The organism is Methylobacterium sp. J-090 (genome assembly GCF_022829345.1).
Lineage (GTDB): Bacteria > Pseudomonadota > Alphaproteobacteria > Rhizobiales > Beijerinckiaceae > Methylobacterium.
Window position 1 is genome coordinate 1 of the sequence record NZ_JAKSXV010000015.1, and the last position, 54,109, is coordinate 54,109.

The following is a 54,109-nucleotide window of genomic DNA, read 5'->3' on the forward strand; positions in this document are numbered from 1 at the left end:
CGAGATGGTCATGCCCGGCGACAGCGTCACCATGGACGTCACCCTCATCGTCCCCGTCGCCATGGAAGAGAAGCTCCGCTTCGCCATCCGTGAAGGCGGACGCACCGTCGGCGCCGGCGTCGTCGCCGCCATCAACGAGTAGTCTTCCGTCCAACGGTCAGTCTGCAGGGAACGACAGAGGGGCGGGTCCTCGCGCCCGCCCCCTCCTCGTCCCGCCAAGGTTTCAGGTCATGAACGGTCAGAATATTCGCATCCGCCTCAAGGCGTTCGATCATCGGATTCTCGATGCCTCGACCCGCGAGATCGTCTCGACGGCCAAGCGCACCGGCGCCACCATCCGTGGTCCGATCCCGCTGCCGACGCATATCGAGAAGTTCACCGTCAACCGCTCGCCGCACATCGACAAGAAGTCGCGCGAGCAGTTCGAGATGCGCACCCACAAGCGCGTCCTCGATATCGTCGATCCGACGCCGCAGACCGTGGACGCGCTGATGAAGCTCGACCTCGCCGCCGGCGTGGACGTGGAGATCAAGCTCTAAGTCCCGCGGGGATTTAGAGCTTACCGTAAATCGCGCGAGGGGAGACACCTATGCGCTCAGGCGTCATCGCACAGAAGGTCGGCATGACCCGCATCTTTACGGATGCAGGCGAACATGTCCCGGTCACAGTGCTTAAAATCGATCAATGCCAGGTGGTTGCCCACCGTACCGTCGAGAAGAACGGCTACGTCGCCCTTCAGGTCGGCGTCGGCAAGGCCAAGGTGAAGAACGTGTCGGCTGCCGAGCGCGGCCGGTTCGCGGTCGCCAAGGTCGAGCCCAAGCAGAAGCTCGCCGAGTTCCGCGTGTCGCAAGACAAGCTGATCCCGGTCGGCGCCGAGATCACCGCCGACCACTTCATCCCGGGCCAGTTCGTCGACGTGACGGGCACCACCACGGGTAAGGGGTTCGCCGGCGGCATGAAGCGCTGGAACTTCGGCGGTCTTCGCGCCACCCACGGCGTGTCCGTGTCGCACCGCTCCATCGGTTCGACCGGTGGCCGTCAGGATCCGGGCAAGACCTTCAAGAACAAGAAGATGCCCGGTCACATGGGTGTCGATCGGGTCACGACTCAGAACCTGCGCGTCGTCCGCACGGACGTCGAGCGCGGCCTGATCCTGGTCGAAGGTGCGGTTCCCGGCGTCGCCGGCGGCTGGATCCAGATCCGCGACGCGGTGAAGCGCAAGCTCCCCGCGGACGTTCCGCAGCCTGGCAAGTTCCGTGAGCTGGGCGCCGCGCCCGTCTCCGACGCCCCGGCTCCCGAGGCTCCCGCTTCCGAGGAGAACGCGTGATGAAGCTCGATATCACCACCCTCGACGGCGCCGGAGCCGGTTCCGTCGAGCTCGACGAGACCATCTTCGGCCTCGAGCCCCGCGTGGACCTGCTCCAGCGCATGGTGCGCTGGCAGCTCGCCAAGCGTCAGGCCGGCACCCATGCGGTCAAGAACCGCTCGGACGTGAACCGGACCCGCAAGAAGCTGTACAAGCAGAAGGGCACCGGTAACGCCCGTCACGGCGCCGCCTCCGCTCCGCAGTTCCGCGGCGGTGGACGGGCCTTCGGTCCGGTCGTGCGCTCCCATGCCCACGATCTGCCGAAGAAGGTCCGGGCGCTCGCCCTCAAGCACGCCCTGTCGGCGAAGGTGAAGGATTCGACCCTCATCGTCATCGACGACGTGAAGCTCGAGGACGGCAAGACCAAGTACCTCGCCGCCCGCTTCGAGAAGATGGGTCTGTCGAGCGCGCTGTTCATCAGCGGGCCCGAGGTCGACGTGAACTTCGGTCGCGCCGCCCGGAACATCCCGATGATCGACGTGCTTCCGATCCAGGGCATCAACGTCTACGACATCCTGCGCCGCGACAAGCTCGTGCTGACGCGCGCAGCGATCGATGCGCTGGAGGCGCGTTTCAAATGACTGCCGATCCGCGCCACTACGACATCATCGTCTCCCCGGTCATCACCGAGAAGGCGACGAACCTCACCGAACAGAACAAGGTCGTTTTCCGGGTTGCCCCGAAGGCGACGAAGCCGCAGATCAAGGAAGCGGTCGAGAAGCTGTTCGACGTCAAGGTGACGGGCGTGAACACGCTCGTGACCAAGGGCAAGAAGAAGATCTTCCGCGGGCTTCGCGGACAGCGTTCGGACGTGAAAAAAGCGATCGTGACCCTCGCCGAGGGTGAAACGATCGATGTCACGACCGGCCTCTGAGACAAGTCGGGTTAAGGATTACCACCGATGGCCTTGAAGACATTCAAACCGGTCACGCCGAGCCTTCGCCAGCTCGTGCTCGTCGACCGCCGTGAGCTCTACAAGGGCAAGCCGGTCAAGAAGCTCACCGAGGGCAAGTCGTCGTCCGGCGGCCGCAACAACCTCGGCCGCATCACCGTCCGCTTCCGCGGCGGCGGTCACAAGCGCACCCTGCGCAACGTCGACTTCAAGCGTCGCATGCAGCTGGGCGTGAGCGCCACCGTCGAGCGGATCGAGTACGATCCGAACCGCACGGCGTTCATCGCGCTGATCGCGTTCCCGGACGGCACGCAGAGCTACATCATCGCGCCCCAGCGCCTGTCGCCGGGTGACAAGGTGATCGCGGCCGAGCAGGTCGACATCAAGCCGGGCAATGCCGGTCCCGTCGGCAACATGCCGGTCGGCACGATCGTGCACAACGTCGAGCTGAAGATCGGCAAGGGCGGCGCCATCGCCCGCTCCGCCGGCAACTATGCCCAGATCGTCGGGCGCGACCAGGGTTACGTCACCCTGCGCCTGAACTCGGGTGAGCAGCGCCTGGTCCACGGTCAGTGCTTCGCCAGCGTCGGCGCGGTGTCGAACCCGGACCACATGAACATCTCGCTCGGCAAGGCGGGCCGCAATCGCTGGCTCGGCAAGCGCCCGCACGTCCGCGGCGTCGCCATGAACCCGGTCGATCACCCGCACGGCGGCGGTGAGGGACGCACGTCCGGCGGCCGTAACCCGGTCACGCCCTGGGGCGTTCCCACGAAGGGGAAGAAGACCCGCTCGAACAAGCGGACCGACGTCTTCATCCTGTCCAGCCGTCACAACCGCAAGAAGTAACCATCATGGCACGCTCGCTCTGGAAGGGGCCGTTCATCGACGGCTACCTCCTCAAGAAGGCTGAGACCGCGCGCGGATCCAGCCGCAACGAAGTCATCAAGATCTGGAGCCGCCGCTCCACGATCCTGCCGCAGTTCGTCGGGCTCACCTTCGGTGTGCACAACGGGCAGAAGCACATCCCGGTCTACGTGTCCGAGGAAATGGTCGGCCACAAGTTCGGCGAGTTCTCGCCGACGCGGACCTTCCACGGTCACGCGGCCGACAAGAAGTCGAAGAGGCGCTGAACATGGGCAAGCCCGCCACTCCCCGCGCGCTCCCCGAGAACGAGGCTCAGGCCGTCGCGCGCATGCTGCGCGTCAGCCCGCAGAAGCTCAATCTCGTCGCGCAGCTCATTCGCGGCAAGAAGGTCGAGTCGGCCCTCGCCGACCTCGAATTCTCCCGCAAGCGGATCGCCCGCGAGGTCAAGAAGTGCCTCGAGAGCGCCATCGCCAACGCCGAGAACAACCACAATCTGGACGTCGATGACCTCATCGTCGCCCAGGCGTTCGTCGGCAAGGCCCTCGTGCTCAAGCGCTTCCACGCTCGGGCCCGCGGCCGCGGCGCCCGCATCCTGAAGCCCTTCGCGAACCTCACCATCGTGGTGCGCGAAGTCCCGACCGCCGAAGCGGCGTGAGGAGGACCTGATGGGCCAGAAAGTCAATCCGATCGGTCTGCGGCTCGGTATCAACCGGACCTGGGACTCCCGCTGGTTCGCCCAGAAGGGTGAATACGCCAAGCTCATGCACGAGGACGTCGCCATCCGCGCCGCCCTCATGAAGCAGCTCAAGCAGGCTGCCGTCTCGAAGATCGTCATCGAGCGTCCGCACCGGAAGTGCCGCGTCACCATCCACTCGGGTCGTCCGGGCGTGGTGATCGGCAAGAAGGGCGCCGACATCGAGAAGCTGCGCAAGCTCGTCGGCACCCTGACCAAGGCCGACGTGACGATCAACATCGTCGAGGTGCGCAAGCCCGAGATCGACGCCACCCTGGTGGCCGACTCGATCGCCCAGCAGCTCGAGCGCCGTGTCGCCTTCCGTCGCGCCATGAAGCGCGCCGTGCAGTCGGCCATGCGTCTCGGCGCCGAGGGCATCCGGATCAACTGCTCCGGCCGTCTCGGCGGGGCCGAGATCGCCCGCCAGGAATGGTACCGCGAGGGCCGCGTGCCCCTGCATACCCTCCGGGCCGATGTTGATTACGGTGTCGCCACCGCCTTCACGACCTACGGGACGTGCGGGATCAAGGTTTGGGTGTTCAAGGGCGAGATCCTCGAGCACGACCCGATGGCACAGGATAAGAAGGCGCAGGAAGAGGGTGGCCGTTCGGGCGGCCGTCGCGAGCGCGATGGCGAGGGTGGCCGCGAGCGCGGCCGGCGCGAGCACGCCTGACGGCGTGTTCGTGACCCCGTCGCCCTAGAAAGGTGTTGAGAGGCTGCCATGTTGCAACCCAAGAAGACCAGGTTCCGTAAGCAGTTCAAGGGTCGCATCCACGGTGCGGCCAAGGGCGGCTTCGACCTCAACTTCGGGACCTTCGGCCTGAAGGCCGTCGAGCCCGAGCGCATCACCGCGCGGCAGATCGAGGCGGCCCGCCGCGCGATCACCCGCGAGATGAAGCGCCAGGGCCGCGTCTGGATCCGGATCTTCCCGGACGTTCCGGTCACGGCCAAGCCCACCGAAGTCCGCATGGGCTCCGGCAAGGGTGCTCCCGAATTCTGGGCTGCCCGCGTGCATCCCGGTCGTATCATGTTCGAAGTCGACGGCGTGGCCGAGGATGTCGCGAAGGAGGCCCTGCGCCTCGGCGCGGCCAAACTCCCGATCCGCACGCGCGTCGTTCAGCGCATCGCTGACTGAGGGGAGGGGATCATGAAGTCGTCACAGAGACAGTCGGATCTCGCCGCCCTGTCGCCCGATCAGCTGAGCGATGAGCTGCTGAGCCTGAAGAAGGAGCAGTTCAACCTGCGCTTCCAGGGCGCCACCGGCCAGCTCGAGAACGTCGCGCGCGTGCGTGAAGTCCGCCGCGATATCGCCCGCGTCCGTACGCTCCAGCGTCAGAAGACGCTGAAGTCCGCGCAGGCCTGAGGAGTACACCATGCCGAAGCGCGTATTGCAGGGCGTCGTCGTCAGCGACAAGGGCGAGAAGACCATCGTCGTGAAGGTGGAGCGCCGCTTCACCCACCCGGTGATGAAGAAGACCGTCCGTCGCTCGAAGAACTACCACGCCCACGACGAGACCAACGTCGCCAAGGTCGGCCAGACCGTGTCGATCGAGGAGTGCCGTCCGTTCTCGAAGACCAAGACCTGGCAGCTGGTCTCCGGCGCCACGTCGGAGGCTCCCGCCGCCGAGGCGTGAGTTTTCCAAAGGGACGAACCCAAAAAACGGGCGCAGGTATCTGCGCCCGTTTTTTTGTGCCCGCCCGAAGCGGTGCCGTGGCAGCACGCCGAACGTTCGGGTCGTCCACCCCGACGCGAAAAGTCTCTCCGCCGGTCGAGACGGGTTCCGGATCAGGGCGTCTCGGGCGCCGGCGTAACAGCTGCCGCCGGCTTCTTCCGCCATGGTGCATCCGCCGACCAATCGCCGGCCATGATGCTGCCATAGGGCTCGACCGAATCGACGATGTCCGCAAGGTCATACTTCGTGATCTGCGCGCGGACCGACGCCGTGTCCTTGTAGGCGCCCGGAAGCTCGGACAGGTCGGGCTTGCCGAAGAAGAACCGGGCGTCGATGCCCTCGGGCCATTCCGGCGTGTGTCCGCGCAGGTAGGCGGCCCGGCTCATGTTGCGACCGGCCCCGTGGGGGGCGAACCCGAGGGCCTCCGGTCGATTGCGGTGCCGAGCAATGAGGATTGGCGCCCCCATGTTCAGCGGAATCAGGGTCCGTCCGTCGTCGTCCGGCGAGAACCCCGGCCAGGACGGCGTCGCGCCCTTGCCGTGGTAGTAGAATCCGTCCTCCCGCCGGAAGACGAAGTTGTGCTCGTTCCAGAACCGGTCCACGACGCCGGCCCCCAGGCGCGCCAAGGCAAGATCGTGGATCGCGTAGTGGCTCTCCCGGGTCCATTCGCGCACGATCTGCAAGGCGTCCCAGTAGGAGCGACCGTTCTCGCTGTCGGCCTTGATCCAGGCATTGTGGGGTGGAACCGTGGGAGCGACCTTCGCCGTATGGCGCTTCGCCAGCGCCATGCCCCTGGTGTAGAGCTGGGCACCGAGGCCCCGCGAGCCGTGATGGGTCACGAGGGCGGTTTGGCCGGAAGAGGCCAGTCGGCCGACATAGGCGAAATGGTTGCCGTCGCCCTGCGTGGCGAAGTCCTTCGCCGCCCGGCTTGCAAGGCTTGCGAGAAGCACGTTCGTGTCGATGCGCGCGCGGATCCCGGCTGGCATCGCAACGGCGTCCTCGCGGCCGCCCGGTCCGAAATGGCAGACCGCGTGCACGGCATCGAGGACGGCACGGGGGTCCTGCTCGCCTGAGAGCACCGTGATGGCGACGGAACAGCAGATGTCGGCGGAATGGAAGCCGGGATGAATCGCATCCTCGCAGGCCACCGCACCGCCAACGGGAATCGTGCCGGGCTCCCGTCCCGACGGGCAGGCATCCGGCATGACCACGCCGGCGCGAATCGTCGGGACGCGCATCAGTTCGTCCATATGCGCAAACACCTTCTGGGCGTTGTCGCGCTCGACGGCGGTGTTCGTGTCGAGGAAGACGCCGTAGGCGAGCGGACGCTCACGCATCGGGGTCGTGGAAGGCACCATCCCGGCGACGGCGGCGATGATCTCCTGGTCGGTCGCACCGCCGTCGCGCAGCCTGTTGGCCTCGCGGATCGCGTCGGGAAAGTAGTCCCCCGGCGTGAAGCCCCAGCCGATCAACGCAGCGCCACCGATCGTCACCGTGCTTCTCCCAATCCGTCAGACGGGCGCGTCCGAGCCGCGACCGCAACCCAAGGTAGACGTGATTCGCACGGGTTGCACCGAGTTTCTCGAGATCGGGGCCCCGAACGCGGGGTCGCGGATCGCCGGCGAAGCGGTTTCTCGGGCGGTTCCCGCGACGGGCCTTGCACCGAGCCCCCCGCTGGTGTAGTGGGCATGCCTTCGCGACAGTTGAGAAGGGTGCTCGCATCCTTCGAACGCGGTGACCGCGCCGGTGTGAGAGCACCGATTGCGCGGTTCGTCATATGAGCCGGGGACATCAGATCCCCCTCAGGCGTCGTCCGCCGGACAATACCGTCCGCGTGCGGAAACCCGCCTGAAACAAAGAAAGGTCACTGCCCGTGATCCAGATGCAGACGAATCTGGACGTCGCCGACAACTCGGGTGCACGCCGTGTGATGTGCATCAAGGTTCTGGGCGGGTCGAAGCGTAAATACGCCGGTGTCGGCGACATCATCGTGGTCTCGGTCAAGGAAGCGATTCCCCGGGGTCGCGTGAAGAAGGGCGACGTCATGAAGGCGGTCGTCGTGCGCACCGCCAAGGAAGTGAAGCGTCCCGACGGTTCGGTGATCCGCTTCGACAAGAACGCCGCCGTTCTGATCAACAATCAGAAGGAGCCGATCGGCACCCGCATCTTCGGACCGGTGCCGCGCGAGCTTCGCGCCCGCAACCACATGAAGATCATCTCGCTCGCGCCGGAGGTGCTGTAATGGCCGCTAAGGTCAAGAAGGGCGACACGGTCGTCGTTCTCACCGGTCGCGACAAGGGTCGCTCCGGCGAGGTCACCCAGGTGCTCCCCAAGGAAGACCGCGCCTTCGTGCGTGGGATCAACCTGGTCAAGAAGCACCAGAAGCAGACGCAGAACCAGGAAGGCGGCATCGTCTCCAAGGAAGCTGCGATCCAGCTCTCGAATCTCGCGTTGCAGGACGCGAACGGCAAGCCGACTCGCGTGGGTTTCCGCATCCTCGAAGACGGCCGCAAGGTTCGCTTCGCCAAGACCACGGGGGACCAGATCGATGGCTGAGAAGAACATTGACGGGTACGTCCCGCGCCTGCGCAAGCACTACGACGACGTGGTGCGCCAGAAGCTGATCGAAGAGTTCGGCTACGCCAACCTGATGCAGGTTCCGACGATCTCCAAGATCGTCATCAACATGGGCGTCGGCGAGTCCACCGCCGATTCGAAGAAGGCCTCCGTCGCCGCCGGCGACCTGGCCCTCATCGCCGGCCAGAAGCCGGTCATCACCAAGGCCCGCAAGGCCATCGCGACCTTCAAGGTCCGCGAGGGCATGCCCATCGGCTGCAAGGTCACCCTGCGCCGCCAGCGCATGTACGAGTTCATGGACCGCCTCATCACCATCGCGCTTCCCCGCGTGCGTGACTTCCGCGGCCTGAACCCGCGCTCGTTCGACGGCAACGGCAACTACGCACTGGGCCTCAAGGAGCATCTCGTGTTCCCGGAGATCTCGTACGACAAGGCCGAGGCCACCTGGGGCATGGACATCGTCATCCAGACGACGGCCCGCACCGATGCTGAGGCGCGCGCGCTCCTCACGCAGTTCCGATTCCCGTTCCGGCAGTGAGACCCGTCTAGGTCTCATACGCGGACACCGGAGAGAGAAATGGCAAAGAAAAGCTCCATCGAGAAGAACAAGCACCGCGAAGCGCTGGTGAAGCTCTACGCTCCCAAGCGCAAGGCCCTGCTTGCCACGGCGAACGACCAGTCCCTCGAGATGGAGGAGCGCTTCGAGGCGCGCCTCAAGCTCGCGGAACTGCCCCGCAACTCGTCGCCCACCCGCGTCCGCAACCGTTGCGGCATCACCGGCCGCCCGCGCGCCTTCTATCGCAAGATGGGCATCTCGCGCATCGCGCTGCGCGAACTCGGCAACCAGGGTCTGATCCCCGGTCTCGTCAAGTCGAGCTGGTAAGGAGCAACCACCATGGTCAACGATCCCGTGGGTGACATGCTCACCCGCATCCGCAACGGTCAGCAGCGCCGCCGCAACGTCGTCCAGACGCCCGGTTCGCGCCTGCGCGCCAGCGTCCTCGACGTCCTGAAGTCCGAGGGCTACATCCGCGACTACGCGACAACGGATTACGGCAACGGCCGCACCGAGTTCGCCATCGAGCTGAAATACTACGACGGCCAGCCCGTCATCCGCTCGATCCAGCGCGTGTCGAAGCCCGGCCGCCGCGTCTACTCGTCCGTCGGCGAGCTGCCGCGCGTCGCCGACGGTCTCGGCGTCACCATCGTGTCCACCCCGCAGGGCGTCATGGCCGACCACGAGGCGCGCGAGCGCAACGTCGGCGGTGAAGTGCTCTGCAAGGTGTTCTGATCTCGGACTTGGAGGAATAAGGCGATGTCTCGCGTAGGCAAGAAGCCCGTTCCCGTCCCGTCCGGTGTGACGGCCACGGTGACCGGTCAAACGGTAACAATGAAGGGCTCCAAGGGTGAGCTCCAGTACGTCGTCCCGAGCGTGGTCGACGTGAAGTTCGAGGACGGCGCCGTCTCGGTGCAGCCCCGGAACCAGACCAAGCAGGCTCGCTCGCTGTGGGGCACCTCCCGTGCCCAGGTGGCGAACCTCGTCGAGGGCGTCTCCAAGGGCTTCGAGAAGAAGCTCGAGATCACCGGCGTCGGCTATCGTGCCGCCATGGCCGGCAAGGCGCTGAAGCTCTCCCTCGGCTACAGCCACGACGTGGAATACGAGATCCCCGCGGGGATCACCATCGCCGTGCCGAAGCCCACCGAGATCGTCGTCTCCGGCATCGACCGGCAGGTGGTCGGTCAGGTGGCGGCCGAGATCCGCGAATACCGCTCCCCCGAGCCCTACAAGGGCAAGGGCGTGAAGTACGCGGGTGAGTTCATCTTCCGCAAGGAAGGCAAGAAGAAGTAAGGGCCGGCCAACATGTCACGCAAAATCGATGCACTCGACCGCCGCAAGGCGCGTGTGCGCCGCGCGCTGCGGGCGGCGGCCAACGGACGTCCGAGACTCTCGGTGTTCCGTTCCTCGAAGCAGATCTACGTTCAGGTCATCGACGACGCGGCGGGCACCACGCTCGCCTCGGCGTCCAGCATCGAGAAGGATCTCCGCGGCGGTCTCAAGACCGGCGCGGACGTCGCGGCGGCCCAGGCCGTCGGCAAGCTCGTCGCCGAGCGCGCCAAGGCGGCCGGCGTCACGAAGGTGATCTTCGATCGCTCGGGCTACCTCTATCACGGGCGCGTCAAGGCGCTCGCCGATGCCGCCCGCGAGGGTGGCCTCGAGTTCTAGGACCGGCGGGGAGGGGACGGTTCGCCGTCCCCTCGATCCATGACGAATCAAGCGAGCGGGCCCGCCGCCCGCGCCAGTGAGATGGAAGTGTGAAACATGGCACGTGAACGTGAAGGCGGGGGCCGCGGCCGCCGCGACGACCGTGAGGAGCGCGACAGCGAGTTCGTGGACAAGCTCGTCCACATCAACCGCGTCGCCAAGGTCGTGAAGGGTGGACGCCGCTTCGGCTTCGCCGCCCTCGTGGTCGTCGGTGACCAGAAGGGCCGCGTCGGCTTTGGCCACGGCAAGGCCCGCGAAGTGCCGGAAGCCATCCGCAAGGCCACCGAAGCCGCCAAGCGCGGCCTCGTCCGCGTGGCGCTCCGCGAAGGTCGGACCCTGCACCACGACGTCCAGGGACGTCACGGCGCCGGCAAGGTCATCCTGCGCGCCGCCCCCCAGGGTACCGGCATCATCGCCGGCGGCCCCATGCGCGCCGTCTTCGAGACGCTCGGCATGCAGGACGTGGTGGCCAAGAGCCTCGGCTCCTCGAACCCCTACAACCTTGTGCGCGCCACCTTCGACGCCCTGAAGAACGAGGACAGCCCGCGCTCCGTCGCGGCCCGTCGCGGTCTCAAGGTGTCGGCGCTCCAGGCCCGCCGTCGTGACGCCGATCCGTCCGACCTGTCCGAAGCCGCAGTGGCTTGAGGGAGGGTCAGATGGCACAGAAGACCGTCCGTATCGAGCAGATCGGCTCGCCGATCCGCCGCGAGGGCGACCAGCGCGCGACGCTGATCGGCCTTAAGCTCAACAAGCTGCACCGGGTCTCCGAGCTGGAGGATACCCCCTCCGTGCGCGGCATGATCCGCAAGGTGCAGCACCTCGTGCGCGTCCTTGGCGACGCGGCCTGAGGGAGGGCATCATGAAACTGAATGAACTCCACGACAATCCCGGCGCAACCAAGAACCGGATGCGCGTCGGCCGGGGCATCGGCTCCGGCAAGGGCAAGACCGCCGGACGCGGCGTCAAGGGCCAGAAGGCCCGGACCGGCGTGTCCATCAAGGGCTTCGAGGGCGGTCAGATGCCGCTGCATCGCCGCCTGCCCAAGCGCGGCTTCAACAACCTGTACTCGACGGACCTGAATGAGGTGAACCTCGGCCGCGTCCAGCAGGCGTTGGATGCCGGTCGCCTCGAAGCCGGTGCCGTCGTCACTGTCGAGACCCTGATCGCGGCGGGCGTCTGCGCCCGGGCCCGCGACGGCGTCAAGCTCCTCGGCGTCGGCGAGCTGACCGCGAAGGTCTCCTTCGAGGTCACCCGCGCGTCGAAGTCGGCCATCGAGGCCGTCGAGAAGATCGGCGGCACCGTCACCGTGACCTACGGCGACGGCGTGTCCACCCGTGGCAAGCCCGCCCGCGTGGTTGCGTAGACGGCGATCCGACTTTAAGTCGAAGCCCTGAGCGGCGGCCCGTGCGACCTGCGCGTGGCCGCCGTTTCAGTTTTTTGGGAAGCCCGTCGCTCCCGCACGACAAAGATACTCAGGAACCGGTGCCATGGCCTCAGCCGCCGAGCAGCTTGCCGCGAACCTCAACTTCGGGGCCATCGCCAAGGCCGACGAGCTCAAGAAGCGCATCTGGTTCACCCTGGGTGCGCTGATCGTGTTCCGGCTCGGCACCTACATCCCGATCCCCGGCATCGATCCGGAACAGTTCGCCCGGAACTTCCAGCAGCAGGCCGGCGGCGTGCTGGGCCTGTTCAACATGTTCTCGGGCGGCGCCGTCGAGCGCATGGCGATCTTCGCCCTCAACATCATGCCGTACATCTCGGCCTCGATCATCATTCAGCTCCTGACCTCGGTGATCCCGAGCCTCGAGGCCCTGAAGAAGGAGGGCGAGTCCGGCCGCAAGGTCATCAACCAGTACACCCGCTACCTCACGGTGGTGCTCGCCCTGGTCCAGAGCTGGGGCATCGCCTTCGGCCTCCAGAGTTCGAGCGCGGCCATCGAGCCCGGCCCGTTCTTCATCCTGTCAACGGTCATCACCCTGACCGGCGGCACGCTGTTCCTCATGTGGATCGGCGAGCAGATCACCTCGCGCGGCATCGGCAACGGCTCGTCGCTCATCATCTTCGCGGGCATCGTCGCCCACCTGCCCGTCGCCATCGTCGGCGCCCTGGAGCTGAGCCGCACGGGCGCGCTCTCGTCCGCCGTGATCCTCGGCATGGGCATCGCCGCCATCGCGCTGGTGTACTTCATCGTGTTCATGGAGCGCGCCCAGCGCCGGCTCCTGATCAACTACCCGAAGCGCCAGGTCGGCAATAAGATGTACGAGGGCCAGACCTCGTTTCTGCCGCTGAAGCTCAACACCGCCGGCGTGATCCCGCCGATCTTCGCGTCCTCGCTCCTGCTGCTCCCCGCCACCGTGGCGAGCTTCTCCGCCAACAACGGCGGCACCGGGATTCTCGCGACGATCACGACCTATATCGGCCATGGCCGGCCGCTCTACATGGTGCTCTACGCGGCCCTGATCATCTTCTTCGCGTTCTTCTACACGGCGGTGGTGTTCAACCCCGAGGAGACGGCGGACAACCTGAAGAAGCATGGCGGCTTCATCCCCGGCATCCGCCCGGGCGAGCGCACCGCCGCCTTCATCGACAAGGTGCTGACCCGCATCACCCTCATCGGCGCCCTGTATTTGACCTTCGTCTGTCTGGTGCCGGAAATCCTGGCGTCGTACTCTTCGGCCAGCATCGGGTTCGGCGGCACCTCGCTCCTCATCGTCGTCTCGGTGACGATGGATACGGTGGCGCAGATCCACGGGCACCTGATGGCCCACCAGTACGAAGGCCTCGTCAAGAAGGCCAAGCTGCGCGGCGCCACCCGGCGCCGCTGAGTATCGCTCGCGACACTCCCGCTGCGCCGGCGTGCCCGGAGCGAGGACCGATCGTGGTCGGGAGTTTCGCGAGGCACTCCGAGCCCGGATTGGCCGAGCCCCACCAGCAGCGGCGCCCCGTCCGGGGCCGCCGGTCCCCAAGAAGAACGGACTCGAGGAAACGACGCCATGCGGATCATTCTGCTCGGACCGCCGGGAGCGGGTAAGGGAACGCAGTCGGCGCGCATCGTCGAGCGGTTCGGCATTCCGCAGCTTTCCACCGGGGACATGCTGCGCGCGGCCGTGGCCGCCGGGACGCCCGTGGGCCTGGAGGCCAAGGCGATCATGGAGAGCGGCGGTCTCGTGCCCGACGCCGTGGTCGTCGGCATCGTCGCCGACCGGATCGAGGAGCCGGACGCCCGCAACGGCTTCATCCTCGACGGCTTCCCCCGCACCGTGGAGCAGGCCGCCGCCCTCGACCGGATGCTGCAGGAGAAGAACCTCGCCCTCGACACCGTCGTCGAGTTCGTCGTGGACGAGAACGCTCTGGTCGGCCGCATCGCCAAGCGCGCCGCGGAGACTGCCGCCCGCGGCGAGCCCGTCCGCAAGGACGATACGCCCGAGGTGTTCAAGACCCGCTTCGAGGCCTACCGGGCCCAGACGGCGCCGCTCTCGGCCTACTACGCCAGCCTCGGCATGCTGGAGACCCTCGACGGCATGCAGCCCGTCGACGACGTCACCGCGGCCCTGATGCGGACCCTGGAGCGCCACGTCGAGACGACGGCGTCCTGAGGCCGGTTCGCCCCTGGGTGACCGTCGATTTGTTACCGATGGATTGACACACCGACCGGTCCGCGCTAGTGGGCCGGTCTTCGTTCAGACGGATCGGGTCCGGGTCGCCTCGCCAGAGGTCGCTGCGGGCCGCTTTGTCGTTTTGAACGGTACGCAGGGGCCGGTCTCCACCGGACGCGTATCAAGACAACCCGGGCCGGACCGATCGGGTCCGTCGCCCCGATGGAGAAGACCTTGGCTCGTATCGCTGGCGTTAACATCCCGACCAACAAGCGCGTCGTCATCGCGCTCCAGTACATCCACGGCATCGGCGCCAAGAAGGCCGAGGAGATCACCGAGAAGGTCGGCATCCCGGCCGAGCGCCGCGTGAACCAGCTCACCGACGCCGAGGTTCTGTCGATCCGCGAGACCATCGACCGCGACTACCTCGTCGAGGGCGACCTGCGCCGCGAAGTCTCGATGAACATCAAGCGCCTGATGGATCTCGGCTGCTACCGTGGCCTGCGCCACCGCCGCAACCTGCCGGTCCGCGGCCAGCGCACGCACACCAACGCTCGCACCCGCAAGGGCAAGTCCAAGCCCATCGCCGGCAAGAAGAAGTAAGTTTTTTGGATTTGGGAGGCCGTGCTTCGCTCGGCCTCCTGAACGTCGAGCCGGATGCCCCGCAACGGGCCTCGGTCGGGTGAAGCGGTCCCGCACAGGCCCGAGACACCCAAAAATCCCAAAAGAATCCCGAGCGCCTGGCATGACGGGCGCGCTTGAAGGACGAGAACCAAGATGGCCAAGGAAGCAACCCGCGTTCGTCGCCGCGAACGCAAGAACATCGTCTCCGGCGTCGCGCACGTGAACGCGTCGTTCAACAACACGATGGTCACCATCACCGACGCCCAGGGCAACACGATCTCGTGGTCGTCCGCCGGCGCCATGGGCTTCAAGGGCTCGCGCAAGTCGACGCCCTACGCCGCCCAGGTCGCCGCCGAGGACGCCGCCCGCAAGGCCGCCGAGCACGGCATGCGCACCCTCGAGGTCGAGGTCTCCGGTCCCGGCTCCGGCCGTGAATCGGCCCTGCGCGCCCTCCAGGCCGCCGGCTTCACCGTGACGTCGATCCGCGACGTGACGTCGATCCCGCACAACGGCTGCCGCCCGCGCAAGCGTCGGCGCGTCTGAGCCCGTCGAACCCGGCCGGGCCGGTCCGAGAGGACCCGGACCGGCCGGTTATGCGGCCGGTCGTGGATGTGTGTACGGAGACGCGTGTGTTGGATGGTTCGAATCCGCTTCCGGGTGTGCTGCGGTGGACCTTGGGTGACCTGACGGTCACGGTGCTGAACGACGGCTACCTTCCGGGGTCGCTCGATCTCGTCGTCGGTATCGAGAAGGACGAGGCCGGCGCGCTTCAGGCCGCCGGCTTTCGCGCGCGCGATCCGCGCATCACCCTCAACGCCTTCCTCGTCACCGGCCCCGGCCGCACGCCGCTCCTCATCGATTCCGGCATGGGGCGTTTCGGCGGCGACACCCTCGGGCGCGTCCCGGCGGCCCTCGCCGCCGCGGGTGTCCGGGCCGAGGAGATCGGCACGGTGCTGCTGACCCACCTGCACCCCGATCACGCCGGTGGTCTCATCACCGCCGACGGATCGGCCGCGTTCGCCAATGCCGAACTCGTGCTGCACGCCGACGAGGCCGCGCACTGGCTGGGCGACGGCGCCCTGTCCCGGGCGCCCGACGCGGCCAAGCCGTATTTCGAGAACGCCGCCAAGGCGACGGCCCCCTACGCCAACCGGACGCGGACGGTCACCGGGGGCGAGGTCGCACCGGGGATCACCCTGGTGCCGCTGCCCGGCCACACGCCGGGTCATTCCGGCTACCGCATCGTCTCGGGCGACCGGTCGCTGTTCATGTGGGCCGACACCGTCCACCTGCCGGCGATCCAGTTCAAGCGGCCCGAGGCCGGGATGGTGTTCGACGTCGATGTCGACGCGGCGCGGGCGACCCGCCGCCGCGTCCTCGACGAAGTCGCCGCCGATCGCAGCTTCATCGCCGGCGGCCATCTCGAGTTTCCCGCCCTGGGCTACGTCGCCCGGGACGGTGCCGGTTACAGCTTCGTCTCCGAACTCTGGGTCGCGGCCGCCTAGTCCGTTCGCTTCGCAAGAGGCGGACGCCATCATTTTTGAGGGGGGCCGGCGCTGAGGCGCAGCACCGGAACCCCGAGCGTGGACCACCATCGTGGGCCGCGCCGATCTTCGCGAGAGGTAGCATCGTGGTCATTCAGAAGAACTGGCAAGAGCTCATCAAGCCGAACAAGCTCCAGGTCTCGACCGGTCACGACCCCAAGCGGGTCGCCACCGTCGTCGCCGAGCCCCTGGAGCGCGGCTTCGGCACGACGCTCGGCAACAGCTTGCGCCGGGTGCTGCTGTCCTCGCTCCAGGGCGCGGCCGTGACCTCGGTGCAGATCGACGGCGTGCTGCACGAATTCTCGTCGATCCCCGGCGTGCGCGAGGACGTCACCGACATCGTCCTCAACATCAAGACCATCGCCATCCGCTCGCAGACCGAGGCGCCCAAGCGCCTCACCCTGCGCAAGACCGGCCCGGGCGTCGTCACCGCCGGCGACATCGGCACGGTCGGCGACGTCCAGATCCTCAACCCCGACCTCGTCATCTGCACCCTCGACGACGGCGCCGAGATCCGGATGGAATTCACCGTCGCCACCGGCAAGGGCTACGTCCCGGCCGAGCGCAACCGCCCCGAGGACGCGCCCATCGGCCTGATCCCCGTCGACGCCCTGTTCTCGCCCGTCACCAAGGTCAGCTACCGCATCGAGACCACCCGCGAGGGCCAGGATCTCGACAAGGACAAGCTGACGATGACCATCGAGACCAACGGCGCAGTCACGCCGGAGGACGCGCTCGCCTACGCCGCGCGCATCATCCAGGACCAGCTCCAGGTGTTCGTGAACTTCGAAGAGCCCCGCAAGGAGGAGGCGCAGCCGCTCGCGCCGCAGCTCCCCTTCAACCCGGCCCTGCTCAAGAAGGTCGACGAGCTCGAGCTCTCGGTGCGTTCGGCGAACTGCCTGAAGAACGACAACATCGTCTACATCGGCGACCTCATCCAGAAGTCCGAGGGCGAGATGCTGCGCACCCCGAACTTCGGCCGCAAGTCCCTCAACGAGATCAAGGAAGTGCTCGCCGCCATGGGCCTCCACCTCGGCATGGACATCCCCGGCTGGCCGCCGGAGAACATCGAAGACCTCGCCAAGCGCTTCGAAGAGCACTACTGAGGCGAGCCGCCTCGGCCGGGACTTTCCGGCGCGTCTCGGCGCCGTTTGTTTGGCCGATCCATCGGGGGTTCGCGCGACGCGGACTCCCAAAAGAATCCCGCCGCGGGGTCATGCGGAATGAACAGCCCCGATCATGGGGCGCTTGGCCGTACCGTGGCACGGCGGCCATCAGATAAGGACCAGCCATCATGCGTCATGGATTTCGCGGTCGTCGCTTCAACCGCACCACCGAGCACCGCAAGGCGATGTTCGCCAACATGTCCGCCGCGCTGATCAAGCACGAGCAGATCATCACCACCCTGCCGAAGGCTAAGGACCTGCGTCCGGTCATCGAGAAGCTGATCACGCTGGGCAAGACCGACTCGCTGCACGCGCGCCGCCTCGCCATGTCGCAGATCCGCGACCACGACATGGTCCGCAAGCTCTTCGCCGTCATCGGCCCGCGCTACAACGCCCGCCCGGGCGGCTACTGCCGCATCATGAAGGCCGGCTTCCGCTACGGCGACAACGCCCCGCTCGCCGTCATCGAGTTCGTCGATCGCGACGTCGAGGCCCGCGGCAAGGATTCCGGTCCGGTGCAGGTGGTCGACGCCGCCTGAGAGCTTTCTAAGCTGAACGGACGAGAAAAGGCGGCCTTCCGGGCCGCCTTTTTCTTTTCTCGGGCGACGCCTGCGCTACCATTCCGCCGGAGAGATCCCTCGGAGATTGGCCGAACCATGCGGAATATTATAAAACTCTTCTTATTGTCGGCCCTGTGCATGGCCGGCGGCGCGCAGGCGGCCAAGTTGACCATGGACGACAAGGTCGCCCGCTGGCCCCGCGCGACCACGGACGAGAAGATCGAGTTCGCGACCCGCATGGGCAAGGCGTTCTCCAGCCTCGCGCCGGGGCTGGACCGCAACTACTTCATCAAGTGCCTGGAAGAGACGGCCAACATCGGCAACCCGGGCGACATCAAGCTCGAGGAGGCGGTGAAGATGTGCGTCGCCGTCAACAAGCCGCCCTCGGAGGAGTAGGGCGGACTCTCCGCCCCCTTGCGGGGGAGGGCGATCGCAGATGAGTTTTCCCGGCGCTCGAACGGCGAGGCAAAGCGCTTCGAAGGGTCGCGACAGGCCCCCTCTCCTGGAAGGAGAGGGCGGGGGTGAGGTGTGCGAACTCTCCGGACAGTCCACGACCCTCACCCCAACCCTCTCCCAAACAGGAGAGGGGCCCCGTCGCGGTTCCTCTGCGATTGCCCTGCCACAAGGGGGAGGGAAGGTGCCCCTCCCAAAAAGCTCAGGCGGCGGTGAGCAGCCGCGAGACCTCCGCCGCGAGGTCGCCGGACTCGAACGGCTTGCGCAGGACCGGCAGGTCGGCCGGGATCGGGATCGCCTCGGCGTGGCCCGTGAGGATGAGCACCGGCACGTCGGCCCAGCGCGCGCGCACGATCTCGGCGAGTTCCACCCCGGTCATGCCCGGCATCGCCAGGTCCGCCACCACGAGGTCGAAGGAATCCTGCTCCATCAGGGTCACGGCCGAGGCGCCGTCCGGCGCCTCGCTCTCGCGGTAGCCGAAGGTGTTGAGGAACGAGGCCGTCACGTGCCGCACTTCGGGGTCGTCGTCGACCACGAGGATGCGGGCGGCGAGCACCGGCGCCGCGGCGGCCGGCTCGGGCGCGACGTCCCCCTCCGCCTCGGCCTCGGCGCGCGGCAGCAGGAGTTCCACCCGCGTGCCCTCGCCGACCGTGCTGGTGATGCGCAGGCGCCCGGCCGATTGCTGGGCGAGGCCGAACACCATGGCGAGGCCGAGCCCGGTGCCCTGGCCCAGCGCCTTGGTGGTGAAGAACGGCTCGCACACCCGCTGCAGGATCGCCGGCGGGATGCCGGTGCCGGTATCCGCCACCGCGAGGGCGGCGTAGTCGCCGTCGGCGAGGTCCGGGTCGCCCGAGAGGGACACGATCCGGGTCGAGACGGTGATGCCGCCGCCCTCCGGCATGGCGTCGCGGCTGTTGATGCACAGGTTGAGGACCGCGAGTTCGAGCTGGTCGGGATCGACGCGGGCGGCGGGCGCCGCGGCGTCGAGGTCCGTGGTCAGGGTCACGAGGCCGCCGAGACTCCCCCCGAGGAGCTCGCCCATCCCGGCGATGAGCCCGTTGAGATCGATGGCCCGGGGCCTGAGATCGCGGGAGCGGCTGAAGCCGAGGAGGCGCTTGGTCAGGGTCGCGCCGCGCTGGGCCGCCTGGGTCGCGTTGGTGACGAGGCGCAGCACGCGCGGCTGATCGGCGATCTTCGGGGTCGCGAGTTCGAGGCTGCCCAGGATGGCGGTGAGCAGGTTGTTGAAGTCGTGGGCGATGCCGCCCGCGAGGGTGCCGAGGGCCTGCATCTTGTCGGACTGGCGCAGGCGCGATTCCAGCAGCTTCTGGTCGGTCACGTCGCGCTCGATGGTGGCGAGATGCGCCACCTGGCCCGACGCGTCCCGGATGGGCACGCGGGCCACGCGGCTCCAGCGCTCGGCCCCCTCCGGCCCCTCGGTGATCTCCATGTCCGTGGGCTGGCCCGACGCGATGGCGGCGGCATCCGCGGCGGCGGCGTCCGCCGCATCGGCGTCGGGATGGAGCGCGTCCTCCGTCCGCCCGAGGCACGCGGCGACGCTGCGCCCGAGGCGCTCGGCCTTGCGGGCGTTGAGGCGCACGAACCGGCCTTCCGCGTCCTTGAACGCGATGGCGTCGGCGGAATGGTCGAGGAGCCCCATGAGCAGGGCGCGCTCGGTGGCGAGTTCCCGGCCGAGGCGGTGGCGCTCGTAGGCCTGGCGCACGGCGCCGCGCAGGAGGCTGGCATCCCACGGCTTGGTGGCGTAGCCGGTGATGCCGCCCTGGTTGAGGGCGGAGATCACGGCGCTCATGTCGGCGTAGCCCGTGAGCAGGATCGCCTGGGCGTCGTGCATGCCCCGGGCCTGGGCCAGCATGGCGTCGCCGGTCATGCCGGGCATGCGCTGGTCGGACACGATGACGGCGATGTCGGGCTCGGCCGCCAGGATCTCCAGGGCCTCGGCCGGCTTGCTCGTGGTGAGCACCCGGTACTCGTCCTCGAACAGGTCCTCGAGGGCGATCAGGATGTCGGGCTCGTCATCGACGGCGAGGATCGTACCTTTGGACATGCTCACCGCGTTTGGCGTGGAATGCCGATCACGAAACAGGCTCCGCCGCCCGGGGCGGCCTCGACCGTGAGGGAGCCGCTATGCGCCTGTACCACGGAGTAGGCAATCGCGAGGCCGAGTCCGGTGCCGGCGCCCACGGGCTTCGTGGTGAAGAACGGCTCGAAGATTTTCTCCCGCAGGCTTTCCGGGATACCCGGGCCGGTGTCGGAGATGCGGATCACGTCGAGGTCGTCGGTGCTCGCCGTCAGGATCGTGATGGTGCCGGCCTCCGGCATGGCGTCGGCGGCGTTGCCGAGGATGTTCATCACCACCTGATTGAGCAGGGCCGGGGTGCAGTGGATCTCGGGGCGTCCGGCCAGATCGCGCACCACGGCGATCCGGTCGCCGAGCTTGTGCTGGATCAGGGCCAGCACCGTGTCGATGGCGTCCGGCACGTTGACGAGGGTGCGCTCGCCCTCGTCGAGGCGCGAGAATTTCCGCAGGTTCAGGACGAGGTCCTGGATCCGGGTCAGGCCCATGCGCATGGCGCCGACCCGGTCGCCGCACTTCTTCAGGAGGCGCGGGGCCTCGGCCGTTCCGGGGGCCTCGACCACCTCGCCGAGCAGGCGCTCGACGGTGCCCTGGTGGGCGAGGATGAAGGCGAGCGGATTGTTGATCTCGTGGGCGATGCCGGCGACGAGCTCACCGAGCGAGGCCATCTTGGCGGCCTGGACGAGCTTGGCCTGGGCGTCGGTGAGCTTGCGGTTGGCGGTGGCCAGATCCGCGTTGGCCCGCTCCAGGGCGCCGGCGAGCGCCGCGCGGGCCTCGGCCGCCTCGGCCTCGGCCCGGGCCCGCTCCAGGGCGCGCTCGCGGGCGCCGAATTCCCCGGCGATGCGGCGGTTGTCCTCTTCGAGGAGCTTGCGCCGCACCAGGCTGCGCACGCGCATCACCAGCACGTCGCCGTCGACCTTGGACACCACGTCGTCGGCGCCCGCCGCGAAGGCCGCGACGAGGAAGTCCTTGGTGGGGGTGCTCCCGGCGATGCCGACCACGTGGAAGGTCGGGGCCCCCGCCTCGCGGGCGGCGATGTCGGCGGCCCGGCGGGCATCCACGGCCCGGCACAGGGCAAGGCCGTCATAGGCGGTGCCGAGGAGATCGATGGTGACGCAGTCGAAGGCGGCTCCGTCGGCGTCGAGGGCGGCGAGGGCCGCCTCCATGGTGTCGGCGGTGCTGACGAGGTGGCCCTCGTGGGCGAGCAGCCCGGCGAGGAAGGTGCGGTAGGTGGCGCTGCCGTCGACCACGAGGACGCGCCCGCGCCGGAAGCCCGAGGCCCCGGGTGCCTCGGAGCCGCCGCTCTGGCGCTCGCGCAGGAGGGCGCGGATGCGCAGGATCAGGATGTCGCGGTCGGCGGATTTCGCCACGTAGGCATCGGCGCCGCTCTCCAGGCCCTGGCGCTCGCCGTCGCGCGCGCCCGTCAGCATGAGCAGCGGCAGGGCGCGGGTGCGCAGGGACAGGCGCAGCTGCCGGGCGAACTCGTCGCCGTTCATGCCGGGCAGGTGGTGGTCGGCCACCACGAGGTCGGGCAGGCGGGTGTTGAGGTGGTCGAGGGCCGCCTCCGCCGTGGCGCAGCGCGCGACGGAGAAGCCGTGCCCTTCGAGCAGCAGGCGCAGTTCCAGCGCCTGGGTCTCGGAATCCTCCACCAGGAGGAGGCTCGCCGGGCCGGTCACGGCGCCGGCTCCCCGGCGGCGATGCGCAGGAGGTGGGCGGCGACCCGGTCGAGGGGCAGCACCGTGCCGGCCGCCCCCATCCGGATGGCGGCGGCCGGCATGCCGAACACCACCGCCGTGCTCTCGTCCTCGGCGAGGGTGGCGGCCCCGGCCCGGCGCATGTCGAGGAGGCCCGCCGCCCCGTCCTCGCCCATGCCGGTGAGGAGCACGCCGACGCCGCGCGGGCCGGCATGGCGGGCGAGGCTCTGGAACAGGGCGGTGGCGGCGGGGCGCTGCCCACCCACGGGCGCCGCATCGGTGATGCGCAGGCCGCCGCCGGGGGCGAGTTCGAGGTGGCGGTCGCCGGGGGCGACGTAGACCCGGCCGGGGGCCGCGCGCTCGCCGTCGCGCGCCACGGCCACGGGGAGGGCGACGACGCCGTTCAGCCAGGCGGCGAAGCCTTCCATGAAGGCCGGGCCCATGTGCTGGACCACCAGCACCGGCAGGGGGAAGCTTTGGGGGAGCGCTCCGATGACCCGGGCGAGGGCCGGCGGGCCGCCGGTGGAGGCCGCGATGGCGACGACGCTCGGCGCCTCGGAGGCGATGGCGGGGATCAGCGCACGCAGGTCGCGGGGCCGCCCGGCCCATTCCGCCCCGATGGGCCGGCGGCGGATCACCGGCACGGCGGCCATGATGCGCAGTTGCGTGCAGATCTCGGTGGCGACCGCATCGTAGCCCGCATGCGTGGTGGCGACGGGTTTCTCCACCACCGAGAGGGCGCCGGCCCGCAGGGCGTTCATGGAGATCCGCAGGGACGAATCCTCGATGGCGTCGGCCACCACCACGATGGGCGTCGGGCGCTCGGCCATGATCCGGCGGGTGGTCTCGAGGCCGTCGATGCCCGGCAGGCGGATGTCCATGGAAATGACGTCGGGCCGGGCGGACGCGATGGTGGCGAGCGCCTCCTCGCCCGAGGCCACGGCGGCCACGATTTCGAGGCGCGGATCGCGCCCGACGATGTGGATGAGGAGCTGGCGCACGACGAGGGAATCCTCGACGAGCATCACCCGCACCCGGGGCGCGTCGGGGGTCACGGCACTGGGTGCGGTCACAGCAATTGCCCGATGGTGTCGAGGAGACGGCGCTGGTCGAAGCTCTGCTTGGTCAGGTAGGCGTCGGCCCCGAGATCGAGGCCGCGCGCCACGTCCTCGGCGTCGCCCCGCGAGGTCATCAGGATCACGGGCAGGCGGGACAGGGATTCCTCCGCCCGGATGGCCTTGAGCAGGCCGAACCCGTCGAGGCGCGGCATCTCGACATCGGCCAGCACGAGGGCGATGGGCTCGATGCCGGCGCGCAGGCGCTCGATGGCATCCTGCCCGTCCACGCAGACGACGACGCGGTAGCCGGCCGCTTCCAAGATGCCCTTCTCCAGGGTGCGCGTGGTGATGGAATCGTCCACGACCAGGATGGTCGTCGCGGGGTTGGTGGCGCGTGTCGGCGAACGTGGGGTGTGACCGATCGTTCCGCCCCCGGCCCCCGGAGCCGGCGCGGCATCCGGTCCGGCCTCCGCCGCCCGGGCCACGAGCCCTTCCGGTTCGAGGACGAGGACGGGCCGGTCGCCGAGGATCACCGTGCCGGCGATGAGGCGCGGATCGGCGCCGATGGGCGGGGCCGGCAGGACGAGGTGGGTGCGGACCTCGCGCAGGGCGTCGACGGTGAGGAGGACGCGGCGTCCGCCGGCCCGCAGCAGCAGGGCGAGGATGCGCCCGCCGGCTTCCGCCCGTTCGCCGCCCGACCCGACGGGGACTGACTCGAAGAGATCGCGCAGGGCGACCACCGGCAGGGTCTCGCCGCCGTCCTTCGCGTCGATCCGCGCGACGGAGCGGCCCATGGCCCGGTCGAGCCCGGCCCGGTCGAGATGGACCACCCGCTCCACGGCGGCACTCGGCACCGCGTAGGTGGCGCGCGCCGCCTCGACGAGGAGCATCGGGCGCCGCGCCGCCTGCAGGGGCAGGCTCATGACGAGGTCGGTGCCCCAGGGCGCCCGGGGGCTCAGGCGCACATGGCCGCCGAGGCGCCGCACGGCATCGGCCACCACCGACAGGCCGATGCCACGCCCCGACAGGGTATCGACCTGCGCGGCCGTCGAAAGCCCCGGCTCGAACACCAGGGCGAGGAGCGCTTGCGGATCGTCCTCCGGGACGCTCAAGCCCCGGCGGCGGGCGGCCCCGGCGATCCCGGCGAGATCCGGCCCGCGCCCGTCGTCGTGGACGGTGACGACGAGGCGTCCGCCCCGCACCGCCACCGCGAGGCCGATGGCGAGGGCCGGCGGCTTGCCCCCCTGCCGGCGCCGCTCCGGCGCCTCGGCCCCGTGGCTCAGGGCATTGCGCAGGGCGTGCAGCACCGGGTCCTTCAGGGCCTGGAGCAGAGCCCGGTCCACGGGCAGGTCGAGGCCGAGGGTCTGGACCGCGATGTCCTGGCCGCCCTCGCGGGCGAGCTCGCGCAGGGCCCGGGGAAACCCGCCGAACACCGTCTCGGCCGGGACCAGGGCGAGGCGCTCGGCCTGTTCGCCCACCCGCGCCGCCGCCGCCTCGACGGCGGACGCCATGGTGAGGCGCAGGCGCGACAGGTCCGCCGCCTCGCGGGCGAGCGCCAGGAGGTCGGTCTCGAGGGTCCGAAGCGACGGACCCGTCGCGGCGGTCCCGCGCAGGCGCTCGGCCATGAGCCCGAGATCGGCCGCACGCCGGGTGAGCCGGGCGAGGCCCTCGGCCACGGCGGCCTCGCCGCCGACCGCGCTCGCGAGCTCGTGGCTGGCCCGGGTCAGAGCGTCGATGGCCTCGGCCGGGACGCGCAGGAGCGCACCGGTCTCGTGCGCCGGCTCCGGCGCCGGCTGGGCCGGCGCAGGGGCTGGTTGGACCGGCGCGGGGGCCGGGGGCGTGCCGGTCGGCACCGGCGCGGGGGGGGCGTGGAACGGCGCATCCGCCGCGGGCGTGACGGGGATTTCGGGGTCGAGGCAGCGGTCGAGGGCGTGCAGGGCGTCGTCCGGCATCGGCGCCCCGACCCCGTCGTCGAGGCCGCCGACATAGGCCTCGATCCGGTCCAGGGCGAGGTGGACCGCCGCCTCCGCCGCCCCGTCGAGGGCACCGGTCCCCGCGACGATCCGGTCGAACAGGGTCTCCAGGCGATGCGCCACGGCCTCCACCGCAGGCAGGTCGACGGCCCGGGAGGCCCCCTTCAGGCTGTGCGCCCGGCGGAACACGTCGTTCCAGTCGAGCGCCTCCGCCCCGCCGGCCAGGGCGGCACGGATGGCGTCGATATGCTCGCGATGCTCGACCTCGAAGGCCGCGAGGAGAAGCTGACGGATGTCCATCCGGTGCGTGTCCGTCCGCCGCTTAGAGCCGTTTCCGCAGGTGCGGAACCGGCCGCAAGTCCTTCGTTAACCATGTCTTCGTCATGGATGAAGTCTCGGTTCGCGCGGCACAAAACGTCAATGGCGGTAGCGCTCGGCGAGCGTCATCAGGGCCTGGGCCAGCTCGGTGAGGTTGGCCGACGCCGCCTCGACCTCGCGGGTGCCGGCCGCCGTCTGCTGGCTCGCCTGCCGGATGTTCTGGAGGGCGCCCATCACCTGCTCGATGCCGAGCTGCTGCTGGTTCGTCGAGGCGACGATCTGCTGGAAGGTCTGGACGCTCTCCTCGACCTTGGCGGTGATCTCCTCGATGGTCCGCTGGGTGGTGTCCGAGCGGGCCTTGCCGGCGGCGGCGCGCTTGACCGCCTCCTCCGTCAGCATCACCGACGTGTTGATGCCGCGCTGGATCTCGCCGAGGATCGTGCGGACCTGCCCCGTCGCCGCCTTGGCCTGATCGGCCAGGAGCTTCATCTCCGAGGCCACGACGGCGAAGCTCCGCCCGCTCTCGCCGGCGGCCGCCGCCTCGATGGCGGCGTTGAGCGCCAGCAGATGGGTGCGCTCCGAGATGTCGTTGACGGTGGTGATGATGTCGCCGATGGCCTGGGTCTTCTCGGACAGAGCGACGATGTTGCCGGCCACCGCCTCGGCCTGCTCGCGAATCGCCTCCATGGCCCGGGCCGTGTCGGCCACCGCACGCAGGCCCGCCCGCGAGGTCTGGGCGGTGGATTGGGCCGTGGCGATGACCTCGCCGGCGCGCTTGCCGATCTGGGCGCCCGAATGGGTGATCTCGTCCACGGTGGCGGCCGTCTCCTGCACGGCGGCGAACTGCTCCTCGACGGAGGCCGCCTGTTCCTGGGCCGAGGCACGGATCTCGGCCGCCGCGGCGTTGAGGTCGGCGGTGGCGGCGCGGTTGGTCCGCGCCAGGTCGGCGAGCCCCGCCACCATGCCGTTGAGGGTGCGGCCGAGGCGGCCGATCTCGTCGTTGCCCCGGGCATCGAGGGTGCCCGAGAGGTCGCCGTCACCGACGCGCTCGGCGAACCGCATCACGTCCTCCAGGGGCTTGACCACGCCCCGCCGGATCAGGGCGGTGACGAGGATGCTGAGCAGCACGCTCGCGGCCAGGGTCAGGACGATGGACCACAGGCTCCGGTCGTAGATGTCGGCCGCGCGCTGCTGTCCGGCGGCGATGCCCTCGTCGAGGGCCTCGCGGGTGCGCTCGATATCGGCCAGGAGCACGTCCTGCATCCGGTTGATCGGTTCGTTGCGCGCCTCGATGGCATCGGTATCCCGGGCCGTGATGGCGGCGAATTGCGGCTCGCTCACCGCTCGCAGCTGCCGGAAGTCGTTGGCCGCCAGACCGGCGGTGTCGGCGAGCTTCTTCCAGGCCAGGGCCCGGGCCGGGGAGGGCGCCGTGGCGGAATAGCCGTTGGCCGTGCGAACGATGTCGCCGAACAGCCCCTCCGACTCCTGCCCGATGCGCCGCCAGGTCTCGACGGTCTGGGTCAGCTCCGACTCGGGACGGTTGCGCATGAGTGCGGCCATCACCGCGTTGCGCCTGAGAAGCCCCATGTCCCGGGCCTTGTTGCCGAGGTCGTCGAGCTGGCGCGCCACCGTCAGGTCCCGCTTGACGATGGTGTTCATGTTCTCGCGCACGGCGCTGATCTGGTCGAGGGCGTAGAGGCCGAGCGCCAGGATCACCACCGTGATGGCGACGAAGCCGAGGAGGATGCGTTTTCCGATGGAGATCGACACAGGCTGGCTCAATGCTCCGCGAAACCGGCACGCCCCGGGCGGGCGGCGTCAGGACAGGTAGCGCCGGAGGAGGCGCGGCAGATCGACGACGACGAAGCCGGGGCCGTCACCGGCGCCGGCCTGCGCCGGGGCATAGCCCGAAACCGCCTCGGCGCCCAACCCGGTGGCGGCCGGGGCGAGGAGACCGGTGCCGGAGGCGGGACTGTCCGGGTCGGGGACCGCGACGGCGGCGACGCCCTCCACCCGATCGACGGCGAGGGCCACCATCGCCGCGCCGCCGCGCAGGACCACGATGTGGCCGGCACCGGGCTCGGTGGCATCGGTCCGTCCGAGGGCGCGGGCGAGCCCGAGAAGGCTCACCACCCGGCCCGACAGGGCGATGACGCCGAGGAGGGCTGCGGGCGCACCCGGCACGGGGGTGACGGAGCGGGCGGCCAGCACCTGCGCGACCTGGGTCAGCGGCAGACCGTAGCGATCCTCGCCGCAGGTACAGACGAGGAACGGGCGCAGGGGCGCCTGGTGCTGCGCGGCCCCGTCGCGGCCGGCCAGGGCGCGGGTTCTGGCCTCCCGCAGGCCACGCCGACGGGCGATTTCGGCGGCTCGGTTCATCGGGCGGGCTCCTCCACGGCGGAACGGGCCAAAGCCGCGCTCTGCGCCAGTTCCCGCGGCCCGAGTCCATCGGCCTCGGCCAGATGCGCCCCGGCGGGCAGGGTCTGACCGAGGCGGATGGCGTTGTCGAGGAATCGGCGGCCCTCCGCCGGCCGCGCCACGGCGATCAGAAGCAGGCCGAGCTGATAATGGGCCATGACGAAGCCGGGATCGAGGTAGAGGGCGCGGCGCCATGCGCCCTCGGCCTCCGCCTCGCGCCCCAGGGTCCGCGCCAGGAGCCCGTCGTAATAGTGCAGGGCCGCCTCCATCGGTGCGACACCGAGCGCCGCCCGCGCCCGGCGCCACGCCTCGGCGGTCTCGCCGGCGTCGCTCAGGGCGCGGATCTGCGCGAGATCGTCGGCCCGGACCGCATCGCCCCCTTGCGATCGGGCATCCGACGTATCCGGCCGCGACGTTTCGGCGAACGCGGATACGGGCGGCCCATCCGCGGCGATGAGTTCCACGGCGACGGGGCTGCCCGCTTCGGCGGGCGCCTCGCCGATCCAGGGGAAGGCGGGCTCCCAAACGGCCGGGGTAGCGACCGGGAAGACCGGCGCGCCGGCACCACGCGGACGGTACGCGACGGTGCCGGGCAGGTTCAACGCCTCCAGGGTCTGGGCGAAGGCCGGGTTGGGCTCGGCATGGCCGATGAGAAGCCAGCCGTCCGGTACCAGGCGCCGGCCGAGGCCCCGCACGATGCCGAGCACCACCTCGGCCTCGAAGTAGATCAGCACGTTGCGGCACAGGATGAGGTCGAAACCGCTCGGCTCGGGCGGCGCGGTGCCGTCGACGAGTTCCATCAAGTTGCGGCGCTCGAAGCGCACCATCCGGCGATACTCCGGGCGGAGGGTGTAGGTGCCCTCGCGGCCGGGGCCCGGCAGGATCGGGCCGGGCGCGAAGTAGCGCAGGCGCTCCTCCGGCGGCAGGGTGCGCAGGGCCCAGCGGCCGTAGAGCCCAGCCCGGGCGGTCGCCAGGGCGGCGGTGCTGATATCGGTGCCGGTGATGGTGATGCGCCATTCGGGCAGGGCGGGCCCGAGGAGTTCGTGCAGCAGGATGGCGAGGGAGTAGGGCTCCGCCCCCGTCGAGCAGCCGGCACTCCAGATCCGCAGGCGGCGCTCGTGCGACCGGGCCGCGATCAGGCCGGGCAGGATCGTGCCGCGCAGGGCCGCGAACTGCTCGGCGTAGCGGAAGAAGAACGTCTCGCCGATGGTGATCTCGGCCTCGAGGGCCGCCCATTCGGCCGCCCCCAGATCCCTGTCGTCGAGGAGTGCGGCGTAGGCAGCGGCGTCCGGCAGAGCGTTGGCCTTGAAGCGCTTGCGCAGGCGATCCAGCAGCAGGTCGTCCTTGTCGGCGTAGTAGTGGTGGCCCGTGCGCGCGATGATCCGCGCCTTGAGGGCGGGGAAGGCCGGATCGGTCTGTGGGCCTGACCGGACGGGTCGCCTCATGCAGGACCCTGCCCGAAGCTGGCCAAGCGCCCGGCGGCGGCGCGGGTCAAGGCATCGAGGCGCTGATGCTCCTCGGCGCTGAGCAGTCGGGCAAGCTCCAGCACGTGGATCATACGGCCGCCATGGGCGATCTCGGCCGCGACGCATCCGTTGAGGGTCCGGGATTCGTCCACGGGCCGGATCGCCGAATCGAGGACGACGACGAGATCGTCGGCCCGATCGACGAGGAAGGCCATGGCGGCGTCCATGTCGAGGACGAGATGGCGATAGGGGTCGTCGGCCTCGTCCTCCGCCCGCGCCGGCACGCCGAGGAGGCGGGCGAGATCGACGACGGGCACCGGCACGCCACCGAGGTTCAGGAACCCCGCGAGGGGACCACCCGCCGCCGGGGGGGCGTGCAGGTCCGGCAAGGGAAGCACTTCGCGCACGGACGCCCGCGCCAGGGCGCAGGGCACACCCGCGACATCAAGGAGGAGGAAGGCGGTGGTCGAGGACAGTGGATTTTTCCCAACGCTGCTCTTCGGGCGCGGTGACCGCTGACCGGCGGCCGAGCAGCCCCGCTTCAGATAGGACGGAGAGGGCCGGGCGGGCAAACGTTTCGCGGCGGAAGGCCCCGCGTTTTGACGAGCCGGTGGGCATGGGATCTTGCAGGCCTAGGTAAGCGATGCGCCCGATGGGTGCGCTCCTCACCAAGGACCAAGCCTCGCATGCGCCGGATCAAGCACCTCGCCCTCACCCTGGCCCTCTGCCTCGCTTCGGGCGCGGCCGCCGCGGATACGCCGGGCGCGGACTGGCTGACACCGGCCCAGACCAGGCAGGCCCTGAAGGCCGCGGGCTATTCGGAGATCACCAAGCTCGAGGCCGATGACGGCCATTGGGACGGCGAGGGCATCAAGGCGGGCCGCCGGATGAAGTTCGATGCCGATCCCCGCACCGGCGCCGTCCTGGGCGAGGTTCCCGTCGAGTAGACCCGCGTTGACCCGAAGGATCGTGTCGGGTATGAAGCCCGACACGATTTTCGATCCGCCACGTCGGCGGGCGAACAGACAGAACGATTTTCCGATGCGTGCCATCCTCATCGTAACGAAAGCGCCACCGACGGGGCGGCCCTGACAGCAGGGGTCGCGATCCGGATGGTGGCGCATGCAGGGTCCCTCGGGGCCCTTTTTTGTTGCCGCGAGCGAGAGACGAGACGGATTTCAGGACAGGTTCGAGGAGCACAGGCGATGGGCGGCGAGGTCATGACCGGGGCCGAAATGGTCATCCGGGCGTTTCAGGATCAGGGTGTCGATACGCTGTTCGGGTATCCCGGCGGCGCGGTGCTGCCGATCTACGATGCGCTCTACCATCAGGACACCCTGAAGCACGTGCTCGTGCGCCACGAGCAGGGGGCGGTCCACGCGGCCGAGGGCTATGCGCGCTCGTCGGGCAAGGTCGGCTGCGTCCTCGTCACGTCGGGACCGGGCGCCACCAACATCATCACCGGCTTGACCGACGCCCTGCTCGATTCGATCCCGCTCGTCTGCATCACCGGCCAGGTGCCGACGCACCTCATCGGCACCGACGCGTTCCAGGAATGCGACACCGTCGGCATCACGCGCCACTGCACGAAGCACAACTACCTGGTCAAATCCATCGCCGACCTGCCGCGCATCCTGCACGAGGCCTTCTACGTCGCCTCGAACGGACGCCCCGGGCCCGTCGTCGTCGATCTGCCGAAAGACATCCAGTTCGCCAGCGGCCTCTACGAGCGCCCGACGCGGAACGGCCACAAGACCTACAAGCCGGCGTTCAAGGGCGATGCGGCGCAGATCCAGGCCGCCGTCGAACTCATGGCGAACGCGCGCCGGCCGATCCTCTACACCGGCGGCGGCGTCATCAACGCCGGGCCTCATGCTTCGGCACTCCTGCGCAAGCTCGCGGCCGAGACCGGGTTCCCCGTGACCTCGACCCTGATGGGCCTGGGTGCCTTCCCGGCATCGGACGAGAAGTTCCTGGGCATGCTCGGCATGCACGGGACCTACGAAGCCAACCTCGCCATGCACGAGTGCGACGTGATGGTCTGCGTCGGCGCGCGCTTCGACGACCGCATCACCGGCCGCCTCGATGCGTTCTCGCCGTTCTCGAAGAAGATCCACATCGATATCGACGCCTCCTCGATCAACAAGGTCGTCAAGGTCGATGTCGGGATCGTCGGCGATTGCGGATCGGTTCTGGAAGACATGCTCGCCGCCTGGAAGGCTCTGCCGACCCGGCCGGACCCGGAGCGCTTCGACGCCTGGATGGCCAAGATCCGCACCTGGAAGGCGCGCGACTGCCTCGCCTACTGGCCGTCGGGCACGATCATCAAGCCGCAATACGCCGTCCAGCGCCTCTACGAGGCGTGCAAGGACCGCAAGACCTTCGTCACCACGGAGGTCGGCCAGCACCAGATGTGGGCGGCGCAGTACTTCAAGTTCGAGGAGCCGAACCGCTGGATGACCTCCGGGGGCCTCGGCACCATGGGCTACGGCCTGCCCGCGGCCATCGGCACGCAGCTCGCCAACCCGGACGGGCTCGTCATCGACATCGCCGGCGAGGCCTCGATCCTGATGAACATCCAGGAGATGTCCACGGCGGTGCAGTACCGCCTGCCGGTCAAGATCTTCATCCTGAACAACGAGTACATGGGCATGGTGCGCCAGTGGCAGGAGCTGCTGCACGGCTCGCGCTACTCGCAGAGCTACTCCGAGAGCCTGCCCGATTTCGTCAAGCTCGCCGAAGCCTACGGCGCCAAGGGCATCCGCTGCGAGAAGCCCGGCGACCTCGACGCGGCGATCCAGGAGATGCTCGACTACGACGGCCCGGTGATCTTCGACTGCGTCGTCGACAAGAAGGAGAACTGCTTCCCGATGATCCCGTCGGGCAAGGCCCACAACGAGATGATCCTGTCGGACTACCTCGGCGAGACCGGGGCCGAGATCGGCGACATCATCTCGGAAGAGGGCAAGATGCTGGTCTGACGCGCTCCCTGCCGGGTTGCCGCCCGTGCCTCACACCCTAGCGCGTGTCGCCGAGGCGGCGCGCGTTGCCCAACCGGCTGCGCCAACCCGGCGCGGCCGGGCGCGGGGCATGCCGGTTGGGCCGGGGCGTGAAGGCCGCCCGTTCGGCCGGGGTGGCGGTCTCGCATTTGCGCAGGAGGGCGAAGAACTCGATCTCGCCCGCTTGCGTCGGGGTGACCTCGGCGAAGGCGAACGGCACCAAGCCGATGGCGATGACCTCGCCGAGAGCGGAGACGAAACTGTCGGGGGTGAAGACGCTGCAATGCACGTCGATCGTTCCGCCGGTCTCGTGGACGCGCCGCGCATGCTCCAGGCCGGCCTCCGGCCCGTGCCCCTCGAACAGGGGGAAGCGGGTCTCGCGCCCGGACCAGACCGCGCCGGCCTCCACCCGCATCGCCCGGGAAAAGTGCTCGTAGACCTGGGCCGGGCTCGGGCGCGTGGCGCGGGCGAGGTGGGCGCCGACGAGGTCGCCGGCGGTGGTGAGGCTGCGCCCGCGGTCGAAGGTGAAGCGCATGTCGGGCACGGCGAGGAACAGCAGGCCGTCCTCGCGCAGGGCCTCGGCGCAGTCGCACAGCCAGCCGACGGCGTCGGGCAGATGCTCGATGACGTGGGAGGCGACGATGTAGTCGACGGGGCCACGGGGGCCGAGGGCCTGTGCCAGGGTCTGGTGCTCGAGGACGAGATCGACCTCGACCAGGGCGCCGCGCGCCTGCGGGCCGGCGGCGGCGTGGCCGGCGTACTTGCGGGCGAGGCCGTCCGTCGAGAGATGGTCGGCGTAGAGGATGTCGCCGTCGCTGCGGCGCACGAGGGGCCGGTCGAGGGGGCCGAGTTCGACGCCAATCCGGCCGTGGGGCCTCACGGCGGCGAGCGTGCGCTGGCGACTGTCCATGGGCGGCGCGGTATCATGACGCTTGGAACGGGTCCAGCTTGGAGCCGGGCGGGCAGACAATCGAAGAGTAGGAACTGGGGCAAGCCATGAACGCGATGAACACCCACTACCCCGATGCCGGCCGCGTCGAGCCCGTCAACCGGCACACGCTGGCCGTCATCGTCGACAACGAGCCCGGCGTGCTCGCCCGCATCTCGGGCATGTTCTCGGGCCGGGGCTACAACATCGAGAGCCTCACGGTGTCGGAGACCGAGGTGGCGCGTCACATCTCGCGGATCACCATCGTCACCACCGGCACGGACGCGGTGATCCAGCAGATCAAGGCGCAGCTCGATCGGCTCGTGCCCGTCCACCGGGTGGTGGACCTGACGCTCCAGGGCACATCCCTCGAGCGCGAACTCTGCCTCGTGAAGGTCGCGGGCACCGGCGAGCACCGCACGGAATCCCTGACGCTCGCCGCCGCCTTCGGCGCCAAGACCCTGGACGCGACCCTGACCTCGTTCGTGTTCGAGGTCACCGGCACCACGGAGGAGATCGACCGCTTCATCGGCCTGATGACGGTGATCGGCTTGGTGGAGATTTCCCGCACCGGGATCGCCGCGATGGGGCGGGGCGCCGAGGCGATGTGAGGCCTTTCCGCGGGACGGTGGTAGTGTCCTCCTGCTGAAGGAAAGGTCTCTCGTCATGAAGGCCAAGCTCAACCAGACAGGGGATGAGTTCGTGATCCGGATTCCCGCGAAGGTGGGTCGCGAGAACGGATTGAGCGATGGGCAGATCGTCGAGATCAGCCCACGCGGCCTTGTCCCCACGCTCGACGAGATGTTGGCCGAGATGGATCGTCTCGGTCCGACCCATCGGCCGGAACTCTTGGATTGGGGGCCGGACGTCGGCACGGAGATCGTCAATGACGACTGGAGCCGCTGAGGCGGCCCTGCCGGATGCAGGCGATCTCGTCTGGGTCGACTTCCGCCCGACTCTGGGCCGCGAGCAATCCGGTGTCCGGCCGGCGCTCGTTCTCACCAACCGGGGCTTCCATCAACGAAATGCCACCGCGATCATCTGCGCCGTGACGTCGAATGTGGCTCCGTGGCCGACCAAGATCATCCTGCCGGACGGACTTGCGGTGACCGGCGCCGTCCTGTGCGATCAGATCCGTTGCGTGGATCGCACGAGGCGTGGTTTCCGACCGATCGGAAAAGTCCCCCCGGATGTCTTGAAGGATGTCCGAAGCACGGTCGCAAACCTTCTCGGTCTGCACCTCGATTTCTGAATGCGTCGAGAAAAGAACGGCATGACCACCCTCTACTACGCCCCCGGCGCCTGCTCGCTCGCCTCCCACATCGCCCTGGAAGAGACCGGCGCGGCCTTCGAGACCGTGCGGCTCGATCTCGCCAAGGGCGACCAGCGCGCCGCGGAGTACCTCGCCGTCAACGAGCGCGGTCGCGTGCCGGCCCTGGTGGAGGAGGGCTGGGTCCTCACGGAGAACACGGCGATCCTGCGCCACGTCGCGCGCGTGCACCCGGACGCCTCCCTCTGGCCCGAGGATGCCCGCACGCAGGCGCGGGCCGACGAATGGCTCGCCTGGCTCTCCACGAACCATCACATCGCCTACGCCCATGTCCGGCGGCCCGAGCGCTACACCACCGACGAGGACGCCCATCCGGCCATCAGCGCCAAGGGCGCGGATACCTGCGGCGACCTCTTCACCATGACCGACGTGAAGCTCGCGGGCGGCGGCTGGGCGCTCGGCGACCGCTACAGCGTGGTCGATCCCTACCTGCTGCTGTTCTGGACCTGGGGCCGCGGCCCGGCGCTCGGGTTCGACATGGCCGAGCGCTTTCCCCATTGGACGGCGCATGCCCGTGCCATGGCGGCGCGTCCCGCCGTGCAGGCGGTCTTCGCCCGCGAGGGCCTCCGGCTGCCCGCGTGAGCCTCATGGGACGCGGTCCGATGACGATTCCCCTTTCGTCAAGGGACACGTCTCGTTAAAAGCCGCCGGATCGCACGGCCGCGCGGATGCTGTTTCAGATGAGGGCGCCGGGGCGCACTCATGTTCAAAAAAGAGAAGGTACCGCCATGCGGGTCTATTACGATCGTGACGCCGACCTCAACCTGATCAAGGGCAAGAAGGTCGTCATCGTCGGCTACGGCAGCCAGGGCCACGCCCACGCGCTGAACCTGCGCGATTCCGGCGTGAAGGGCATCGTCATCGCGCTCCGCGAGGGCTCGGCCACCGCCAAGAAGGCCGAGCACGAGGGCTTCACGGTGATGAACGTCGCCGACGCCGCCAAACAGGCCGACGTCGTCATGATGCTCACCCCCGACGAGCTGCAGGGCGACATCTACAAGGAGTCGCTCGAGGGCAACATGAAGCAGGGCGCCGCCCTCCTGTTCGCCCACGGCCTCAACGTGCACTTCAACCTCATCGAGCCGCGCAAGGACCTCGACGTGCTCATGGTCGCCCCCAAGGGCCCCGGCCACACCGTGCGCGGCGAGTACCTCAAGGGCGGCGGCGTGCCGACCCTCATCGCCATCGCACAGGACGCGTCCGGCAACGCCCACGATCTCGGCCTGTCCTACGCCTCGGCCAATGGCGGCGGCCGCGCCGGCATCATCGAGACCACCTTCAAGGAAGAGTGCGAGACCGATCTGTTCGGCGAGCAGGCCGTGCTGTGCGGCGGCCTCGTCGAGCTCATCAAGGCCGGCTTCGAGACCCTGGTCGAGGGCGGCTACGCCCCCGAGATGGCCTATTTCGAGTGCCTCCACGAGGTGAAGCTCATCGTCGACCTCATCTACGAGGGCGGCATCGCCAACATGAACTACTCCATCTCGAACACGGCCGAGTACGGCGAGTACGTCACCGGTCCGCGCATCGTGACCAGTGAGACCAAGGCCGAGATGAAGCGCGTGCTGGACGATATCCAGTCGGGCAAGTTCACCCGCGACTGGATGCTCGAGAACAAGGTCGGCCAGACCTCGTTCAAGGCCACCCGAGCCAAGCTCGCCCGCCACCCCATCGAGGAGGTCGGCGCCAAGCTGCGCGGCATGATGCCGTGGATCTCCGAGAAGGCCCTCGTCGACAAGTCGAAGAATTAAGTGTCATTTTGCGGCCGGGCTTCGCTCGGCCGCGCGGCGTGGATGAAGCCGGCCTCGTGCGAGCGGGGCCGGCTTTTTCGTGGCGCGAACCCTCCCCCTCTGCGGACCAGGCGGGCGCGGGGCGGCACCGCCCCCTCTTCGGACACCGCTTTGCTCCCCCCTGCGGAACTCCGTCCCGACCAGACCCGCTTTGCGGGCCACCTTCTCCCGCAGAGGGGAGAAGGACGCGCCCCGCTGTTGTGATCTTCATGAATTCCGGCGATCATTCCCGCCAACGGCTGCCCGTCCGAGAGCGGCCGAAACGAGGAGGACATCTATGGCATCGCTCTACTACGACGCGCACCGCGCGCTTCAGGAAGAGTACAAGACCGTCAAGCTCGCCGAGCGCCTCGACACCGGCTGGGTCCATGACGAAGTCGGTCCCGACGAAGCGGCCTTCATCGGAAGCCGGGACATGTTCTTCCTGTCCACCGTCGATCCCGACGGTATGCCCACGGTGTCCTACAAGGGCGGCAGCCCCGGCTTCGTGAAGGTGCTCGATTCCCACACGATCGTGTTCCCGGGCTTCGACGGCAACGGCATGTGGTACTCGATGGGCAATATCGAGGGTCAGGCCAAGGTCGGGCTGCTGTTCATCGATTTCGAGACCCCGCATCGGGTTCGCGTTCAGGGCCGTGCCCGGATGCTGCGCGACGATCCCCTCATGGCCGAATACACGGAAGCCAAGTACCTCGTGCGGGTCGAGGTGACGAAGGCCTGGGTCAATTGTCCACGCTACATCCACAAGTACCAGAAGGTCGCGCAGAACCGCTACGTGCCGACGCCCGACAAGGAGACCCCGCTTGCCTTGTGGAAGCGCCTCGACATGGTCGGCGACGTGATCTCGGACGAGGACAAGGCCCGGGTCGAGAAGGAGGGCCAGCTCGCCCTGCCGGAGTACGAGGCCAGGGTGGCGCGCGGCGAGAGCTGAGCGCATCCTGATATCGCCTCCGCTCGATCGGAGCGGGGCGGTATGGCAAGCCCGCGCGGCGTCCGAGCGGTCCCCACATCCGCCCTCCCGAAGGGATCGACCGGATTTGGGATGAGGCATTGTCGCGGAACCGTCACCCGTGGCGATGCCCCAGCCCTTGTCGTAACGCGCCCATGGTCTAGCTTCGCCCCGATTCCGCCGGGTGTCGGGGAGACGCGCGCATGCCGATCGAGACCGTGGACGCCGCCGGGAGCCGGAGGGGCGCCGACCTGTTGCTGGATGTGCTGCGCTCGGAAGGCGTGCGCTACATCTTCGGCAATCCCGGCACCACCGAATTGCCGCTGATCGATGCGCTCACCGAAGTCCAGGACATCGGCTACATCCTCGCCCTGCAGGAGGCGACCGCGGTGGCGATGGCCGACGGCTACGCGCAAGGCGCGCGCAGGGCCGCCTTCCTGAACCTGCACACGGCCGGCGGCCTCGGCCACGGCATGGGCGCCCTCTGGAACTCGCAGGTCAGCGGCACGCCGCTGGTGGTCACCGCCGGGCAGCAGGACCTGCGCCACGCGCTCTCCGATCCGCTGTTGATGGGCGACCTCGTCGCCATCGCCGACCCGGTGGTGAAGTGGGCCCGTGAAGTCACGAGCCCGGACCAGATCCCGGTGCTCCTGCGCCGCGCCTTCCACGATTGCGGGGCCGCCCCGTCCGGCCCGGTCTTCCTCTCCCTGCCGATGGACGTGATGGAGGCGATGACCAAGGTGCCGGCGGGCGAGACCTCGACCATCGACCAGCGGGCGGTGGCGGGCTCCCTCGACCGGCTGGCGAGCGAACTCGCCGCCATCGCGCCTGGCCGCCTCGCACTGATCGCCGGAGACGAGATCGACGCCTCGGACGCCTCCGCCCAGATGGTGGCTCTGGCCGATCTGCTGGCGGCGCCGGTCTACGGCTCGTCCTGGCCGGCCCATATCCCGTTCCCCACCGCCCACCCGCTCTGGGCCGGCAACCTGCCGACCCGGGCCGATGCCATCGCCGACATCCTCGGGCGCTACGACGCGGTCTTCGCACTCGGCGGCAAGTCGCTGATCACGGTGCTCTACTCGGAGGTTTCGGCGGTGCCGTCCGGGACACGGGTGTTCCAGCTCTCCGCGGACGTGCGCGACCTCGGCCGCACCTACGCCACGAGCCTGTCGACGGTGGGCGACATCCAGGCCTCCCTGAACGCGCTGCTGCCGCTGCTGGCCCCGCGTGTGGCCGATCGCGCCGATGCCTTCACGGGCCTGCGCGCGGCGGCGGCGGCGGCACGGGTCGAACGACGGGGCAAGCTCGCCGCCGCGGCCGACGCCGCGTTCGAGGACCCGGTGATCGCCCCCCTGGTCGCCGCCCGCGAGGTAGCCCGGGCGGTGGGCGCCGAGATCGCGATCATCGACGAGGCGCCCGCGACGCTCACTCACCTGCGCACCTTCCTCGACAGTCCGTCCGCCCACCAATACGCAGCGATGCGCGGCGGCGTGCTCGGCTGGGGCATGCCGGCCGCGGTCGGCTTCTCGCTCGGCATCGACCGGGCGCCCGTGGTCTGCGTCGTGGGCGACGGGGCGGCGATGTACTCGCCCCAGGCCCTGTGGACCGCCGCGCACGAGAAGCTGCCGGTCACCTTCGTGGTGATCAACAACGCCGAGTACAACATCCTCAAGACCTTCATGAAGAGCCAGTCGCACTATGCCTCGGTGCGAGCGAACCGCTTCATCGCCATGGACCTCACCGACCCGCGCGTCGACTTCCCGGCGCTGGCCGCCTCCATGGGGGTGCCGGCGCGGCGGGTGACGCGGGCCGCCGACATCGCCCCGGCGATCGAGGCCGGGATTCGCTCGGGCAGCGCCAACCTCGTGGAGGTGGTGGTCCGGGCGACCTGACCGGTGCCGCCCTGCCCATCGCCGGGGGCACCGGCATGGGCGAGCGAAGCCTCAAGACGCCTTGCGCGCGACGATGAACACGCGCGGGAAGGCGAGCAGGCGCCGTCCGTCGCGGCGGGGCGGATACCCGACCTCGATCGCAGCCTCGTAGGCGGCGAGGAACCCCGCCGCCTCGTCCGGTCCCAGCGGCTCCAGGAAGGGCCGCAGCCCGGTGGCGCTGACCCATTCGACGATGGCGACCGCATCCGCCATCCGGTGGTGATAGGCCGTGCGCCAGACATCCACCTCGGCGGCGAGCGGCGCGAGCAGGTCGTAGTAGCCGGCCGGGTCCAGCATGCGCCCGACCCGGCCGGCCACGGCCGGATCGCCGATGGCTCCGGCCCACGAGCCGGCCCTTGCGGTCTCGCGCATCAGGCGGTGCGAGGGTTCGGCGAGGTTGTCGGGCATCTGCACCGCGAGGACGCCGCCCGGCGCCAGGAGGCCGAACAGACGGGGCAGCAGCACCGGATGGTCGGGCAGCCATTGCAGCACGGCGTTGGCGTAGATCAGGTCCGGCGCCCGCTCGGGGAGCCAGGTCGCGGCATCGGCCTGGGCGAAGGCGAGGCCGGGCAGGCGGCTCCGGGCGCGCTCCAGCATCGCCGGGGAGGTGTCGAGGCCGATCACCGCCGCGTCGGGGAAGCGTGCCGCGATCAGCGCGGTGGAATTGCCGGGCCCGCAGCCGAGATCGTAGGCGAGGCGCGGCGCGTCGAGGGGGACGCGGGCGAGGAGCTCGGCCGCCGGGCGGGTGCGCTCGTCCTCGAAGCGGCTGTAGAGGGCGGGGTTCCAATCGGCCATCGCGTCCTCCGCTCCAGCCCGTTGTCATACGAATCCGCTTGATCGCCGCGCGATGCGGATTTCGACCTCGCTCACGCGCCGCGCGGGCTTCTCACGCGAAGCCGAAGCCCTCTCCCGCGGTGCGGGAGAGGGCCCGTATCCTCACCGGACGGCGTGCAGGCGCGGCCCGCGCCGGACGAAGCCGACGATGTCTTTCACCGCATCCAGCGTCGGGGCCGCGATGGCCTCGGCGCGCTCGGAGCCATCGGCCAGAACCGCGTCGATCTCGGCCGGGTCGGCGACGAGGCGCTTCATCTCGGACCCCAGGGGCGCCAGGGTCTCGACGGCGAGTTCCACCAGCGCGCCCTTGAACGCGGAGAACTGCGCGCCGCCATAGTCGCGCAGCACATCCTCGCGCGACACGTCCTTCAGGGCGGCGAAGATGCCCACGAGGTTGTCGGCCTCCGGGCGCCCGGCCAGACCCGCCACCTCGGAGGGGAGGGCATCCGGGTCGGTCTTGGCTTTCCGCACCTTGGCCGCGATGGCATCGGCATCGTCCGTGAGGTTGATGCGCGAATTGTCCGACGCGTCCGACTTCGACATCTTCTTGGTGCCGTCGCGGAGCGACATGACCCGCGCGGCCGGCCCGCCGATGAGCGGCTCGGTGACGGGGAAGAAGCCGTCGCCCGCATCATGCCCATGGGCGGAGATCGACGCCGAGAAGTCGTTGTTGAACTTCTGGGCGATGTCGCGGGTGAGTTCGAGGTGCTGCTTCTGGTCCTCGCCCACGGGCACGTGGGTGGCGCGATAGGCGAGGATGTCGGCGGCCATGAGCACGGGATAGGCGTAGAGCCCGATGCTCGCGTTCTCGCGGTCCTTGCCGGCCTTGTCCTTGAACTGGGTCATGCGGTTGAGCCAGCCCAGCCGCGCGACGCAGTTGAAGATCCACGCGAGCTCGGCGTGCTGCGGCACCTGGGACTGGTTGAAGACGATGCTGCGCTTCGGGTCGATCCCGGCGGCCAGGAACGCGGCCGTCACCTCGCGGATCTGGCCCTTGAGGGCCGCCGGGTCCTGCCACAGGGTGATCGCGTGCATGTCGACGACGCAGTAGAGGCATTGCGCGTCGCGCGCCTGCATCTCCACGAAGCGCTTGATGGCGCCGAGATAGTTGCCGAGATGCAGGTTCCCCGTGGGCTGGACGCCCGAGAACACAAGCTCCTTGAACGCGGTCATCGCGCGTGGTCCTTCATTGCCCGCCTTGCCGAGAGCCGGTCTTGCCGAAAGCCGGTCTTCGCGGCGCAAGGCGCGGTTTCTGGACGCCGCATCGGGGACGGTCAAGCGGCCGAGCTTTTGTCCCGCCGCGCTTGGCCCGTCGGGCACAGGTCGAGGAGGACGCAGGCGCCACAGGCCGGGCTGCGATGGTGGCACACGGCCTGCCCGTGCAGCATCAGGATCTCGTGGTTGTCGTAGAGGTCCTGGGCGCTCCAGTCGGCCGGCAGCTGCGCCCGCAGGATCGGGTGCGAGGGGCCGACATCCACCTTCGGCCCGATCAGGCCCGTGCGCTGGGCGACGCGGTGATGGTGGCTGTCGACGGGCAGGGCGGCCATCCGCAGGACGCTGAACGACAGCACGGCCGCACTCGTCTTCGGCCCGATGCCGGGGATCGTCTCGAGCCAGGCCCGGGCCGCGTCGACGTCCATATCCTTCAGGAAGTCGAGGGACAGGGCACCGTGCCGCTCGGCCACGGCGCGCAGGATGGCCTGGATGCGGGGGGCCTTGAGTTCCGGCCACGTCACCCCGGCGATGGTCGCCTCGATCTCGGACACGGGGGCGGCCAGCATCGCGGCCCAATCCGGATAGCGCGCCCGCAGGGCCTTGAAGGCCCGGCCCGAATCGGCGTTGCGGGTCCGGTGCGACAGCAGCGACGAGACGAGTTCGCTCAACGGGTCGAGGCTGTGGAAATACGGGATCGGGCATTCGTAGACCGGGCACAGGCGCCGGTGGATCTCCAGGGCCTTGTCGCCCAGCCCCGGATCGGCCGGGACGGACGCGGAGCGGCGTCGCGAGGGGCGCGGGCCGGCGAGATCGTGTCCGGATGCAATGGTCATGGAACGGGAATCGCCGGGGATTCCCGCCGGTTCCCGGCCGTGACGAAAGCTCCGTGTTTGTCAGGCCCCGGCTTGCGCGGCTCGCGGCCCCATGTAACCTTGGTCCCGTCAGCAATGGCGATACGGGAGAGCCCAGGTCGATTCTTATCGATCATGGCGCCGACGGAGCAACCACCCCCGGAAACTCTCAGGCACAATCACCGTATCGTTTCGACAATCTGGAGAGAGGCGCCTGACGGCGTCCACCGAAGGAGAAATCCCGTAGCGCCTCGGCGTACGGGAGAAGCTCTCAGGTAACCGCGACAGATGGGGGCAACCGGACACTCGCTCGAGGGTCCGGGGCCGTTCTGTCGTGGGATGATCCGATGCCGTTTGACGCCCTTCGCACACCGCTTCACGCCCTGCACCTGCGCCTCGGCGCCCGGATGGTGCCGTTCGCGGGCTATGCCATGCCGGTGCAGTACCCGGCGGGGCTCCTCAGGGAACATCTGCACACGCGCAGCCATGCGGGGCTGTTCGACGTGTCGCATATGGGCCAGATCCAGCTCAGCCCCCGGTCGGGCAGCCTCACGGACGTCGCCCGCGCCCTGGAGACCCTGCTGCCCATCGACGTGCTCGGGCTGCAGCCGGGCCGCCAGCGCTACGGTCTCCTCCTCAATGAGGCCGGCGGCATCCGCGACGACCTGATGGTCGCCCAGTGCGGCGACAGCCTCCTCCTCGTGGTCAACGCCGCCAACAAGGCCGCCGACGAGGCCTATCTGCGCGCGCATCTCACGGGCATCTGCGAGATCGCGGTGCTGCCCCGCGCCCTCCTCGCCCTCCAGGGGCCGGGCGCGGAAGCCGCCCTGGGCCGCCTCGCCCCGGAGATCGCCGCCATGCGGTTCATGGATGTGCGGGCTGTCAGCTTGGCCGGCGCCTCCGCCCTCGTCACCCGCTCCGGCTACACCGGCGAGGACGGATTCGAGATCTCCGTGCCCGAGGAATGCGCCGAAGCCCTGGCCGAAGCCCTGCTCGCCGACGCGACGGTCCAGCCCATCGGTCTCGGCGCCCGCGATTCCCTGCGCCTCGAAGCCGGCCTGTGCCTGCACGGGTCGGATATCGATCCCGGCACCGACCCCGTCGAGGCCGGGCTCGCCTGGGCGATTCCGGCCGTGCGCCGCTGGGGCGGAGCGCGGGAAGGCGGATTTCCGGGTGCCGCCCGCATCCTCGATGCCATCGCCACGGGTCCGGCCCGCAAGCGCGTCGGCCTGCGCACCGAGGGCGCCGCGCCCGTCCGCGCGGGGGCCCCCCTGTTCGCCGAGGCGGCGGCTGGCGAGGCCATCGGCCACGTCACCTCGGGCGGGTTCGGGCCGAGCCTGCAGGCCCCCGTCGCCATGGGCTACCTGCCCGTGGGGCTGAGCTCACCCGGCACCCGCGTGTTCGCCGAGGTGCGCGGCCGGCGCCTGCCCGTGGTGGTGAACGGCCTGCCCTTCGTGGCGGCCGGCTTCAAGCGCACCTGAGCCGACGCACGCGCCGTCCTGCCCCTGATCTTCCCCAACCTGTCCCACAGGAGTGACCCATGCTGCGATTCACCGACGAGCACGAATGGCTGGCCCGCGAGGGCGACGTCGCCACGGTGGGCATCACCACCCATGCGGCCGAGCAGCTCGGCGACCTCGTCTTCATCGAACTGCCGAAGGTCGGCGCCCGCCTCATGAAGGGCGAGGCGGCGGCCGTGGTGGAATCGGTGAAGGCCGCCTCCGACGTCTACGCGCCGGTGTCGGGCGAGGTCACGGAGGTCAACGACGCGGCCGTGGCCGACCCCTCCAGCATCGGCAGCGACCCCCAGGGCGCCGGCTGGCTCTATCGCATCCGCCTCGACGACCCGTCGGCCCTCGACGACTTGATGGACGAGGCCGCCTACGCGGCCTTCCCGAAGTAGCGCGGGAGAAGAACCCTCCCCCCCTCCGCGGGGTAGGGTGGACCGCGAATGCGGGCCGGGAGAGGGGAGCACCGCCCTTTCCGGAAAGGTCCGCGCTGCCCCTCTTGCGGGACTTCGTCCCGGCCCGCCTGCTCCGCAGGCACCCTCTCCCGCAGAGGGGAGAGGGTCGAGGGCGTGAACGCCACTCACACCTTGAGGTCCAGCCATGAACAGCGACCGCTACGACCCCTACGATTTCGCCAACCGCCGCCATATCGGCCCGACGACGCACGAGATCGAGGCGATGCTCGCCGTCGTCGGCGCCAAGAGCCTCCACGGCCTCGTGGACGAGACCCTGCCGGCCAGCATCCGCCAGGCCGAGCGCCTCGATTTCGGGGCGTCGCTCACGGAGCGCCGGGTGCTGGAGCACATGCGCGGCATCGCCGACAAGAACCGGCTCCTCGTCTCCCTCATCGGCCAGGGCTACCACGGCACGACGATGCCGCCGGCGATCCAGCGCAACATCTTCGAGAACCCGGCCTGGTACACGGCCTACTCGCCCTACCAGCCCGAGATCAGCCAGGGGCGCCTCGAGGCGCTCCTGAACTTCCAGACCTTGGTCTGCGACCTCACCGGCCTCGACATCGCCAACGCCTCGCTCCTGGACGAGGCCACGGCGGCGGCCGAGGCCATGGGCATGGCCGCCCGCATCGCCACCAACGGCAAGACCGCGTTCTTCGTCGATGCCGAGTGCCTGCCCCAGACCATCGCGGTGCTGAGGACCCGCGCCGCGCCGCTCGGCTGGACCATCGTGGTCGGCGATCCGGCGACCGACCTCGACCCGTCGGCGGTGTTCGGGGCGATCTTCCAGTATCCGGGCGTCTGCGGCGCCATCCACGACTTTTCGCAGATCATCACGCGCCTGCGCGCGGCCGGCGCCGTGGCGGTGATGGCCGCCGACCCCCTGGCGCTCACCCTGCTCAAGCCCCCCGGCGAGATGGGCGCCGATATCGCCGTCGGCTCGATGCAGCGCTACGGCGTGCCCATGGGCTATGGCGGACCGCACGCCGCCTACCTCGCCACCCGCGACGCCCACAAGCGCACCCTGCCGGGGCGCCTCGTCGGCGTCTCGGTGGATGCCCGCGGCAACCGCGCCTATCGGCTGGCCCTCCAGACCCGCGAGCAGCATATCCGCCGCGAGAAGGCGACCTCGAACATCTGCACCGCCCAGGTGCTGCTCGCGGTCATCGCCGGCATGTACGCCGTGTTCCATGGCCCCCGCGGCCTCAAGGCCATCGCCGCCCGCGTCCATCGCGACGCCGTGCGGGTGGCGCAGGGCCTGGAGAGCCTCGGCTTCACGGTGGAATCCGAGACGTTCTTCGACACGGTCACCATCCGGGTCGGCGCGTTCCAGGGCCTGATCCTGACGAATGCCGTCGCCAACGGGATCAACCTGCGCAAGGTCGGCACCGACCGCGTCGGCATCACCGTGGACGAGCGCACCCGGCCCGACATCGTCCAGGCGGTGTGGCGCGCCTTCGGCGGCGAGCACCTCGCCTACGACGAGGCCTGGCCCGCCCCGCGCCTGCCGGAAGGGTCGATCCGCACCTCCGACTACCTCACCCACCCGATCTTCCACATGAACCGGGCCGAGAGCGAGATGACGCGCTACATGCGCCGCCTCGCCGACCGCGATCTGGCGCTCGACCGGGCCATGATCCCGCTCGGCTCCTGCACGATGAAGCTCAACGCCACCGCCGAGATGCTGCCGATCTCCTGGCCGGAGTTTTCCGAGATCCACCCCTTCGTGCCCGCCGATCAGGCGGCCGGCTATCACGAGCTCCTGGCCGACTTCTCGCAAAAGCTCTGCGCGATCACCGGCTACGACGCGATCTCGATGCAGCCGAATTCCGGGGCGCAGGGGGAGTATGCGGGGTTGCTGGCCATCCGCGCCTACCACCTGTCGCGCGGCGACGGGCACCGGACCGTGTGCCTCATCCCGTCCTCGGCCCACGGCACCAACCCGGCCTCGGCCCAGATGTGCGGCATGAGCGTCGTGGTGGTGGGCGCCGACGCCAAGGGCAACATCGACGTGGAGGATTTCCGGAAGAAGGCCGAGCTGCACTCCGAAACCCTCGCGGCCTGCATGATCACCTATCCGTCGACCCACGGGGTGTTCGAGGCGCGGGTGCGCGAACTCTGCGCCATCGTGCATTTCCACGGGGGGCAGGTGTATCTCGACGGGGCCAACCTCAACGCCATGGTGGGCCTCGCCCGGCCCGGCGACATCGGCGCCGATGTCAGCCACCTCAACCTGCACAAGACCTTCTGCATTCCCCACGGCGGCGGCGGCCCCGGCATGGGGCCCATCGGCGTGAAGGCGCATCTCGTCCCGTTCCTGCCCGGCCATCCCGAGACCGGCGGGGAGGGGGCGGTCTCGGCCGCCCCCTACGGCTCGGCCTCGATCCTGCCGATCTCGTGGAGCTACTGCCTGCTCATGGGCGGGCGTGGCCTGACGCAGGCGACCCGCATCGCCATCCTCAACGCCAACTACATCGCCGCCCGGCTGAAAGACGCCTATCCGGTGCTCTATTCCGGCGCCCACGGCCGGGTGGCGCACGAGTGCATCGTCGACCTGCGCCCGTTCCAGAAGAACGCCGGCATCACCGTCGAGGACGTCGCCAAGCGCCTGATCGATTGCGGTTTCCACCCGCCGACCATGAGCTGGCCCGTGGCCGGCACCCTGATGATCGAACCGACGGAATCCGAGACCAAGGGCGAGATCGACCGGTTCTGCGACGCCATGCTGGCGATTCGCGAAGAAATCCGCGCCATCGAGGAGGGGCGGATGGACCGGGCCGACAACCCCCTGAAGCACGCGCCCCATACGGTGGCGGACCTCATCGGCCCGTGGGAACGGCCCTATTCCCGCGAGGCGGCGTGCTTCCCCTCGGGCAGCCTGCGAATGGACAAGTACTGGCCGCCGATCAACCGGGTCGACAACGCCTACGGCGACCGCAACCTCGTCTGCGCGTGCCCGCCCCTGGAGGCCTACGGCGAGGCGGCGGAGTAGGGCCGCCCCAGGCGCTCTCGTCCCGTTCGGGGTGGGAGCGCTTGGCATACGAAGGGGCGAGATTGGATCCTGCGGGTCCGTTGGTGGACCGACATGCAGTCCATGCGGAGCGCGATTGCCACCGCCGATGGGCGGCCTTATCGTCCGCTTCAGGCCGACGCTGCCTGCCGCTCGCCCCCGCAAGGGGATGGTGAAAGCGTCGTTCCACGTCTTCCCGCATTGCACTCCTTCCCGAGGGCGAATGCGTCAGCAACGCGAGCCCTGACGACGATTTGCCCAGGTCGAAGGAAGGCTATGCGTTCTCATCACCCTGAGCCGAAAATCATGGCCAAAGCCCTGCGCGTAGCGCTGCAGGAGCGCCAGGTCGCCATCACCCATGCGGCGGCGCTCGAAATCGTCGCAGCCCAGCACGGCTTTGCAAACTGGAATGTCTTCGCCGCCGAAGGCCGTGCGCCCGTCGAGGAAGGCATCCGCTTCAGCCAGACCTGCCCGATCATGCGGATCTTCGATGAAGACGTCGCCAGAGCGTTCTATCTCGACTTCCTCGGTTTTCACCTGGATTGGGAGCATCGCTACGGCGAAAACTTTCCGCTCTATGCCCAAGTCTCGCGGGCCGGGCTGATCCTGCATCTCAGCGGCCATCATGGAGATGCGACGCCGGGATCGTCGGCGTTCGTGCGGATGCAGGGAGTCGAAGCCTATCAGCGGGAACTGACGGGGAAGGACTACAAGCACAATAAGCCGGGCTTGAAAGACGAGCCCTACGGCCTCGTCATGACCGTGACCGATCCGTTCAACAACCGCATCCACTTTTGCCAGGATAAGCCGCCTGCTTGAACCAGTTGGAGCGGACGTCGTCTACGCTTTCTGCTCCAGCCATAACGGACCGAGGGCGCCGGCACCGCACGCCGGAATCCGTTGCGGAGGAACGGCCATGTCCGAAACGCGCTACACGATTCTCGCCAGCCCCATCGGCCCCCTCGTCCTCGCGGGGACCGATGGGCGGCTGGCCTGCGTCGGCTTTCCCACCGGCAAGGGCGCGGTGACGCCCGGACCGGACTGGCACCGGGACGATGCGGCCTTCGCCGACGCGCGGGCGCAGCTCGGGGCCTATTTCGCCGGCCGGCTCACGTGCTTCGACCTCGCCCTCGATCCGCGCGGCACGCCGTTCCAACTGGCGGTCTGGCAGGCGCTCACTGAAATTCCGCCCGGCGAGACGATCTCCTACGGCGAACTCGCCCGCCGGATCGGCCGCCCGACCGCGAGCCGCGCCGTGGGCGCGGCCAACGGCGCCAACCCGCTGCCCATCGTCGTGCCCTGCCACCGGGTGATCGGTGCCAGCGGGGCGCTCACCGGGTTCGGGGGCGGCCTCGACACCAAACGCTTCCTGCTCGCCCTGGAGCGCGGCCAGGACGTGGCGCCAGGAGAGGACGTGGCGCCAGGAGAGCAGATGACCCTGCTCTAACGGCCGGAGGCCCGATCACGCGAGCATATCGGCTTCCTTTCATTGTATTATCCATGGATAATAGCCTGAGACAAGCCGTCTGTAGTGCACGGCGGACCTGATTTTTCCGCATTTTTCTGCACTTCCCTCGGCAGGTAAGTCTCCCGATCGCCGCCAGGAGACATCCCTCGGCGTGCGGTTGGGGAGCACAGCGATGAAGGAACGGAGCAGACGTCTCGGCCGCCTCAGCGCAGACGCTGTGCGGTTGCTGCGTCCCATCTGGCCGCTGGTCGCCGCATCCTCGGCCGTCGGGGCGGTGAGTGGCCTTGCGACGGCGGCCGTCCTGGCCAAGGTCAACGAGGCGATTCACGCCGCGGGAGAGCTGCCGCCGAGCTTCTTGCTGGCCTTCGTGAGCCTGGTCTTCATCGGCGTGGCGGGCGCCCTTGCTTCCGGCATCGGCAGCACGTTCGCCAGCGGCCGCATCAACGCCGCTCTGAACAAGGATCTGGCCGACCTGATCCTGACCGCTCCCATCGAACGTCTCGAGCAGCTCGGTCGACACCGGGCCATCGCGGCGTTGAACGCGGATGCCGGAACCCTGTCCATGGCCATCAACATGCTGTCGGGGCTGATCATCAACCTCGGCGTCACGGCGGGCTGCTTCGCCTACATGGTCTACCTGTCGCCATCACTCTTCGCGATCGCGGCCCTCGGATTCGCGATCGGCAGCTACGGCGAGAACGTTCTTCGCAAACGAGCCGTCGTCCACTACGGGACGCGCCGCACGCTCGCCGAGATCCTGCAGAAGCATTATCAGACCCTGACCGAAGGGTGCCGGGAACTTCGCATCAACAAGGCGCGCCGGCTGCGCGTGCGGGACGAGTCCCTGGGCCCCTGCATCGAGGACCTGCGCCGCAATCGCCTGAAGACCGACACGCTTTTCGAACTGTCGCATCTCATCAAGAAACTCGCCCTGTTCGTGACGATCGGAGCGATCCTCGCCTACAAGGTGACGGTCGGTGTCGACAACGCCGTCCTGTCCGGCTTCGTCCTGGTGTTGCTCTACGTGGAGATGCCGGTCACCCACATCATCGCCGGCTTGCCGGAATTCGGCAGGGCGCAGATCGCCTACGGCCACATCGCCGCCTTCTCGGCGGAGACCTCCCTGGACGAGCCCGACCTCCTCGAGCCGGCCGCCGCTCCCATGGACACCGGGATCGCGGCCATCACGCTCCGCGGCGTCAGCCACACCTTTCCATCCGCCGACGGTAGGCCGGCCTTCACCCTCGGCCCCATCGACCTCACCATCCGGCGGGGCGAGATCCTGTTCATCGTCGGCGAGAACGGCTCGGGCAAGACCACCCTGATCAAGCTGATCCTCGGCCTCTACCCGCCGCAGGCCGGAACGGTGCTGCTCGACGGCGTGCCGGTCATTCCGGAGACGCGCGACGCCTATCGGCAGCACTTCTCGGCGGTGTTCTTCGACTACACCCTGTTCGACGATCTCGTCCTGCCCGCTGGTACCGGCCCGGAAGCGGGGGACGCCTACCTCGAAAAGCTCGATCTCGCCCACAAGGTCACGATCCGCGACGGAGCGTTCTCGACCACGGACCTGTCGGCGGGACAGCGCAAGCGTCTCGCGCTGATCCAGGCCTACCTGGAGGGGCGCCCGGTCCTCGTCCTCGACGAATGGGCCGCCGAGCAGGATCCGACCTTCCGGCGCCTGTTCTACGCGGACCTGCTGCCGGCCCTGAAGCGCGAGGGCCGGACGCTCGTCGTCGTCAGCCACGACGACCGCTACTTCGGCGCCGCCGACCGGGTGGTCCACTTGGACGACGGCCGGATGACCGAGGCGCCGCGCGGGGCCCCGGTCCCGGCGGAGACCTCCTATTTCGGCAGCGCGTAGATGTTCACGTCGAGCTTCTCGTCGGCCTTGTCGTTCAGGTCGGTGACGTATTCCTCGATGAACCGGTCCTGCACCACCACGTCCTTGGCATCGAGATAGGCGGTGAGCGTCTCGTAGGTCCCGTCGATCTCGTCGTAGGAGCCCCGGTGCGGGAAGCGCAGGGCCTTGCCGCTCGGGGTGGTGCCGAAGCGCAGGCCGTCGGTCTCGGCGGGCTTGGGGTCCGGCATCGCCGCGATGGGGATCATCGCGTCGTACTGGAACCCGTCGTCGTCGGTCTTGGCGAAGACCGCCAGCGGCCGGCCCACGGGCGCGATGCCGGCCTTGGCGAGATCCGCCTCGATGCGCTGGAACGCGGCCTTCAGGCTCGGCACCGCCTCTTCCCATTTGGCCCGGCCGGCGAGGATCGCGGCGGGCTTGGCCGGCAGGGACACGGTATCGACGTCGTTGGCGTCGCCGGGCGTCTCCACCAGGGTTTTTCGCGGTGAGGCCGTGGGGGTCGCGGCCGAGGCGGCGCCGGGCTGTATGGGAGCTGCGCCGGCCTGAGCCGGAACCGGCACGGTGGGCGTGCCCTGACCGGCCGGACCGGGCATCGTGGTGGTGGGCAGGGGCGTGGCCACGGCCGGCGGCACGGCTTCTTGAGCGTGGGCGAGGCCGGCGGCGAGGCATCCGGCGAGCAGCGTCAGGCGAAAGCGAATCACGGTGGCGCTCCGGAGGATCGCGGCCTCCTGGGGAAGCCGGGGCAGAGACGCAACGTAGTGACGAAGCCCGGCGCCTGCGAGGCACATCGCGTGTTCGCGCGCACGAACGTGACCGGGCGCGGCCCTTCTGCAACGCAGCCCCCCGGTGCGCCAACGTGCGCGGCCGGAGGCTTTCGCCTATATGCGGGGCCTTGGGCCCTTCCACCGCGACAGACACCCCGAGAGACATGAGCGCACTCGCCCACCGACGCTTCCTGAAGATGAACGGTGCCGGCAACGCCATCGTGGTGCTGGACCTGCGCGGCTCTGACATCCGAGTCACGGCCGAGGAGGTTCGGGCCATCGCGGCGCATCCGGCTTCCGCCTTCGACCAGCTCATGGTGATCCACGACGCGCGCACCCCCGGCACCGACGCGTCCTTACGCATCTACAACACCGACGGATCGGAAGCCGGCGCCTGCGGCAACGGCACGCGCTGCGTCGCCTACGCCATGCTCGACGATCCCGCCATGGCGCGCCCGGCCGAGAGCGGGCGCCTCACCCTGGAGACCCGGGGCGGCCTCGTCGGCGTCAAGCGCATGGCCGAGCGCTCCTTCACCGTCGACATGGGCCGACCCAAGCTCAACTGGGACGAGATCCCGCTCGCCGAGCCGTTCCAGGACACGCGGCGCATCGAGCTCCAGATCGGCCCCATCGACGCGCCGATCCTGCATTCGCCGGCCGTGGTCAACATGGGCAACCCGCACGCGATCTTCTTCGTCGATCGCGATCCCGAGACCTACGACCTCGCCCGCATCGGCCCGATGCTGGAGAACCACCCGATCTTTCCCGACCGGGCCAACATCTCGCTTGCCCGGGTGACGGGGCCGGACACCATCACCCTGCGGGTGTGGGAGCGGGGCGCCGGCCTGACGCTCGCCTGCGGCACCGCCGCCTGCGCCACCATGGTGGCGGCCGCGCGCCTGCGCATGATCGGCCGGGGCGCCACCGTGCGCCTGCCCGGCGGCGACCTCGTCATCGAGTGGCGCGCCGACGACCACGTGCTCATGACCGGCCCGGTGGCGCTCGAATGGGACGGCACCTTCGATCCCGCCCTCTTCGCGGGCGCCGCCTGAATGGCGGTCGAGACCCTGACCTTCGGCTGCCGGCTCAACACCGTCGAGGCGGAGGTGATGCGCGGCCACGCCGAGCCCCATGCGGAGGGCGACCTCGTCATCGTCAACACCTGCGCGGTGACGGCCGAGGCCGGGCGCCAGGCCCGCAAGGCCATCCGCCGGCTCGCCCGCGACCGGCCGGCGGCGCGCATCGTCGTCACCGGCTGCGGCGCGCAGGTGGAGACCGACCTCTACGCCGCCATGCCGGAGGTCGCCCGCCTCGTCGGCAACGACGCCAAGACGCGTGAAGAGACCTGGGCGCCCAAGACCTGGACACCCGAGACCTGGACACCCGAGACCTGGGCGCCCGCCCTCGTCCCCCCGGACCGCGCGGCGGTGGACGACATCATGGCCGTGCGCACGGCCGCGCCGACCCGGATCGCCGCCGTCTCCGGGCACACCCGCGCCTTCGTGCCGGTGCAGAACGGCTGCGACCACCGCTGCACCTTCTGCGTCATCCCGTTCGGGCGCGGCAACTCGCGCTCCGTGGCCCTGGCCGACGTGGTCGATCAGGTCCGCCGCATCGTCGATCACGGCGGGCGCGAGGTGGTGCTCACGGGCGTCGATCTCACGGCCTACGGCCGGGATTTGTCGGATGTCGCGAGCCTGGGGTGGCTGGTCCAGGCGATCCTCGCGCGTGTGCCCGACCTCCCCCGCCTGCGCCTGTCCTCCATCGATTCCATCGAGGCCGACGACGCCCTGATGGAGGCCATCGCCGGCGCGGCGCGGCTGATGCCGCATCTCCACCTCTCGCTCCAGGCCGGCGACGACCTCGTCCTCAAGCGGATGAAACGCCGCCACGGCCGCGCCGACGCGATCCGGTTCTGCGCCGAAGTGCGCCGCCTGCGGCCGGAGGTGGTGTTCGGCGCCGACCTCATCGCGGGGTTTCCCACGGAAACGGAGGCGCAGTTCGCCCGCTCCCTCGACCTCGTGGCCGAATGCGGCCTGACCCATCTCCACGTGTTCCCGTACTCGCCCCGCCCCGGCACCCCGGCCGCGCGGATGCCCATGGTGCCGGGGGATGTCGTGCGCGCGCGCGCCGCGCGGCTGCGGGCGGCGGGGGCGGCGGCCCTGGAAGCGCATCTCGCGGGCCAAGTCGGCCGCACCCACCGGGTGCTGACCGAGCGCGGCGGGATCGGGCGCACGGAGGGGTTCACGCCGGTGCGGCTGGCGGCGGACACCCCGGCGGGGGAGATGCGCGATGTCACCATCGCCGGCCATGACGGGAAAGTGTTGATCGCCGGGTGAAGAGAACTTTCTTGCGCAGACGATCGGTTCACATATCGGCTCGCCAACGGATTTCGCAGGCCACGACGGGTCTGGGCATGACGCGACCGGGTTCTCTCCTGGGCGACCCGATTCACACCTGAACGCTCGCCGGCTTTTTCGAAAGCCTCACTCAGCCGACGTAGGGCACGACAGGCCCCCTCTCCTGAAAGGAGAGGGCTGGGGTGAGGTGTGGGACATCTCCGAAAAGGTCACACACCTCACCCTGTCCCTCTCCTTCCAGGAGAGGGGACCCGAGCATCCCGCGAGAGGTGTGAAGACGGTAGATCACAGAAGGGATTCCTCCGGCGCCCGCTCTATCCACGTGCCCTCCGCCGCTGCCTAAACACCGAAATTTCTTGACAATATTCCTATTTCGTGGTTCAGTCCGGCCACTCGCCGCCCACACGGGAGGCCCCCCGGCGGACCGGGTCGGGGGGCTCGGGGGGAGGAGACGGTGCCCCGCGTCGATGGCCCGGTTTCGCCATCGCCCCGGGCCGCATCGGCGACGCAAGGTGCCCTGGACGGGGAG

General features: G+C 69.3%; 60 protein-coding genes, 1 pseudogene and 1 riboswitch. Of the genes and pseudogenes, 47 read left to right on the forward strand and 14 right to left on the reverse strand.

Annotation, left to right across the window (positions count from 1 at the left end; genetic code table 11):
- From tuf to rpsQ, 12 genes and pseudogenes are all read left to right on the forward strand, one after another.
- Window positions 1–142 (forward strand): annotated as a pseudogene (tuf, locus tag MKK49_RS01230) (elongation factor Tu); the annotation flags it as partial.
- A gap of 88 nt (window positions 143–230) precedes the next feature.
- The gene (gene rpsJ / locus MKK49_RS01235) at window positions 231–539 is read left to right on the forward strand and encodes a 30S ribosomal protein S10 (protein WP_018044230.1); all 309 of its coding nucleotides are present in this window, start codon (window positions 231–233) and stop codon (window positions 537–539) included.
- Window positions 540–589: 50 nt separating this feature from the next.
- Entirely contained in the window at window positions 590–1,327 is a 738-nt protein-coding gene (gene rplC / locus MKK49_RS01240; RefSeq protein ID WP_244026234.1) for a 50S ribosomal protein L3, read from the forward strand.
- Complete coding sequence (gene rplD / locus MKK49_RS01245) at window positions 1,327–1,947, forward strand: 50S ribosomal protein L4 (protein ID WP_244026235.1); 621 nt, start codon at window positions 1,327–1,329, stop codon at window positions 1,945–1,947. The genes rplC and rplD overlap by 1 nt, the downstream gene beginning before the upstream one ends.
- Complete coding sequence (locus MKK49_RS01250) at window positions 1,944–2,240, forward strand: 50S ribosomal protein L23 (RefSeq protein WP_244026236.1); 297 nt, start codon at window positions 1,944–1,946, stop codon at window positions 2,238–2,240. The genes rplD and MKK49_RS01250 overlap by 4 nt, the downstream gene beginning before the upstream one ends.
- A gap of 27 nt (window positions 2,241–2,267) precedes the next feature.
- Window positions 2,268–3,104 (forward strand): 50S ribosomal protein L2, encoded by an 837-nt coding sequence (gene rplB / locus MKK49_RS01255; RefSeq protein WP_244026237.1) that lies wholly within the window; start codon window positions 2,268–2,270, stop codon window positions 3,102–3,104.
- 5 nt (window positions 3,105–3,109) lie between these two features.
- Window positions 3,110–3,388: a 30S ribosomal protein S19 gene (gene rpsS / locus MKK49_RS01260; RefSeq protein ID WP_056091583.1), complete on the forward strand. Its 279-nt coding sequence runs from the start codon at window positions 3,110–3,112 to the stop codon at window positions 3,386–3,388.
- Between the two features lie 2 nt (window positions 3,389–3,390).
- Entirely contained in the window at window positions 3,391–3,777 is a 387-nt protein-coding gene (gene rplV, locus MKK49_RS01265; RefSeq protein ID WP_056091586.1) for a 50S ribosomal protein L22, read from the forward strand.
- Between the two features lie 10 nt (window positions 3,778–3,787).
- Window positions 3,788–4,528, forward strand: coding sequence for a 30S ribosomal protein S3 (gene rpsC, locus MKK49_RS01270; protein ID WP_055949284.1), 741 nt, complete (start codon window positions 3,788–3,790; stop codon window positions 4,526–4,528).
- 48 nt (window positions 4,529–4,576) lie between these two features.
- Window positions 4,577–4,990: a 50S ribosomal protein L16 gene (gene rplP, locus MKK49_RS01275; protein ID WP_055949287.1), complete on the forward strand. Its 414-nt coding sequence runs from the start codon at window positions 4,577–4,579 to the stop codon at window positions 4,988–4,990.
- A 12-nt stretch (window positions 4,991–5,002) separates the two neighbouring features.
- Window positions 5,003–5,218, forward strand: coding sequence for a 50S ribosomal protein L29 (rpmC, locus tag MKK49_RS01280; RefSeq protein WP_238226622.1), 216 nt, complete (start codon window positions 5,003–5,005; stop codon window positions 5,216–5,218).
- Window positions 5,219–5,228: 10 nt separating this feature from the next.
- A complete protein-coding gene (gene rpsQ / locus MKK49_RS01285) occupies window positions 5,229–5,489 on the forward strand; it encodes a 30S ribosomal protein S17 (RefSeq protein ID WP_056091596.1) in 261 nt (86 codons plus the stop codon).
- Window positions 5,490–5,641: 152 nt separating this feature from the next.
- Here rpsQ and MKK49_RS01290 read toward each other — a convergent pair whose 3' ends face one another.
- Window positions 5,642–7,015: an RtcB family protein gene (locus MKK49_RS01290; RefSeq protein ID WP_244026282.1), complete on the reverse strand. Its 1,374-nt coding sequence runs from the start codon at window positions 7,013–7,015 to the stop codon at window positions 5,642–5,644.
- Window positions 7,016–7,401: 386 nt separating this feature from the next.
- On the opposite strand from MKK49_RS01290, the gene rplN reads away from it, so the two are divergent.
- From rplN to MKK49_RS01380, 18 genes are all read left to right on the forward strand, one after another.
- A complete protein-coding gene (gene rplN / locus MKK49_RS01295) occupies window positions 7,402–7,770 on the forward strand; it encodes a 50S ribosomal protein L14 (RefSeq protein WP_055949294.1) in 369 nt (122 codons plus the stop codon).
- The gene (rplX, locus tag MKK49_RS01300) at window positions 7,770–8,084 is read left to right on the forward strand and encodes a 50S ribosomal protein L24 (protein ID WP_056091601.1); all 315 of its coding nucleotides are present in this window, start codon (window positions 7,770–7,772) and stop codon (window positions 8,082–8,084) included. The genes rplN and rplX overlap by 1 nt, the downstream gene beginning before the upstream one ends.
- Window positions 8,077–8,643 carry a 50S ribosomal protein L5 gene (rplE, locus tag MKK49_RS01305; RefSeq protein ID WP_244026238.1) on the forward strand — a complete coding sequence of 189 codons (567 nt, stop codon included), beginning with the start codon at window positions 8,077–8,079 and terminating at the stop codon, window positions 8,641–8,643. The genes rplX and rplE overlap by 8 nt, the downstream gene beginning before the upstream one ends.
- 39 nt (window positions 8,644–8,682) lie before the next feature.
- The gene (gene rpsN, locus MKK49_RS01310) at window positions 8,683–8,988 is read left to right on the forward strand and encodes a 30S ribosomal protein S14 (RefSeq protein ID WP_056171340.1); all 306 of its coding nucleotides are present in this window, start codon (window positions 8,683–8,685) and stop codon (window positions 8,986–8,988) included.
- Window positions 8,989–9,000: 12 nt separating this feature from the next.
- Window positions 9,001–9,396 (forward strand): 30S ribosomal protein S8, encoded by a 396-nt coding sequence (gene rpsH / locus MKK49_RS01315; protein ID WP_055881679.1) that lies wholly within the window; start codon window positions 9,001–9,003, stop codon window positions 9,394–9,396.
- A gap of 24 nt (window positions 9,397–9,420) precedes the next feature.
- Complete coding sequence (gene rplF, locus MKK49_RS01320; protein ID WP_244026239.1) at window positions 9,421–9,954, forward strand: 50S ribosomal protein L6; 534 nt, start codon at window positions 9,421–9,423, stop codon at window positions 9,952–9,954.
- A 12-nt stretch (window positions 9,955–9,966) separates the two neighbouring features.
- Window positions 9,967–10,329 (forward strand): 50S ribosomal protein L18, encoded by a 363-nt coding sequence (gene rplR, locus MKK49_RS01325; RefSeq protein WP_056091611.1) that lies wholly within the window; start codon window positions 9,967–9,969, stop codon window positions 10,327–10,329.
- A gap of 96 nt (window positions 10,330–10,425) precedes the next feature.
- Window positions 10,426–11,013, forward strand: a complete 588-nt coding sequence (rpsE, locus tag MKK49_RS01330; protein WP_056091615.1) for a 30S ribosomal protein S5 — start codon at window positions 10,426–10,428, stop codon at window positions 11,011–11,013.
- Between the two features lie 11 nt (window positions 11,014–11,024).
- Window positions 11,025–11,216, forward strand: a complete 192-nt coding sequence (rpmD, locus tag MKK49_RS01335) for a 50S ribosomal protein L30 (RefSeq protein ID WP_056091618.1) — start codon at window positions 11,025–11,027, stop codon at window positions 11,214–11,216.
- Window positions 11,217–11,227: 11 nt separating this feature from the next.
- Entirely contained in the window at window positions 11,228–11,731 is a 504-nt protein-coding gene (gene rplO / locus MKK49_RS01340; protein WP_056091620.1) for a 50S ribosomal protein L15, read from the forward strand.
- Between the two features lie 124 nt (window positions 11,732–11,855).
- Complete coding sequence (secY, locus tag MKK49_RS01345) at window positions 11,856–13,193, forward strand: preprotein translocase subunit SecY (protein ID WP_244026241.1); 1,338 nt, start codon at window positions 11,856–11,858, stop codon at window positions 13,191–13,193.
- 168 nt (window positions 13,194–13,361) lie between these two features.
- Window positions 13,362–13,964 (forward strand): adenylate kinase, encoded by a 603-nt coding sequence (locus tag MKK49_RS01350; protein WP_244026243.1) that lies wholly within the window; start codon window positions 13,362–13,364, stop codon window positions 13,962–13,964.
- 234 nt (window positions 13,965–14,198) lie between these two features.
- Entirely contained in the window at window positions 14,199–14,567 is a 369-nt protein-coding gene (gene rpsM, locus MKK49_RS01355) for a 30S ribosomal protein S13 (RefSeq protein ID WP_244026244.1), read from the forward strand.
- A gap of 174 nt (window positions 14,568–14,741) precedes the next feature.
- Entirely contained in the window at window positions 14,742–15,131 is a 390-nt protein-coding gene (gene rpsK, locus MKK49_RS01360; protein ID WP_056091630.1) for a 30S ribosomal protein S11, read from the forward strand.
- 86 nt (window positions 15,132–15,217) lie between these two features.
- Complete coding sequence (locus MKK49_RS01365) at window positions 15,218–16,093, forward strand: MBL fold metallo-hydrolase (RefSeq protein WP_244026245.1); 876 nt, start codon at window positions 15,218–15,220, stop codon at window positions 16,091–16,093.
- A gap of 125 nt (window positions 16,094–16,218) precedes the next feature.
- Window positions 16,219–17,238 (forward strand): DNA-directed RNA polymerase subunit alpha, encoded by a 1,020-nt coding sequence (locus tag MKK49_RS01370; protein WP_244026246.1) that lies wholly within the window; start codon window positions 16,219–16,221, stop codon window positions 17,236–17,238.
- A gap of 188 nt (window positions 17,239–17,426) precedes the next feature.
- Window positions 17,427–17,837 (forward strand): 50S ribosomal protein L17, encoded by a 411-nt coding sequence (gene rplQ, locus MKK49_RS01375; RefSeq protein ID WP_056171325.1) that lies wholly within the window; start codon window positions 17,427–17,429, stop codon window positions 17,835–17,837.
- A 117-nt stretch (window positions 17,838–17,954) separates the two neighbouring features.
- A complete protein-coding gene (locus tag MKK49_RS01380) occupies window positions 17,955–18,254 on the forward strand; it encodes a hypothetical protein (RefSeq protein ID WP_244026247.1) in 300 nt (99 codons plus the stop codon).
- Window positions 18,255–18,513: 259 nt separating this feature from the next.
- Here MKK49_RS01380 and MKK49_RS01385 read toward each other — a convergent pair whose 3' ends face one another.
- The 8 genes from MKK49_RS01385 to MKK49_RS01420 form a co-directional block, all read right to left on the reverse strand.
- Complete coding sequence (locus tag MKK49_RS01385) at window positions 18,514–20,373, reverse strand: response regulator (protein ID WP_244026248.1); 1,860 nt, start codon at window positions 20,371–20,373, stop codon at window positions 18,514–18,516.
- A 2-nt stretch (window positions 20,374–20,375) separates the two neighbouring features.
- Window positions 20,376–22,079 carry a response regulator gene (locus MKK49_RS01390; RefSeq protein WP_244026249.1) on the reverse strand — a complete coding sequence of 568 codons (1,704 nt, stop codon included), beginning with the start codon at window positions 22,077–22,079 and terminating at the stop codon, window positions 20,376–20,378.
- Window positions 22,076–23,122 (reverse strand): chemotaxis-specific protein-glutamate methyltransferase CheB, encoded by a 1,047-nt coding sequence (gene cheB / locus MKK49_RS01395; RefSeq protein WP_244026283.1) that lies wholly within the window; start codon window positions 23,120–23,122, stop codon window positions 22,076–22,078. The genes MKK49_RS01390 and cheB overlap by 4 nt, the downstream gene beginning before the upstream one ends.
- Window positions 23,123–23,166: 44 nt before the next feature.
- Window positions 23,167–25,428: a response regulator gene (locus MKK49_RS01400; protein WP_244026250.1), complete on the reverse strand. Its 2,262-nt coding sequence runs from the start codon at window positions 25,426–25,428 to the stop codon at window positions 23,167–23,169.
- Between the two features lie 117 nt (window positions 25,429–25,545).
- A complete protein-coding gene (locus tag MKK49_RS01405; protein WP_244026251.1) occupies window positions 25,546–27,216 on the reverse strand; it encodes a methyl-accepting chemotaxis protein in 1,671 nt (556 codons plus the stop codon).
- 48 nt (window positions 27,217–27,264) lie between these two features.
- On the reverse strand, window positions 27,265–27,825 hold the full coding sequence (locus MKK49_RS01410) for a chemotaxis protein CheW (protein WP_244026252.1): 561 nt from the start codon (window positions 27,823–27,825) through the stop codon (window positions 27,265–27,267).
- On the reverse strand, window positions 27,822–29,309 hold the full coding sequence (locus MKK49_RS01415) for a CheR family methyltransferase (protein WP_244026254.1): 1,488 nt from the start codon (window positions 29,307–29,309) through the stop codon (window positions 27,822–27,824). The genes MKK49_RS01410 and MKK49_RS01415 overlap by 4 nt, the downstream gene beginning before the upstream one ends.
- Window positions 29,306–29,806: a chemotaxis protein CheW gene (locus tag MKK49_RS01420; RefSeq protein ID WP_244026285.1), complete on the reverse strand. Its 501-nt coding sequence runs from the start codon at window positions 29,804–29,806 to the stop codon at window positions 29,306–29,308. The genes MKK49_RS01415 and MKK49_RS01420 overlap by 4 nt, the downstream gene beginning before the upstream one ends.
- A 210-nt stretch (window positions 29,807–30,016) precedes the next feature.
- Here MKK49_RS01420 and MKK49_RS01425 point away from each other — a divergent pair, with 210 nt between their 5' ends.
- Window positions 30,017–30,277 (forward strand): PepSY domain-containing protein, encoded by a 261-nt coding sequence (locus MKK49_RS01425; RefSeq protein ID WP_244026256.1) that lies wholly within the window; start codon window positions 30,017–30,019, stop codon window positions 30,275–30,277.
- A gap of 258 nt (window positions 30,278–30,535) precedes the next feature.
- On the forward strand, window positions 30,536–32,311 hold the full coding sequence (locus tag MKK49_RS01430; RefSeq protein ID WP_244026257.1) for an acetolactate synthase 3 large subunit: 1,776 nt from the start codon (window positions 30,536–30,538) through the stop codon (window positions 32,309–32,311).
- 37 nt (window positions 32,312–32,348) lie between these two features.
- On the opposite strand, the gene MKK49_RS01435 is transcribed toward MKK49_RS01430, so the two are convergent.
- Complete coding sequence (locus tag MKK49_RS01435; RefSeq protein ID WP_244026258.1) at window positions 32,349–33,239, reverse strand: class I SAM-dependent methyltransferase; 891 nt, start codon at window positions 33,237–33,239, stop codon at window positions 32,349–32,351.
- An 86-nt stretch (window positions 33,240–33,325) separates the two neighbouring features.
- Here MKK49_RS01435 and ilvN point away from each other — a divergent pair, with 86 nt between their 5' ends.
- The 7 genes from ilvN to MKK49_RS01470 all read left to right on the forward strand — a co-directional run bounded on the left by ilvN (window position 33,326) and on the right by MKK49_RS01470 (window position 39,215).
- Window positions 33,326–33,868, forward strand: a complete 543-nt coding sequence (ilvN, locus tag MKK49_RS01440) for an acetolactate synthase small subunit (RefSeq protein WP_244026259.1) — start codon at window positions 33,326–33,328, stop codon at window positions 33,866–33,868.
- A 55-nt stretch (window positions 33,869–33,923) separates the two neighbouring features.
- A complete protein-coding gene (locus tag MKK49_RS01445; protein ID WP_244026260.1) occupies window positions 33,924–34,163 on the forward strand; it encodes a MazF family transcriptional regulator in 240 nt (79 codons plus the stop codon).
- Window positions 34,144–34,509, forward strand: a complete 366-nt coding sequence (locus MKK49_RS01450) for a type II toxin-antitoxin system PemK/MazF family toxin (RefSeq protein WP_244026261.1) — start codon at window positions 34,144–34,146, stop codon at window positions 34,507–34,509. The genes MKK49_RS01445 and MKK49_RS01450 overlap by 20 nt, the downstream gene beginning before the upstream one ends.
- 21 nt (window positions 34,510–34,530) lie before the next feature.
- Complete coding sequence (locus tag MKK49_RS01455) at window positions 34,531–35,169, forward strand: glutathione S-transferase family protein (RefSeq protein ID WP_244026262.1); 639 nt, start codon at window positions 34,531–34,533, stop codon at window positions 35,167–35,169.
- Between the two features lie 98 nt (window positions 35,170–35,267).
- The gene (ilvC, locus tag MKK49_RS01460) at window positions 35,268–36,335 is read left to right on the forward strand and encodes a ketol-acid reductoisomerase (RefSeq protein WP_279595258.1); all 1,068 of its coding nucleotides are present in this window, start codon (window positions 35,268–35,270) and stop codon (window positions 36,333–36,335) included.
- A gap of 316 nt (window positions 36,336–36,651) precedes the next feature.
- Complete coding sequence (locus tag MKK49_RS01465; RefSeq protein WP_244026264.1) at window positions 36,652–37,305, forward strand: pyridoxamine 5'-phosphate oxidase family protein; 654 nt, start codon at window positions 36,652–36,654, stop codon at window positions 37,303–37,305.
- Between the two features lie 221 nt (window positions 37,306–37,526).
- On the forward strand, window positions 37,527–39,215 hold the full coding sequence (locus MKK49_RS01470) for a thiamine pyrophosphate-binding protein (RefSeq protein ID WP_244026265.1): 1,689 nt from the start codon (window positions 37,527–37,529) through the stop codon (window positions 39,213–39,215).
- Window positions 39,216–39,266: 51 nt separating this feature from the next.
- On the opposite strand, the gene tam is transcribed toward MKK49_RS01470, so the two are convergent.
- The 3 genes from tam to nth all read right to left on the reverse strand — a co-directional run bounded on the left by tam (window position 39,267) and on the right by nth (window position 42,136).
- A complete protein-coding gene (tam, locus tag MKK49_RS01475) occupies window positions 39,267–40,049 on the reverse strand; it encodes a trans-aconitate 2-methyltransferase (protein ID WP_244026267.1) in 783 nt (260 codons plus the stop codon).
- A gap of 141 nt (window positions 40,050–40,190) precedes the next feature.
- A complete protein-coding gene (gene trpS / locus MKK49_RS01480) occupies window positions 40,191–41,261 on the reverse strand; it encodes a tryptophan--tRNA ligase (protein WP_244026269.1) in 1,071 nt (356 codons plus the stop codon).
- A gap of 101 nt (window positions 41,262–41,362) precedes the next feature.
- Complete coding sequence (nth, locus tag MKK49_RS01485) at window positions 41,363–42,136, reverse strand: endonuclease III domain-containing protein (protein WP_244026270.1); 774 nt, start codon at window positions 42,134–42,136, stop codon at window positions 41,363–41,365.
- Window positions 42,137–42,344: 208 nt separating this feature from the next.
- Window positions 42,345–42,452, forward strand: a riboswitch (glycine riboswitch).
- A 49-nt stretch (window positions 42,453–42,501) separates the two neighbouring features.
- Here nth and gcvT point away from each other — a divergent pair.
- The 6 genes from gcvT (at window position 42,502) to MKK49_RS01515 (ending at window position 50,459) form a co-directional block, all read left to right on the forward strand.
- Window positions 42,502–43,635 carry a glycine cleavage system aminomethyltransferase GcvT gene (gcvT, locus tag MKK49_RS01490; protein ID WP_244026271.1) on the forward strand — a complete coding sequence of 378 codons (1,134 nt, stop codon included), beginning with the start codon at window positions 42,502–42,504 and terminating at the stop codon, window positions 43,633–43,635.
- A gap of 59 nt (window positions 43,636–43,694) precedes the next feature.
- Window positions 43,695–44,057, forward strand: coding sequence for a glycine cleavage system protein GcvH (gcvH, locus tag MKK49_RS01495; RefSeq protein ID WP_244026272.1), 363 nt, complete (start codon window positions 43,695–43,697; stop codon window positions 44,055–44,057).
- A 205-nt stretch (window positions 44,058–44,262) separates the two neighbouring features.
- Window positions 44,263–47,109 (forward strand): aminomethyl-transferring glycine dehydrogenase, encoded by a 2,847-nt coding sequence (gene gcvP / locus MKK49_RS01500; protein ID WP_244026273.1) that lies wholly within the window; start codon window positions 44,263–44,265, stop codon window positions 47,107–47,109.
- A gap of 294 nt (window positions 47,110–47,403) precedes the next feature.
- Window positions 47,404–47,946, forward strand: a complete 543-nt coding sequence (locus MKK49_RS01505) for a glyoxalase superfamily protein (protein WP_244026274.1) — start codon at window positions 47,404–47,406, stop codon at window positions 47,944–47,946.
- Window positions 47,947–48,043: 97 nt separating this feature from the next.
- Window positions 48,044–48,574, forward strand: a complete 531-nt coding sequence (locus MKK49_RS01510) for a methylated-DNA--[protein]-cysteine S-methyltransferase (protein ID WP_244026275.1) — start codon at window positions 48,044–48,046, stop codon at window positions 48,572–48,574.
- A 238-nt stretch (window positions 48,575–48,812) separates the two neighbouring features.
- On the forward strand, window positions 48,813–50,459 hold the full coding sequence (locus tag MKK49_RS01515) for a cyclic peptide export ABC transporter (RefSeq protein WP_244026286.1): 1,647 nt from the start codon (window positions 48,813–48,815) through the stop codon (window positions 50,457–50,459).
- Here the strand turns inward: MKK49_RS01515 and MKK49_RS01520 are convergent.
- Complete coding sequence (locus tag MKK49_RS01520; protein ID WP_244026276.1) at window positions 50,441–51,157, reverse strand: GyrI-like domain-containing protein; 717 nt, start codon at window positions 51,155–51,157, stop codon at window positions 50,441–50,443. The two genes, MKK49_RS01515 and MKK49_RS01520, sit on opposite strands and share 19 nt — an antisense overlap.
- Before the next feature lie 227 nt (window positions 51,158–51,384).
- On the opposite strand from MKK49_RS01520, the gene dapF reads away from it, so the two are divergent.
- Both dapF and mtaB read left to right on the forward strand, forming a co-directional pair.
- Complete coding sequence (dapF, locus tag MKK49_RS01525; RefSeq protein WP_244026278.1) at window positions 51,385–52,272, forward strand: diaminopimelate epimerase; 888 nt, start codon at window positions 51,385–51,387, stop codon at window positions 52,270–52,272.
- Window positions 52,273–53,559, forward strand: coding sequence for a tRNA (N(6)-L-threonylcarbamoyladenosine(37)-C(2))-methylthiotransferase MtaB (gene mtaB, locus MKK49_RS01530; protein WP_244026280.1), 1,287 nt, complete (start codon window positions 52,273–52,275; stop codon window positions 53,557–53,559). It begins immediately after the preceding gene.
- Window positions 53,560–54,109: the final 550 nt, after the last annotated feature.

Coding starts and splice junctions, on each gene's coding strand:
- rpsJ (WP_018044230.1), top strand. CDS start 231: ATGAACGGTCAGAATATTCGCATCCGCCTCAAGGCGTTCGATCATCGG.
- rplC (WP_244026234.1), top strand. CDS start 590: ATGCGCTCAGGCGTCATCGCACAGAAGGTCGGCATGACCCGCATCTTT.
- rplD (WP_244026235.1), top strand. CDS start 1,327: ATGAAGCTCGATATCACCACCCTCGACGGCGCCGGAGCCGGTTCCGTC.
- MKK49_RS01250 (WP_244026236.1), top strand. CDS start 1,944: ATGACTGCCGATCCGCGCCACTACGACATCATCGTCTCCCCGGTCATC.
- rplB (WP_244026237.1), top strand. CDS start 2,268: ATGGCCTTGAAGACATTCAAACCGGTCACGCCGAGCCTTCGCCAGCTC.
- rpsS (WP_056091583.1), top strand. CDS start 3,110: ATGGCACGCTCGCTCTGGAAGGGGCCGTTCATCGACGGCTACCTCCTC.
- rplV (WP_056091586.1), top strand. CDS start 3,391: ATGGGCAAGCCCGCCACTCCCCGCGCGCTCCCCGAGAACGAGGCTCAG.
- rpsC (WP_055949284.1), top strand. CDS start 3,788: ATGGGCCAGAAAGTCAATCCGATCGGTCTGCGGCTCGGTATCAACCGG.
- rplP (WP_055949287.1), top strand. CDS start 4,577: ATGTTGCAACCCAAGAAGACCAGGTTCCGTAAGCAGTTCAAGGGTCGC.
- rpmC (WP_238226622.1), top strand. CDS start 5,003: ATGAAGTCGTCACAGAGACAGTCGGATCTCGCCGCCCTGTCGCCCGAT.
- rpsQ (WP_056091596.1), top strand. CDS start 5,229: ATGCCGAAGCGCGTATTGCAGGGCGTCGTCGTCAGCGACAAGGGCGAG.
- rplX (WP_056091601.1), top strand. CDS start 7,770: ATGGCCGCTAAGGTCAAGAAGGGCGACACGGTCGTCGTTCTCACCGGT.
- rplE (WP_244026238.1), top strand. CDS start 8,077: ATGGCTGAGAAGAACATTGACGGGTACGTCCCGCGCCTGCGCAAGCAC.
- rpsN (WP_056171340.1), top strand. CDS start 8,683: ATGGCAAAGAAAAGCTCCATCGAGAAGAACAAGCACCGCGAAGCGCTG.
- rpsH (WP_055881679.1), top strand. CDS start 9,001: ATGGTCAACGATCCCGTGGGTGACATGCTCACCCGCATCCGCAACGGT.
- rplF (WP_244026239.1), top strand. CDS start 9,421: ATGTCTCGCGTAGGCAAGAAGCCCGTTCCCGTCCCGTCCGGTGTGACG.
- rplR (WP_056091611.1), top strand. CDS start 9,967: ATGTCACGCAAAATCGATGCACTCGACCGCCGCAAGGCGCGTGTGCGC.
- rpsE (WP_056091615.1), top strand. CDS start 10,426: ATGGCACGTGAACGTGAAGGCGGGGGCCGCGGCCGCCGCGACGACCGT.
- rpmD (WP_056091618.1), top strand. CDS start 11,025: ATGGCACAGAAGACCGTCCGTATCGAGCAGATCGGCTCGCCGATCCGC.
- rplO (WP_056091620.1), top strand. CDS start 11,228: ATGAAACTGAATGAACTCCACGACAATCCCGGCGCAACCAAGAACCGG.
- secY (WP_244026241.1), top strand. CDS start 11,856: ATGGCCTCAGCCGCCGAGCAGCTTGCCGCGAACCTCAACTTCGGGGCC.
- MKK49_RS01350 (WP_244026243.1), top strand. CDS start 13,362: ATGCGGATCATTCTGCTCGGACCGCCGGGAGCGGGTAAGGGAACGCAG.
- rpsK (WP_056091630.1), top strand. CDS start 14,742: ATGGCCAAGGAAGCAACCCGCGTTCGTCGCCGCGAACGCAAGAACATC.
- rplQ (WP_056171325.1), top strand. CDS start 17,427: ATGCGTCATGGATTTCGCGGTCGTCGCTTCAACCGCACCACCGAGCAC.
- MKK49_RS01380 (WP_244026247.1), top strand. CDS start 17,955: ATGCGGAATATTATAAAACTCTTCTTATTGTCGGCCCTGTGCATGGCC.
- MKK49_RS01385 (WP_244026248.1), bottom strand. CDS start 20,373: ATGTCCAAAGGTACGATCCTCGCCGTCGATGACGAGCCCGACATCCTG.
- cheB (WP_244026283.1), bottom strand. CDS start 23,122: ATGCTCGTCGAGGATTCCCTCGTCGTGCGCCAGCTCCTCATCCACATC.
- MKK49_RS01400 (WP_244026250.1), bottom strand. CDS start 25,428: ATGGACATCCGTCAGCTTCTCCTCGCGGCCTTCGAGGTCGAGCATCGC.
- MKK49_RS01410 (WP_244026252.1), bottom strand. CDS start 27,825: ATGAACCGAGCCGCCGAAATCGCCCGTCGGCGTGGCCTGCGGGAGGCC.
- MKK49_RS01415 (WP_244026254.1), bottom strand. CDS start 29,309: ATGAGGCGACCCGTCCGGTCAGGCCCACAGACCGATCCGGCCTTCCCC.
- MKK49_RS01425 (WP_244026256.1), top strand. CDS start 30,017: ATGCGCCGGATCAAGCACCTCGCCCTCACCCTGGCCCTCTGCCTCGCT.
- MKK49_RS01430 (WP_244026257.1), top strand. CDS start 30,536: ATGGGCGGCGAGGTCATGACCGGGGCCGAAATGGTCATCCGGGCGTTT.
- MKK49_RS01435 (WP_244026258.1), bottom strand. CDS start 33,239: ATGGACAGTCGCCAGCGCACGCTCGCCGCCGTGAGGCCCCACGGCCGG.
- ilvN (WP_244026259.1), top strand. CDS start 33,326: ATGAACGCGATGAACACCCACTACCCCGATGCCGGCCGCGTCGAGCCC.
- MKK49_RS01445 (WP_244026260.1), top strand. CDS start 33,924: ATGAAGGCCAAGCTCAACCAGACAGGGGATGAGTTCGTGATCCGGATT.
- MKK49_RS01450 (WP_244026261.1), top strand. CDS start 34,144: ATGACGACTGGAGCCGCTGAGGCGGCCCTGCCGGATGCAGGCGATCTC.
- MKK49_RS01455 (WP_244026262.1), top strand. CDS start 34,531: ATGACCACCCTCTACTACGCCCCCGGCGCCTGCTCGCTCGCCTCCCAC.
- ilvC (WP_279595258.1), top strand. CDS start 35,268: ATGAGGGCGCCGGGGCGCACTCATGTTCAAAAAAGAGAAGGTACCGCC.
- MKK49_RS01465 (WP_244026264.1), top strand. CDS start 36,652: ATGGCATCGCTCTACTACGACGCGCACCGCGCGCTTCAGGAAGAGTAC.
- MKK49_RS01470 (WP_244026265.1), top strand. CDS start 37,527: ATGCCGATCGAGACCGTGGACGCCGCCGGGAGCCGGAGGGGCGCCGAC.
- tam (WP_244026267.1), bottom strand. CDS start 40,049: ATGGCCGATTGGAACCCCGCCCTCTACAGCCGCTTCGAGGACGAGCGC.
- trpS (WP_244026269.1), bottom strand. CDS start 41,261: ATGACCGCGTTCAAGGAGCTTGTGTTCTCGGGCGTCCAGCCCACGGGG.
- nth (WP_244026270.1), bottom strand. CDS start 42,136: ATGACCATTGCATCCGGACACGATCTCGCCGGCCCGCGCCCCTCGCGA.
- gcvT (WP_244026271.1), top strand. CDS start 42,502: ATGCCGTTTGACGCCCTTCGCACACCGCTTCACGCCCTGCACCTGCGC.
- gcvH (WP_244026272.1), top strand. CDS start 43,695: ATGCTGCGATTCACCGACGAGCACGAATGGCTGGCCCGCGAGGGCGAC.
- gcvP (WP_244026273.1), top strand. CDS start 44,263: ATGAACAGCGACCGCTACGACCCCTACGATTTCGCCAACCGCCGCCAT.
- MKK49_RS01505 (WP_244026274.1), top strand. CDS start 47,404: ATGCGTTCTCATCACCCTGAGCCGAAAATCATGGCCAAAGCCCTGCGC.
- MKK49_RS01510 (WP_244026275.1), top strand. CDS start 48,044: ATGTCCGAAACGCGCTACACGATTCTCGCCAGCCCCATCGGCCCCCTC.
- dapF (WP_244026278.1), top strand. CDS start 51,385: ATGAGCGCACTCGCCCACCGACGCTTCCTGAAGATGAACGGTGCCGGC.
- mtaB (WP_244026280.1), top strand. CDS start 52,273: ATGGCGGTCGAGACCCTGACCTTCGGCTGCCGGCTCAACACCGTCGAG.